Here is a 43,110-nt window from a genome sequence, read left to right on the forward strand (position 1 = left end):
GCGTCGTCGAATTCGATGACGGTGACGACGGGGCCGAAGATTTCCTCGCGGGCGCAACGGGACTGGTTCGTCAGGCCGGTGAGGACGGTCGGCTCGATGTAGTAGCCGTCGGCGAGCGCGGGGTCGACGGGGGCTCGGCCCCCGGTGCGCACATCGGCGCCCTCCTGCCGGGCCAGGTCCAAGTAGCCCTGCACGCGGTCGCGTTGGCGGGCGGCGACCAGCGATCCGACGTCGGGGTCGGCCAGGCCGGGGCCCAGTCGCAGCGAGGCGGCATGGGCGACCAGCTTGTCGAGGAACTCCTCGGCGCCGCGTTGGAGCAGGATCCGGGTGCCGGCCGAGCAGGTCTGTCCGGCGTTGCCGAAGGCGGAGCCCGCCACGGCGCCCAGTGCCAGGTCGAAGTCGGCGTCGGCGAAGACGACGACCGGTGACTTGCCGCCCAACTCCACGACCGCGGGCACCACGTTGGCCGCCGCCGCCTGGGCGACCTTGATGCCGGTCGGCACCGAACCGGTGAAGGTGACCTGGTCGATGCCCGGGTGTCCGGCGAGGGCGGCGCCGGTCTCGCCGTCGCCGGGCAGGACGTTCAACACCCCTGGCGGGAGGCCGCATTCGAGGGCGATGCGGCCGATCTCCAGCGGGGTCAGGGGGGCTTCCGGGGAGGGTTTGAGTACGACGGTGCAGCCTGCGGCCAGGGCCGGGGCCGAGCCCCTCGCGGTGTTCTGGAGCGGGTAGTTGAACGGGATGATCTGGCCGGAGACCCCGATCGGCTCGCGGACGGTGTAGTCGAGGAGGCCGGGGCCGAGCGGGATGGTGGAGCCGCCGGGCTTGTCGGCCACACCCGCGTAGAACTCGAAGTAGCGGGCGGCGGCCTCGACGTCTGCCTTCGCCTGGCTGAGCGGCTTGCCGACGTCCCGGCTCTCCAGCCGGGCCAGCCGCTCACCGTCGGATCGGATCGCTGCGGCGATGCGGTTCAGCAGCCGCCCCCGGTCGGCGGCTCGCATCCGCGCCCACTCGGGGGCGGTGAAGGCCGCCCGGGCCGCCGCCACCGCCTGGTCCACGTCCTCGGCACCGGCGAGCGCCACCTGCGTGATGGTCGTCCCGTCCGAGGGGTCGAGGACGGTGAAGGTGCGGCCGTCGGTGGCCGGGACCTGCTTTCCGTCGACGAGAAGGAGCCGGGTGTCGTCGCTCACGGCCGGATCTCCCCCTGCACCTCGCCGAAGATGACGACCTCGTCGCCGGGGTGGACGGTGCGGATCCGGCGGACCCAGAGCACGATGCCGTCCTGGGGGGCGCGGACCTCCTCCAGCGTGTTGCCGTAGTGGTCGACGATGTGGGCGATCAGGTCGCCTTCCTTGCAGGTCTCCCCCGGCGCGGCATGCCCGAGGAAGAAGCCGCCGGCGGCGGAGCGGGCGAAGGTTCCGGAGACCGTCGTGTAGCTGTCGCGCAGCTTCGCCTCGCCGTCGGTCATGCCGAGCTGCCGCATGATGTTGCGGACGGAGTCGATGTGCAGTTCGACGTTGGCCTCGCGGTAGGTGCCGCCGCCGGCCTCGATGGTGATGGCGGGCTTTCCCGCCGCGAGGGTGGGGTGGCGGACCGTGCCGCCCCACTTGCCGCCCTTCCAGACCAGCTCGTGACCGGCCGCGAGGGCGAGGTCCGTGGCCAGCTCCTCGTAGCCGCCCTGGAGGATGGCGAGCGGGGCGATCTCGCCGAAGGTGCCGCCGGTGTGCAGGTCCACCAGGGCGTCGATGACCGGGACGACCTGCTCGACGAAGGTGGCGGCCAGGCGCAGGGAGTACGAGCCGTCGGCGTCACCCGGGAAGATGCGGTTGAGGTTGAGGTGGTCCAGGCCGCTGGTGCGGGCGGCGGCCTCGAAGGCCGGGGTGTTCATGCAGGGGATGCCGACGAGGGTGCCGCGCAGTGTGGCCGGGTCGGTCTCGGCGAGGACGCGGCGGATGGCTTCCTGGCCGTCGTACTCGTCGCCGTGCACACCCGCGTCGACGCAGAGCACCGGGCCGTCCTCGGTGCCGTTGACGACGATGACCGGTATGCCGAGGTCCACGCCGTAGGTGCTGGTGCCGACCGGGATGAGGCCCTGGGCGCGCTCGCCGGGGGCGACGGTCAGCGGACCGATGGAGTACATGTCGTTCCTTTCGAAAACGGGGTGTGTCACAGGCGGGCGGATGCCTCGTCGAGGGTTTCCGCGAGGATGTCGGCGATACGGTCGAGGAGCGCGCGGTCGCTGATCAGTGGGGGCGCGATCTGGACCAGGGGGGCCGCGCGGTTGTAGACGCGGGCCAGGAGGCCGGCCTCGCGCAGCCGGCGCGGGATGAGGTCGGCGACCAGGTCGGCGCGGGCGCCGGCGCTGAAGCCGCCGTCCTCCAGGTCGCCGACGAGTTCGCAGGCGTAGAAGAAGCCCGCGCCCCGGACGTCGCCGACGATGGGCAGGTCCGCGAGGGATGTCATGCGGGCCGCGAGGTGGTCCTGTTGGCCGCGGACGTTGTCCAGGATCCGGTCCCGCTCCATGATCTCCAGGCTGCGCAGGGCGATCGCGGCGCTCAGCGGGTGGCCGGCGAAGGTGTAGCCGTGGTTGAGGACCGCGCCGGGCCGGTTGAGGACCTCGGTGACGCGGCTGCTGACGAGGGTGGCGCCCATGGGGGCGTATCCGGCGGTGATGCCCTTGGCGACGGTGACGATGTCCGGGCGGGCGTCGTAGCGGTCGCCGCCGAACCACTCCCCCAGCCGTCCGAAGGCGGTGATGACCTCGTCGGCGCAGAGCAGGAAGCCGTACCGGTCGGCCAGCGCCCTCAGGCCCGGCCAGTACCCCTCGGGCGGTGTGATGCAGCCGCCCCGGTTCTGCACCGGCTCGGCGATCAGCATCGCGATCGTCTCCGGGCCCTCGGCCAGGATCGCGGCCTCCAGCTCGGCGAGCAGCATGGCGGTGTGCACGTCGTCGTCGAGAAACTCGGGCGCGAGGCCGAAGCGGTTGGTGTCGGACACGAACCGGGTCTCGATCGCGCCCGGGCCGTAGGGCTCGCGCAGTCCGGGGTCGTCGGTCAGGGACAGGGCGCCGAGGGTCAGTCCGTGGTAGGCGCCGCGGCGGGAGATCGCCTTGGTGCGGCCCGCCTCACCGCGCAGGGCGTGGTACTTGCGGGCGATCTTCCAGGCGGTCTCGACGGCTTCGGCGCCGCCGCCGGAGAAGAAGGTGTGCTCGATGTCGACGGGGGCGATCCGGGCCAGTCGTTCGGAGAGTTCGATGGCCGTGGGGTGGGCGGAGGCGGACCACAGCGGGCTGAAGCACAGTTCGCGCAGCTGCTTGTCCGCCGCCTCTGCGAACTCGGGGGCGTAGGAGTAGCCGAGCTGGCAGCAGTACAGGCCGGAGAGTCCGTCGATGTAGCGTCGCCCGGTCGCATCCCAGATGTACGGGCCCTCGCCGCGCTGTACGACGAAGAGGTTCTCGCCGTCCTGGCCCAGCGAGCCGTTGGGGGTCATGTTGAGCAGGAGGTGCCGGGCCGCGGTGGCGGACAGTTCTCCCGTGGGGGTGCGGGTGCTGGTGGTCATTTTGCGGTCTCACTTCCGGCGGGGAGGCCCACCGCGGTCTCGGTCGGCAGCAGGCCGTCCTGCTCGCCGGAGCCGCTGAGCCGGCGTGCCGCGGCGACCAGGGCGAGGGCCACGACGGCGACGGCGATGAGGATCGCGCTGACGGCGGTCACCGACGGGTCGACGTTGTACTGGAGGACGTTGAACACCTCGACGGGCAGCGTCACGGTGTCCACGGAGGACAGGAACTGCGAGATGAAGAACTCGTCGAAGCTGGTGATGAAGGCGAAGATCCCGGCGGCGACGAGCCCGGGCGCGGCCAGCGGGAAGGTGATGCGCCGGGCGATCGTGAGGCGGCTCGCGCCCATGCTGGCGGCCGCGTCCTCCAGCCTTTCGTCGATGCCCTTCAGCGTGGCCATGAGGATCATCACGGCGATCGGCGAGGCCAGCACGGTGTGGCCCAGCGCGATGGCGATCGGGCTGCCGAGCATCGAGGCCGGCTCGAAGAGCAGGAACAGGCCGAGGGCGACGACTACTTGAGGGATCACCAGCGGGGCGAGGACCAGGCCGTAGACCGCCGAGCGCAGCGGGAGTTCGCTGCGGACCAGGGCCGTGGCGGCGGTCATGCCCAGGATCAGCGAGAGGACCGTGGTCATGGCCGCCACCAGAGCGCTGAGCGACAGCGCGGCGGGCCACTTGCTGCCCTCGGCGAACAGCTGCCGGTACCAGCCGAGCGTCCACGAGTCCGGCGGGAAGGAGCCGAAGGCGTCCTTGCCGAAGGAGGTGACGACGATGACGACGATCGGCAGGGCCAGGACCAGCAGGATCAGGGTGGCGAGGACGGTCAGGGTGATGCGTCCGGCCAGGGTGGAGCGCAGCTCGATCATGTCGCCGCACCTCGCTTCCGAAGGGCCTCGCCCGCCGACTTCAGCAGCCTGAGCAGCAGGAGTCCGGTGAAGGTGAGGAGCAGGAGGATGATCCCGAGCGCGGAGGCGCCGTTCCACTGGTTCTGTTTCATGACCTGCTCGTCGATGAGCGAGGCGACCATGGTCTGCTTCTCGCCGCCCATGAGGGCGGGGGTGAGGTAGTAGCCGAGGCAGAGGATGAAGGACAGCACCCCCGCGTTGACCAGGCCGGGGGCCACCAGGGGCAGGTACACCCTGCGGAAGATGGTGATCCGGCCCGCGCCCATGCTGGCCGCCGCGGCGAGCAGTCGGCGGTCGATGCCCTTCATGACCGCGTACAGCAGCAGCACGGTGTACGGCAGCATCACGGCGGTGGTGCCGATGACGACGCCGATCTCGTTGTAGAGCAACTGGAAGGGCGCGCCCGGGAAGTGAAGGTCCGTCAGGACGTTGTTCACGACGCCGTTGTCGCCGAGCAGGATGATCCAGCCGTAGGTGCGCACCAGGGCGCTGATGAAGTGCGGGACGACGACGACCAGCATCGCCAGGCCCGCCCACAGCGGCTTGAGGCGGGAGATCGCGGCGGCGAGAAGGAAGCCGGTGACCAGGGCGAGCAGGGAGGTCTCGGCGGAGATCCGCAGGGTGGTGAGGAGGATCTCCAGGTTGGCGCCGCGGAACGCGTCGGCGTACCAGTGGAGCGTGAAGCCGCCGTCCTCGCCCTTGATGCTCAGCATCAGGGTGCTGAAGATCGGATAGACGAAGAGGATCAGCAGGTAGACGACGACGGGGGCCGCGTTGAACAGGCCGAAGCGGGTGCGGCGGTCGGACAGCACGCTTTTCCTGCGGGGCGCGGGTGTGGTGGTTTCCGTTACGGGAGCGAGTACGGCCACGCCTCTCACCCTCCGTGTTCCGGGTCGGCGAAAACGCTGACGTTTCCCGGGTCCGCGGTGATGCCGACGCGCTCGCCGGGGGCGGGGGCGCGTCCGGCGGGCAGTTCCAGCCGTACGCATCCGGTGTCCGTGCCGCCGTCGGGTCGTACGGTGACCCGGACGAGGGTGCCCACGTAGGTGACCGTCTCCACGGTCCCGGTACAGAACCCGTCGCCGGCGGGACACAGGGTGAGCCGGCCGGGCTGGACCGCGGCGAGGACCTTCGGGGCCGGCGGGACGGCCTGCGGGCGGGCCTTGAGCAGACCGCCGGTGTCGAGCCGTACGAGGAGGTGGTCCGCGGTCTGCTCCTGCACCTGGCCCGGGAGGAAGTTGGCGGCGCCGAGGAAGTCGGCGACGAACGGGGTGCGGGGGCGCTCGAAGAGCTCCTGCGGGGTGTCGAACTGGTCGATCCGCCCGTCCCGCATGACGGCGATGCGGTCGGAGAGGACGAGCGCCTCCTCCTGATCGTGCGTCACGTAGATGACGGTCAGGCCGAGTTCGCGCTGGATGCGCTTGATCTCGGTCTGGAGCTGGTCGCGGAGCTTCTTGTCGAGGGCGCCCAGCGGCTCGTCCATGAGGATGACCGGCGGCCGGTAGACCAGGGCCCGGCACAGCGCGACCCGCTGCTGCTGGCCGCCGGACAGCTCGCGCGGCCGGCGCCGGGCCATGGCCGAGAGGCCGGCCATCTCCAGGGTCTCGCCGACCCGGCGGCGCAGTTCCGCCTTCGGCACACCGCGCAGTCGCAGCGGGAAGGCGACGTTCTCCCACACCGTCATGTGCGGGAAGAGCAGGTACTGCTGGAAGACGAAGCCCAGGCCGCGCTTCTGCGGCGCGAGGCGGGTCATGTCGTGGCCGCCTACGACGACGCTGCCGGAGTCGGGCTCGCAGAACCCGGCGATCATCATCAGGGTGGTGGTCTTGCCGGAGCCGGAGGACCCCAGGAAGGTGACGAACTCGCCCGCCGCGATCTCCATGGAGACCTCGTCGACGGCCGTGACACCGCCGTACGTCTTGCGAAGTCGTGTCACTGACACGGCTTTTCCGGAGCCGGTCAGGGTCTCGGGCAGGGCGGGTGAAGGCCTCACGTCGGTCTCAGGCATGCGTCCACTCCTGCCACCGCTTGGACACCGCGTCCTGGTTCTTGATCCACCACTCGACGTCCAGGTCGAAGCCGGACTCCAGGTGCGCCGGTGAACTGCCCAGGTTCGCGGCGGTGTCGGCGGAGAGTTTCTTGTAGGCACCCGGCACCGACGGGGCCATCGGGTAGATCTCGGCGTAGGCGGCCTGCACCTCGGGGCGCAGGGCGAAGTCGATCAGCTTGTAGGCGGCGTCGAGGTTGGCGGCGCCCTTGGGGATGCCGAGGGCGTTGCTCTGCCGACGGGCGCCGTTCCACTGGTAGGCCAGCGGGGAGCCGCCCTTGATCAGGGCGTCTAGGCGGCCGTGCCAGACGCTGGAGGCGACGACCTCCTTGCGGCCGAGGAGGACGCCGGGCAGGGCGCCGGTGTCCCAGAACTTCCGTACGGACCCCTTGATCTCACTCAGGACCTTGAAGGCGCGGTCCACGTCGAGCGGGTAGAGCGCGTCCAGGGCCACGCCGTCGGCCAGGAGGGCGAACTCCAGCTCGGGCAGGTCCGCGTCGAGGGCCTGGAGGGCACGGCTGCCGGGGAACGCCTTGGTGTCCCAGAAGTCGGCCCACGAGGCCGGTTTCTTCCCGTCGAAGGCGTCGGTGCGGTACGCCATCACGCTGGCCCAGTAGTTCTTGCCGACGGCGTTCGACGTCACCAGGGCCTTGGCGATGCCGGCGCTCTTGAAGTTCTTCAGCCGGTCGTAGTCGAGGTCCTGGGTGGCGCCCTCCTGCTTGAAGAGCACGAAGTCGGCCATCGAGTCGTCGATCACGTCGAACTGCGGCCGGCCCTGCTTGATCTGGGCGAGCATCTGGGCGTACTCGATGTTCACCACCTTGACCTGGATGCCGGTCTCCTTGGTGAACGGGTCGTAGATCGCCTGCTGGTTGGCGTCGCCGTAGCTGCCGCCGCTGTTGCGGACGACGAGGGTCTTGGAGCTGCTGCCGTCGCCGACGGACCGGCTGGTGCCGGTACCGCAGCCGGTGAGCGAGGTGGCGGCGAGGCCTGCGGCGACTCCGCCTGCTCCGCGCAGGAACACTCTGCGGTCCATCCGGAAATCTGACACCGGTGCCTCCTGGTGGTGCGCTGCGTGATGAGGGATGCGTGCTCGGGGGGGGCTCGTTCTGTTCGTGCGGGTGCTTCGCAGGGGGTCAGTGGGGGCGGTCGTCGGGTGCCGGGACGGCGATGGCGGCGAGTTCGGCGCCGTGGGCGACGGTCAGGCCGCGCATGCCGTAGAAGATCCGTCCGGTGGCCGGGGTGTGGACCTTGTGCTCCTGGCCGTCGGCCGGGTCGACGACGTGGCCGATGACCTGGCCCGCCGTCACGTCGTCGCCGGCGGTGAACTCCGGGTACCAGAGGCCGGTGGCCCCGGCGGTGACGCCTGCGGCCCAGACCCAGTCCCGGACGGTCGTCGTGGCCGGGCGTCCGGCGTCGAGGACACCGAGCCGGTTCAGCACCCCGTACAGGCCGGTGACGAGGCGGCGGGCGGTCTCCGCGTCGCGTTCGCCGAGCTGGCCGGTCTCGACGAGGATCGCCGGGATGCCCTGGCGGGCGGCGGCAGCGTGGCTGTTGCCGCCGTCGGCGTTCAGGCCGAGGATGACATCCTCGATGCCGAGGGCGCCGGCCATGTCGGCCGTCTTCGCGTCCAGTTCGGTGTCTCCGGTGAGGCGGTAGCCGACGAAGTCGTCGAGGACCTCGTCGATGCCGCCCGAGTGGAGGTCGACGTAGGCGTCGGCGCCGTCCAGCAGGTGGGTGAAGAGCCAGGCGGCCAGCCGTTCGGTGGGGGTGCCGTCGGGGTCGCCGGGGAAGACGCGGTTGATGTTGACGCCGTCGAGCGGGGACACGCCGAGCCGGCCCTGGTAGGCGGCCGGGGGGTTGGCGACAGGGCAGACGATCACCTGGCCGTGCACCTCGCCGGGCTCCAGCAGGGCCGCGAGCCGGGTGGCCGCGTCGACGCCCGTGAACTCGCCACCGTGGACGCCCGCGGTGATCAGGACACGGGGGCCGGGGTGGGCGCCGTTGACCAGGGTCAGCGGGATGTCGACGGTGAGGGTGCCGAGGTCGGCGGGGACGGTGCCGCGGGCCTTGGTGCCGGGCTCGGCGTGCAGGGCGCCGAGGGAGAGGGCGCTCTTCGTCGAAGTCATGGTCGTCACGCCTCCGTCCGGTCGAGGGTGGAGAGGAAGTCGACGGGCCGGGGCGAGGTGCCCTCCAGCGCGAGGTCGGCGGCTATGTCGCCGAATGCGGGCGACAGCTTGAAGCCGTGTCCGGAGAACCCGGCGAGGAGTACAACGTTGTCGGCACCGGGCAGCGGGCCGACGAGCGGACGGCTGCTCTCGGTGTAGCCCTCCATGTAGACGGAGAGGCGGACCGGGTCGGGGTTCAGGTCGGGCATATGGCGGCCGATCAGCTCGGTGAAGATCTCCAGTTCCTCCGGCGCCACGGTCCGGTCCAGCTGGTCGGGGTCGCCGGCGGGTCGGTGCAGCGCCCGGGACAGTCCGAGCTTGACGGAGACGCCGTCCGGCGAGGGCAGGCCGTAGCAGTGCGTGGGTGCCGTACGGATGAAGGCGGGGAGCTCCTCGCCGAACCAGGCGTCGGTGGTGGGCACGTACCAGGCGCTGATGAGGCGGCGGACGTCCACCTCCCACGGCAGGTCCGGCAGCAGGTCGTTCACCCAGGGGCCGACGGTGACCACGGCGGTGTCGAAGTGCTCGCTTCCGGCGTCCGTGCGGATCTCGACGCCGTTCGCGACGGGCACGATCTCGCGGACCGGGGTGTAGCGGTGGATGACGGCGCCCAGCTCCTCGGCGCGGCGGGCGGCCGTCTGGATCGTCAGCTCGGGGCGGATGAAACCCGCGTGGCGGTCGAGCACGGCCGCGTCGCCGTCCTCGATCCGGAACTGCGGGAAGCGCTTGGCAAGGGCTTCGACGTCGAGCACCTCGTGGTCGAGGCCGTGTTCCGCGATCGACTCCAGGACGGTCGCCATCTGGTGGTGCTCGGTCGGCCCCATGAGCAGACAGCCGGTCAGGCGGCGCAGCTCGCGGCCGGTCTCCTCCTGGAGCCGCTCCCAGAGGGTGTCGGCGTGCTGCAGGAGCGGGACGTACCGGGAGTCCTCGAAGTGGGCGCTGCGGAAGATCCGGGTCTCGCCGCCGGCGGCGCCGCGGTCGTGGCCCGGGGCGAAGCGGTCGTAGCCGACGACCTCGGCTCCGCGGGCGGCCAGGCGCCAGGCGGCCTGGCTGCCCATCGTTCCGACGCCGACGACGGCGACACGCTTGCTGGCAGGCACAAGGATTCCTTTCGTCTCCCGGGCCGTGGATGCTGGTCGCCCGGTGTGCGGATTCCGTGATTCCGGATATGGGGGGGCGGCCTGGGGCCGCCGACTCGGGCTTACCGGAGGGAGGGCTTCGGACCGCCTCTTCGCGGCCACCCCTTCAACTTCCTCCGTGCCACATTGTGGAACGCTATGCTAGAATCTGGCACGAGAATGGCAGTGGCCCTGGAGGGGAGTCAAGGGGTGTACGCATGGAATTCGCAGAGTTAACGGGGGAAATCAGATGGAAATGAAGAGCGTGACCAGGTCACTGCGGATCCTTGAGGCGGTCGCGCAGCACCAGCCGGTGACCGTGGGGGAACTGACCAAGCTGTTCGGTCTGCCCAAGTCGACAGTGCAGCGCACGCTGGTCACCCTGAACGAGGCCGGGTGGCTGCGGGCGAACCGGAAGGACACGACCCGCTGGGAGATCGGCGCGCGCGTGCTGGCCGTACGCCCGGCGGCGCTCCAGGGGTCGAGTCTGTTCGCGGCCGCGCGGGAGCCCATGATCCGGCTGCGGGACGCGGTGAACGAGACCATTCATCTGTCGGTGCCGGACGCGTTGCAGTGCATGGTGGTCGTCGACCGGGTGGACTGCACGCACGCGGTGCGGACCTTCCACGCCATCGGCGACACGTCCCCGCTGCACGCGACCGCGACGGGGCGTGCGGTTCTCGCGCATGTGCCTCGGGCGGACGTCGACGAGCTGGTCGCGCACGGGCTGGAGTCGTTCGGGGAGGCCACGCCGACCGAAGCGGGCCAGTTGCACGCCGAGTTGGAGCGTGTACGCGCCGATGGTTACTCCGTCAACCGGAAGCAGTACCGGCCTGATGTGTGTGCGGTGGCTGCGGCGATTCTGGATGAGGGTGGGACGCCACTGGCCACCGTCGCCGTTTCCATGCCGGAGTCTCGGTACGACGCGGTGCGGCTTCCTGAGCTGGGGAGGCTTGTTGCCGACACGGCTCAGGAGATCGCGGGCCGGCGGATGGGGGCCTAAGGGGCTGGGGGGAACTGTGATCAGGCGGCTGCGGCATGTCTGTGGCTGATCGCGCAGTTCCCCGCGCCCCTAAGTACCTCACCTCACGGGGATTGCCAGGTACTGGTATTCCAGGAACTCCTCGATGCCCACCCGGCCGCCTTCCCTGCCCAGGCCGGACTGCTTCACGCCGCCGAAAGGCGCCGCCGGATTGGAGACCAGCCCTGTGTTCAGGCCGACCATGCCGACCTCCAGGCGTTCGCTGACGCGAAGCGCGCGGTCGAGGGTCTCGGTGAAGACGTAGCCGACGAGTCCCCAGGGGGTGTCGTTGGCGCGGCGGACGACCTCGTCCTCGTCGTCGAAGGTGAGGATCGCGGCTACCGGGCCGAAGATCTCCGTCTCCATCAGACGGCTCTCAGGGTCGACCCCCGCCAGCACGGTCGGCGGGTAGAAACAGCCCGGGCCTTCGGGCGTACGGCCGCCCACGAGCACCCTGGCGCCGCGCTCCACCGCGTCGGCGACCAGCACCTCGACCTTGGCACGGCCGGTCGCGTCGATCAGCGGGCCCACGTCGACCCCGTCACGGGTACCGGGGCCCACGACGAGGGCACCCATGCGCTCGGCCAGGCGCCGTCCGAACTCCTCCGCCACCGACCGGTGGACGAAGAAGCGGTTGGCGGCCGTGCATGCCTCGCCCATGTTGCGCATCTTGGCGAGCATCGCGCCGTCGACGGCCGTGTCCAGGTCGGCGTCGTCGAAGACGATGAACGGCGCGTTGCCGCCCAGCTCCATCGAGGTCCGTACGACCGTGTCGGCGCTCTGTGCCAGCAGCAGCCGTCCGACCTGCGTGGAGCCGGTGAAGGACAGTTTGCGGATCCGCCCGCCCCGCAGGAGCGGTTCGCAGACCTCCCCGGCACGGGAGGTGGTGACGACGTTCAGCACGCCGTCCGGCAGTCCGGCCTCCTGGAGGATCGCGGCGAGGGCCAGGCTGGAGAGCGGGGTCTGGGGAGCCGGTTTGAGGATCATCGTGCAGCCGGCGGCGATCGCCGGGCCGATCTTGCGGGTGCCCATGGCAAGCGGGAAGTTCCAGGGCGTGATCAGCAGGCAGGGGCCGACCGGGCGGCGGGAGAGCAGCATGCGGTTGCGCCCGTCCGGCAGGATGCCGCCACCGCCGTCGATGCGCACCGCCTCCTCGGAGAACCAGCGGAAGAACTCGGCCGCGTAGGCCACTTCTCCCCTGGCCTCGGCGAGCGGCTTGCCCATCTCGGAGGTCATCAGGAGGGCGAGTTCCTCGGTCCGGTCGAGGATGATCTCGTAGGCGCGGCGCAGGATCTCACTGCGTGCCCGCGGTGCCGTACGCGCCCACCCCTCCTGGGCCTGCACGGCCGCGTCCTCAGCGAGCCGGGCGTCCTTGGGGCCGGCGTCAGCGACATGCGCGATGATCTCGCCGGTCGCGGGGTCGTCCACGGGCAGGGTGGCACCGTCCGCGGCGTCCACCCAGGCTCCGCCGATGAACAACTGCGTGGGCGTGTCGGTCATGGGGTCTCTCCTGGTCGATCGGCGGCGGGGTCGAGCAGTTCCGCGAGGTGCAGGGCGCGCACGCCCCGGTCACCGGCGAGGTGGTCGATCTGGGTGGCGCAGCTGAAGCCGTCGGCCACGACCGCGGTCCGCTCGGCCGGGTCGATGCCGTCGAGGCGTGGCTTCAGCGCCAGGTCGGCGACGGCCATCGAGGTGTCGTAGTGCTGCTCCTCGAAGCCGAAGTTCCCGGCGAGCCCGCAGCAGCCCTCGGCCTCGTCGACCTTGCGTACGCCGAGCCGGCGGAGCAGATCGGCGGGGCGGCGGCCCTTGAAGGTGGCGTACTCGTGGCAGTGGGTCTGCAGTACGACGTCCTCGGGCAGCGGCGGCGGGGTCCAGCCCGGCTCGGCGAGGTCGGTCAGGGCACCGGTGAAGGTGTGGACGCGGTCCGCGACGCGCCGGGCGGCTTCGGTGCCGAGCAGTTCGGGGACGTCGCGTTTGAGGGCGGCGGCGCAGCTGGGCTCGGCCACGATGACCGGCCGGTCATCGCCGTCGTCCAGGCGGGCGACCGTGCGGGCCATGACCCTGCGGGCCACGGACAGTTGGCCGGTGCTGACCCAGGTCAGGCCGCAGCACAGGCCGTCCCGAGGAGTGGTGGGAATGCCGGCGTCGGCGAGGACACGGCCGGCGGCGCCCGCCACCTGGGGGCGGAAGGCGCGCGTGAAGCTGTCGACGAAGAGCAGGGCCTTCGATGATCCGCCGGTCGTCGCCCCACTCGGGACCGAGCGCAGGACCACGCGCAGCTCACGCCGGGAAGCGAACGCCGGGATCGTGCGCTCGGTGGTCACACCCCCGAGCCGCGCGAGCAGGCTGCCGAGCGGCCCGCGCAGCAGTGCGTTGAGCGGCCGGGCGGCGTAGCCGGCCAGGGCGGAGGTGAAGGGCAGCCAGCCCAGCGAGTAGTGGGAACGGGGCCGCAGGCGACTTCTGTAGTGCCGGTGCAGGAACTCCGCCTTGTACGTGGCCATGTCGACGCCGACCGGGCAGTCACTGGAACACGCCTTGCAGGACAGGCACAGGTCGAGGGCGTCGCGGACCTCTGTCGAGCGCCAGCCGTCCTGGACCGTCTCCCCGCGCACCATCTCCTGGAGGAGGCGGGCCCGGCCCCGGGTGGAGTCGTTCTCCTCCCCCGTGGCCCGGTAGCTGGGGCACATCACGCCACCGGTGTCGCTGCGGCACCGGCCGATGCCGACGCAGCGGCGCACCGCGCCCTCGAAGCCGTCCTCGTCGTGCGGGAAGGTGAAGAGCGTGGCGACGGGCAGCAATTCCGGCGTGTGCAGGGCGAGGTCGGCGTCGAGTCGGGCCGGCTCCACGATGACGCCGGGGTTCAACAGCCCCTCGGGGTCGAAGACTTCCTTGAAGGCGGCGAACGCCCGGATCATCCGTTGGCTGTACATGGCCTCCAGCAGCTCACCGCGGGCCCGTCCGTCGCCGTGCTCGCCCGAGAGGGTTCCGCCGTGCTCGACGACCAGGGCGGCGGCCTCGCCCAGGAAGCGGCGGGCGGCGACCCGGCCGGCGTCGGTGGCGAGGTCGAAGTCGATGCGGACGTGGACGCAGCCCGCGCCGAAGTGGCCGTAGAGCACGCCGGTCAGCCCGTGGGAGGCCAGCAGCTCGCGGAAGTCCCGCAGATAGGCGGCCAGTTGGTCGGGCGCGACCGCCGCGTCCTCCCAGCCGGGCCAGGACTCCCCGCCGTCCACGAGCCGGGCGGCGAGACCGGCGCCGTCCTCGCGAACCCGCCACAGCGAGCGCCGCTCGGCCGCGCTGTCCACGACCCGGCCGCCGGTGATACGGCCCCGGGCCTTGAGTACGTCCAGCAGTTCGGCCGCCCGGGCGGCGACCGACTCCTCGTCGTCGCCGTCGAGTTCGACGTAGAGCCAGGCGCGTCCGTCGGGCAGCCCGGTGACGGAGTCCTCGCCCCGGCGGGCGCGCATGGTGGCGACGATCGCCTCGTCCATGCCCTCCACGGCGGTGGGGTGCCGACGGAGGATCTCCGGGACGTCCTCGGCGGCGTCCACGACGTCGTCGTAGCCGAGGGTCAGCAGCGCCGAAGCCGGTGCGGTCGCCACCAGGCGGACCGTCGCGGCGGTGACGACCGCGCAGGAACCCTCGGTGCCGACCAGGGCGCGGGCCAGGTCGAAGCCGTTCTCGGGCAGGAGGTGATGCAGCTGGTAGCCGGAGACCTGGCGCGGGATACGGCCCAACTCGGTACGGATCGGGGCCAGTTCGGCGTCGATCAGTCGTCGTACGTCCGCTTCCAGGCGGGTGACGCGCTCCGTGTCCGCGGGGTCCAGCGGGTGCAGTCCCTCGTGGTCAGCGAGGGCCCGTACGCCGTCGACCGTCACGATCTCCAGGGCCTCGATGTGGGAGCTGGTCCGCCCGTGCCGCACGGACCGGTTCCCGCAGGCGTCGTTGCCGATCATCCCGCCGATGGTGCAGCGGCTGTGGGAGGAGGGGTCGGGGCCGAAGGTGAGCCCGTACGGGGCGGTCTCGGCGCACAGCGCGTCGAGGACCACACCGGCCTCGACCCGCGCGGTCCCGGCGCCCGGGTCGATGTCCAGGATCTGGTTCATGTGCCGGGAGAGGTCGAGGACGACACCCGGCCCGACCGCGTTGCCGGCCATGCTGGTGCCGCCGCCGCGCGCGGTGACCGGGACGCCCGTCTCCCGGCAGGCCCGCAGCACCGCGACCACGTCGTCGGCAGTGCGGGGGAAGGCCACCGCCCGTGGCGGGACACGGTAGTTGGAGGCGTCGTAGGCATAGGCGCCGGTGCCGGGGCCCGTCTCCACGCGCAGGCCGGGAGCCGTCTCGGCAAGCCGGGCGGTCAGCCGCGCCAGGGGATCGCTCATCGTGCCGAGGCTCCCGAGGTACCGCCCTCCACCGCGCTCGCCCACGCCTGCAGGCCCTCGTCCACCGCCGCCTCGTCGATCACAAGCGCCGGGATCATTCGCACGACCTGGTTCCAGGCCCCGCACAGCAGCAGGAGCAGCCCTTCGTCGACGGCGGCCCGCTGCACGCGGGCAGCGGTCTCGGGGTCGGGACTGCCGTCCTCGGTGACGAACTCGGTGGCGAGCATCAGCCCGAGCCCGCGTACGTCCCCGATGCCCGGTGTCCGCGCGGCCACCGCCTCCAGGCCCGCACGCAGCCTGTCGCCCATCGTCCCGGTGTTCTCCACGAGCTTCTCGTCGCGTACGACGTCGAGCGTGGCGCAGGCCGCCGCGCAGGCCACGGCGTTGGCGCCGTACGTGCCGCCCTGCGATCCGGGCCAGGCCTTCGCCATCAACTCCTCGGGCGCGGCGATCCCGGAGAGCGGGTAGCCGCTGGCCAGCCCCTTGGCGGTGATGAGGATGTCCGGGGTGACGCCGAAGTGCTCGTGGCCCCAGAACCGGCCGGTACGGCCGACGCCGGTCTGCACCTCGTCGAGGATCAGCAGAAAGCCGTGCCGGTCAGCGCGTTCGCGCAGGCCTTCGAGGAAGGCCCGGGTCGCGGGCACGTAACCGCCCTCGCCGAGCACCGGTTCGACGATGACGGCGGCGGTGTCGGCGGGCGAGGAGATGGTCTGGAGGGTGTAGTCCAGCTCCTGGAGGGCGAAGCGGGTGGCGGTGTCCTCGTCCCAGCCGTAGCGGTAGGCCGTCGGGAACGGCGTGACGACCACGCCGCTCATCAGCGGGGAGAAGCCGGAGCGGAAGCGGGTGCCGGACGTGGTCATGGCGGCGGCGGCCACGGTTCGGCCGTGGAAGCCGCCGTGGCAGACCAGGATGTTGGGCCGGCCGGTGGCCTGGCGGGCCAGCCGCAGTGCGGCCTCGACGGCCTCGCTTCCGGAGTTGGTGAAGAACAGGCTGTCCAGGCCGGCCGGCAGCACCTCACCGAGTTTGTCGACGAGCCGCCGCAACGGTTGGTGCATGACCGTCGTGTACTGACCGTGGACGAGGGTGCCGGCCTGTTCCCGCGCCGCCTCCACCACCCTCGGGTGGCAGTGCCCCGTGCTGGTGACGCCGATACCTGCGGTGAAGTCGAGGTAGCGGCGGCCGTCCTCGCCGTACAGGTGGACGCCCTCGCCCCGGACCGCCACCACGGGCGTGGCCTGGCGAAGGTGCGGCGACAGTGCGGTCATGTTCGTCTCCCGGCCGTAGCTCGTGATCTGGGCGTTCTGCTCCCGCGTCCTTCCCGAGCATCCAGGCCGCCGCGGAGGGCGACAACGCGTGATCTGTCCAGCGGGGACGCGGTGTTCGGACGTTGTGTCAACCGCAGGGGCCGTGATGCGCCCCTTTGCACGACGGCAGCCACGCTGAACTCCCTCTTGCGCAGGTCAGCGGCGCTTGTCACAGTGACCAGGCACTCCCCCCTCTCCCGTCTCCGGGCTTCGCACGAGCGGGGGCGCCCCCATGGAGACACCGTGAACGAGAACCACCCTGCCGCTCGTCCACCGGACACGGACGACGGGGACACCGGCGCCGGCCGCGCACTCACCGTCGCCGACGTCCTGGCGCTCCCTGTCCTGGCCGCCGGAGATCCCCAGGTCGTCACCGGTGTGCCCCACCTCGACCGGCCGGTGCGCTGGGTCCACATCACGGAGCTGACGGACCCCGCCTCCTTCCTCAAGGGCGGCGAACTCGTCCTGACCACGGGCATGCCCCTGCCCGAGGACGCCGCGGATGTCCGCCGGTACGTCGACGAGCTCGCCGACGTCGAAGCGGCGGCCCTGGTCATCGAGCTCGTACGGCGCTACCACCGCCCGCCCGAAGCACTCGTCCACTCCTGCCACGCCCGCGGACTCCCGCTGATCACCCTCGCCAAGGACGTCAATTTCCTGGAGGTCACCCAGGTCGTCCACACCCTCATCCTCGGCAACCAGGCCGACGCGATGCGCCGGACCCAGCGGATCCACGAGGCGTTCACGGCCCTGACGCTGCGCGGCGCGGGAGCGGAGGACGTGGTGCGGGCGGCCTCGGAGATGAGCGGCCGTACGGTCGTGCTGGAGAACCTGGCGCACCAGGCGCTGATCTGCGAACCGTCCGGCAGCACGGTGGAAGAGGCCCTCACCGACTGGGAGCGGCGCTCCAGAGCGACCCCGCCCCGCGACCACACGGACGTGCACGGTGCGGAACGCTGGCTCGTCGCACCCGTGGAGTACCAGGGCGAACGCTGGGGCCGTGTCGCCATGCTCCCGGCCCGGGCCGACCGGCCGCCCTTCGGCGCGGAGCACCACACCGTGCTCCAGCGCACGGCGATGGCCCTGACTGTCGCCCGCCTCATCCACACCACGCCCTGGGAGCGCACCGCGCACCGAAACGCCCTGCGCGACCTGGCCGAACAGCGCCACCACTCCGCCAAGGACGCCCGCGCCCGCTGCGCCTCGCTGGGCCTGCCCACCGACGACAGCCGGTTCCTCGCGGTCCTCGTCGATCAGGGCTGCGCCGAAATGGAGAACCTCCTGTCCCGGGAACTGAGGACCGCGGGTATCCCCGCACTCGTCGGGGAGCTGTCCCCCGGCCGCCTCGGCATCCTGCTGGCTCTGCGCACGTCCCAGCCCTGGCGCCCCGTCGCCGAACGTCTGGGCCGCGCCGCCCTGGACCTGGACCCGCAGGCCGTCGTGAGCGTCGGGTCGGAGGTCACGGACCTCGCCGACACCGCCCGCTCCTTCCGCGAGGCGGCCCGCGTCGCCGAGGCCACCCCACCCGACCGGCCCCTCCCCCCGGACCGCTCCTTCCACGAACTGTCCGACATCGGCCTGCACCGACTGCTCTACGCGCTCCGCGAGGACACCCGGATCCAGGAGTACACCGAACGGCAGCTGGGCCGACTGATCGACCACGACACCCGACACGGCAGCGACCTGCTCACAACCCTGCGCCACTACCTCGACGCAGCCGGCAACAAGACCATTGCCGCCCGCCGCTGCGGTGTGTCCCGCGAGACCGTCTACCAACGCCTGCGCACCATCGAGCGCCTTCTGAACCGCGACCTCGAATCCGGCGCACAACGCACGGAACTGCATGTCGCGCTCACGGCACTCGACGTCCTGCGTGCCGGCTGACGGGATCCGGCGGCGGGTGCGGACCGGGGTGCGGTGAGGCGATCCACCGGAACCGCGGCCGGCGCCGGCGTCCGGATGGAAGAAGTGCAGCCCGACTAGGTTGCCCGGCCGATCCGTGTGACGGACGGACGAGCAGACCCGGCAGCGGTGGATGCCGGCCCGCAGCAGCATCAGCAAACCCGACGAGACCGCCTACCACCTGGCCTGCGCTCCACTGGAGGCCACCGCCACCGACCTGGTCCGCGTCGCCGGATGCCGCTGGAACATGGAGGATGCGCAAGCGTGGTCGAGCTTGTGGCCGCGTACGCGCGCACCACTCGGTTTGCGGACAGACCGGCTGGGTGGAAGGCATGGGGCTGCGACGTGGACGTTGCCGGAACCGATGCTCGTCGCCCTTGTGTCCGACCTGGCTCTGTTGCGGGGGAGGCGGGAGAACGAAGTGCAACGGGCTCGGGGCGCTGGTCTCCGTCGACGCGGGGCGGGTGGTGCTGCACCCGGCCCGACTTCCCCGGCGATGTCGCGCTCTTCGGCGGCCTTGGGCAGCCTGCCGCGTCCGGTAGCCGCAAGGGCGTCGTGTGTACACGCACGTGGACAACCGTCTGGGGCGCTGGACGGGCGCCCCAGACGAACGATGGTCAGACGGTGGGGACGACGCCGCTCTCGTCGATGACGATCTTCTTTGCGGTGGCGCCGGAGCGGCTGCCGAGCGCCTCGATCGTCTTGACGATGTCCGCGCCCTCGACGACCTCGCCGAAGACGACGTGCTTGCCGTCGAGCCACGAGGTCACCACGGTGGTGATGAAGAACTGCGACCCGTTGGAGTTCGGACCCGCGTTGGCCATGCTCAGCAGGAACGGCCGGTCGTGCTTGAGCTGGAAGTTCTCATCGGCGAACTTCTCACCGTAGATGCTCTTGCCTCCCGTGCCGTTGCCGTTGGTGAAGTCACCGCCCTGCAACATGAACTCGGTGATGACCCGGTGGAAGGGCGCACCCTTGTATCCGAACCCGTTCTGGCCGGTGGCCAGCTCACGGAAGTTGCGGGCGGTCTTCGGCACGACGTCGTCGAACAGCCGGAAGACGATACGGCCGAGGTCCTCACCGTTCGCGGAAACCTGGAAATAGACGTTCTCACTCATGGCAGCGATTCTCCACCATGGCTTCGGAACCGCGGGACTCGGCCCCGTCTCCGTCACCCCCGGTACCACCATCGCCTCCCACACCGGCCGGCGGGGCAGCACCGGGGACACGCTGACCGTCACGCCGGTACGGCCCGAGCCGGTGGTGAAGGTCGGTGTGAACGTCGCCCTGGACAGGGCCGGCCGGTGGCGTCATCCCACACGCCGGCATCGTGCCCGCACGGACGTCGGCGTCAAGGAGTGTCCGGCCCGGAAAGCGATCCTCGTCAGTGTTGCCTGGTGTCGAGGGCAGCGAGGCCGCCACGGACAGCAGCAGCCGTCCTGTCGAGCTGGTCTCGCTCCTGCACGCGCCAGTCAGCATCAATACGAAATGGATCACCTGTGAAGCGGGGGAAGACATGCAGGTGAACGTGGAAAACCTCCTGGAAGGCTGCTTCGCCGTCCGCAAGGAACAAGTTGACGCCCTCACATCGCAAGCCTGATCGGCGCAGTGCGCGTCCGAGCTGATGCGCAACCTTCCAGACCTGGACGCCGACGTCCTCCTGAAGATCGTCCAGTCCCACCGCGTGCACCTTGGGAATGACCAGCAAGTGGCCCGGGGTGACGGGCTGGAGATCCATGAAAGCGATCACCGATTCGTCTTCGTGGACGATGCTGGCGTCCGCCTGACCTCTCGCTATTGCGCAAAAGATGCATCCGTCGTCCGTCACAGCCTGTCCCCCTCAAGACCCGAGTACCTCGTGCCGCTCACACCATCAGAAGCGGCAGCCAGGCGCGAGCGACTTTCACCCGGCACCATTCCGTCGGGCCTTGGTCCGAGCCAGGCGGTACGACTCGGTGCCGGTCTCGATCAGGGGTGTCGTCCTTTCCGACCGGGAGAGTGGCCGTATCGGTCCTGCCCACGGGAGACACGTCACGTGGGTGTCCGGGATGTCATCCCACTCGCGGAAAGCGGACTCGTCGCCGATCCAGCGACTTTCGGTGAGTGGACCGCACCACCGCCATCGACCACGGCGCCCGCCTCGGCATCGACGTCCACCCCGTCCAACGCCCGTGCCCCGGGACCGGTGCCCGCTGGCTCGATGTGCCCGAGCAGTACGGCCCGTGGGACCTGCCGGGTCCACCAGCGTGCCGCGGGAGCGGCGAAAAGGGGATCTTCAAGAAGAGCCGTGGGTTCACCGGGACGTCATCTGCCTGGGCGGGAGTTGGGGGCGAAGCGGGCCAGGGCAATGGCCTCGACGGCCGCGATGATGTTGTAGGCGAGCGCCGAGGCGAGAGTGAGTACCGCGACCGAGGCCCACAGGTGGTCGTAGTCGAAGGTCGAGGAGTCCTGGAGCATGGCGTAGCCGAGACCCTGGCCGGTGGAGAGCCATTCGGCGAGCATCGCCCCGATCAGCGCGCCCGGCACGCCGACCCGGGCGCTGGCGAAGAACGCGGGCACGGCGCTCGGCAGCATCACCTTGCGGGCCACGACCCAGTCGCCGCCGCCGTGCGCCCGGCACAGGTCGGCTGCCTGCCGGGAGGCGGAGCGCAGACCGAAGGACAGGGTGACCAGGGCGGGGAAGAAGACCACCAGGCCGCTGATGACGGTGGTGCCGAGCAGGCCGCGGCCGAAGACCAGCGTGATCAGCGGGGTCATCGCCACCAGGGGCACGGACCGTACGACGACCGCGATGGGCAGGACCGCCTGCTCGACGCTGCGCGACAGGACGAAGATCAGGGAGACCGCCACCGCGCCCGCCAGCCCCGCAGCGAAGCCGAGCCCGGCGTCGCCCAGGGTGCGGCCGAGACCGGAGGCGAGGTGGGAGCGGTGGGCGCCGGCCTGGCCGCCCTCGAAGAGGTAACGCCACACGTCGGCGGGAGACTTGGCGACCAGGGCGTCGAGCTGGAAGATCTGGAGGAAGATCATCCAAAGCATGACGACGGCCGCCATCGTCACGACCACGTTCGCCAAGGGCCGCAGCATGGCCGCCATCCTCCGCGGCAGGTCCCCGGAGGTGCCCTGCGCGGTCGCGTTCAGGCCTGTGTCCACAGGTGCGGTGCTCATGCTCCTCCGCCTTCCACTGTCGTCGTGCGCGACCACGGCAGGGTGAAGCGGGCGACGAGCCCGACCGCTCCGTACACGACGCCCGCCACCGCGCCGGACACCAGGGCGATGCCCCAGGTGCGGGGCACGTCGAGCTGCTGTTGGGCGATGGTCATGGCGATGCCGAGGCCGCTGTCCACCCGGCCGAGGTACTCGCCGATGATCGCGCCGAGGACCGCGGCCGGTCCGGCGATCCTGAGTGCGGCCAGGGTGCTGGGCAGCGCGGCCATGACACGTACCCGGCGCATCTGTTGCCAGCGTCCGCCGCCGTACGCGCGCACCAGGTCGAGCGAGGCGTGGTCGGCGGACCGCAGCCCCAGCAGGGCGCCGACCAGGGTGGTGAAGAAGACCGAGAGGCCGGCCATGGCCGCCATCGGCTTGTCCCCGTCCAGGACGAGGGACAGGATCGGGCCGATCGCGACGATGGGCAGGCAGTACGAGGCCACGGCTATCTGGGTGACCACCCGTTCCAGTACGGGCACGGCAATCACCAGTACCGCGAGGCCCAGGGCCAGTGCGTTGCCGATCAGGTAGCCGGTGAGGGCCTCGCCGGTGGTCTGGATGATGTGCGGGCCGTAGAAGGTCCAGCCGTCCTTGAAGAGCTGACTCACTATTGCCCACGGCGTCGGCACGCCGTCGCCGACACCGAGCACGGTGGTGGCGAGCAGGGCCCAGGCCCCGAGTACGACGGCGATGCCGACCGTGCCCCCGGCCCATGTGGAGCGCGGCTTCACGAGGCGTCCCCTGCCGGGTCTTCCGCGCCCGAGCGTCCGAAGAGCAGTTCGGAGAGCTGGTCGGCGTAGGCGTGGAATTCGGGCGAGCGCATCATCTCCGGGGAGCGGGGGCGGGGCAGGTCGATGGTGACGGTCTCCACGATGCGGCCGGGCCGGGGGGACATGACGGCGACGGTGTCGCTGAGCAGGACGGCCTCGTTGATGGAGTGGGTGACCAGCAGGGTGGTGACCGCGCGGGCCTGCCAGATGCGTTGGAGTTCGAGGTTGAGCCGCTGGCGGGTCATGTCGTCCAGGGCGCCGAAGGGCTCGTCGAGCAGCAGTACCTTCGGGTCCACGACCAGCGAGCGGGCGATGGCGACGCGCTGCCGCATGCCGCCGGAGAGCTGGGCGGGGCGGGCCTTCTCGAAGCCTTCGAGGCCGACCAGCTTGATGAGGTCGGTGATCGCCGCCGGGTCGGGCCTGATGCCGCTGATCTCCAGTGGCAGGCGGATGTTGGCGGCCACCGACCGCCAGGGCAACAGCGCCGCGTCCTGGAAGGCGATGCCCAGGTGGTGGCGCTTGCGGGCGGCCTCCGGACCCTCGCCGTGTACGAGTGCCGTGCCCGAGGTCGGCGTATCGAGACCGGCGAGGATCCGCAGGACGGTGGACTTGCCGCAGCCGGAAGGGCCGAGCAGCGTCAGGAACTGCCCTTCCCCGGTGTCGAGGTCGACGGCGTCGAGCGCGGGCACTCTGCGCCGCCCGAGCCGGAATTCCTTGCTCAGCCCGCGCAGGGACAGACCGGTACCGGCCTCCGCCGGAGCGGGGCCGTCGGGGGTTTCGGGAGGTGCCTCGTAGGGTGCGGGCGGTTCCTTGGCTGTGGTGCTCATCAGTTGTTGACCTCCTCTGCTGGTGTGGGGGCGACGGGTGTCAGATGAGAGTGGGGTTTTCCTTGTAGACCTCTTCGAGGAGGGAGAGGTCGAACAGCTCGTCGGCCGTGATGTCCAGGCCACCGACCTTCAGGGTCGCGATGTTCTCCTCGATCAGCTTGTCCGTGATCGTGAACAGGCCGTTGGCCTTGGTGTCGGCGGTGGATATCAGGCTGTTCTGATCCTTCGACTCCAGGGTCTGCTCGGCGACGGTGAGGCCGAGCCCCTTGCCGTAGGTGTTGGCGGCGAGCTTCGCGCCGAGCGCCGGGTCGTCGACGCCGGCCTTCCAGCCCTTGATCTCCGCGCGCAGGAACGCCTTGACCAGGTCGCGTTTGGTGTCGATGGTGTCCTGCCGCACGATGTACGCCTCCGACACCAGTGGGTAGCCGTGGTCGGCGAGCAGCATGGTCTCGACCTCGAAGCCCTTGAGGCGCAGCGTGTTCGGCTCGTTGGTGACGAACGAGAACCAGCCGTCGACGGTGCCCTGGGTCAGCGGCAGCGGGTCGAACTGCACCGGCACCTTGGTGATCTTCGATTCGTCGATCTTGGCGGACTTGACGAACGCGGCCCAGATCGCCTCGTTGCTGGCCTGGACGCCGATCTTCTTGCCGTACATGTCCTCCGGCTCGGTGATCGGGGCCTTCGCCATCGACATCACGCAGAACGGGTTCTTCTGGTACTGCGCACCGATGATCTTCAGTGCTGCGCCCTTCGCGATCGCCGCACCGGTGATGTCCGGCGCGCTGATGGCGAACAGAGCCTTCTTGGTGACGACGTCGGTCTCCATCGGCGTGGCCGACGGGCCGCCGCCGATCAGGGTGACCTTGGAGAAGCCCTCTTCGGTGTAGTAGCCCCTGCTGTCGGCGATGTAGCTGCCCGCGAACTCGACGTTCTTGATCCAGGACAGCCGCAGCGTCAGCTCACCGAAGCCCTTGGAATCCGAGCCGGACGAAGCCGAGGAGTCGGAGCCGCAGGCCGCGAGCAGCGGGCCGCCGAGGATCACCGCTCCGCCCAACTGCATACCGCGCAGCAGGAAACGCCTGCGGTCGGTCCGGTACTCCGAGAACGTGCGCCCGGCACGGTGGTGTCTGCCTTCGCTGGTCATGGGACAAGCTCCTTTCTTCGGTGCCGGAGGAACCCGGCAGCTGTGAGGACACGCGTGAGTCGGTGTGGTGGCTGGTTCGGCCTTGTCGAAGTGCCGTGGCGCTACGGGGTGGCGTAACGGTCCAGCTCGGCGAGGTAGCCGTCCCTGACGGCGTCGGAGAGCCAGGCGATCTCGAAGGCGTTGCGCTGGAGCTGTACGAGTTCTGCCGGGGACAGCGGGGTGGTGGCCTGCACCGCGAGCAGGTTCTCGGTGACGTAGCCGTTCATGTAGGCGGGATCGTCGGAGCTGACGGTCACCCGCAGGCCGCGGTCGAGCATCTGGCGGACGACGGCCGGCCCGTCGGGGCCGCGCACATAGCTGTTGGAGATCGGGCAGACGGTCAGGCCCAGGCCGCGCGCCTTGATCTCCCTCTGAAGGTCTTCGCTCTCCAGGCAGTTCGCGCCGTGGTCGATGCGGTCGACGCCGATCACGTCCAGGCACTGGCGGATGTGGTCGACGGAGTTCACCTGGTCCACGTCGCAGTGCATGGTGAGCTGATATCCCTCGGCCCGCGCGCGGGCGAAGACCGCGGCGAACTTCTCCGGCGGGTTGTCGCGCTCGTCGGAGTCCAGCCCCACCCCGATGATCCACTCCCGGTACGGCAGCGACTCCAGCAGCGTCGCCATCGCGTACTCGGCCTGGAAGTCCCGCACGAAGCACATGATCAGCTGCGCCCGCACATCCAGCAGCCGACGCGCGTCGATCAGCGCCCGCCGAAGGCCCCGGATCACCGTCCCGAACGACACACCCCGCGAGGTGTGCGCCTGCGGGTCGAAGAAGATCTCCGCGTACCGCACGTTCTGTTCCTGTGCCTTGCTCAGGTACGCCCACATCAGGTCGTAGAAGTCCGCCTCGGTGAGCAGGACCTGCATGCCCTCGTAGTAGCAGGCCAGGAACGACGGCAGGTCGTGGAAGTCGTAGCCTGCCCGCATCTCGTCGGCATCGGCGTAGGGCAGCGCGATGTTGTTCCGGGCGGCGAGCGCGAACTTCAGCTCCGGCTCCAGCGTGCCCTCGATGTGCACATGCAGCTCGCACTTGGGCAGATGGGAGATGAACTCGGTCAGGTCTGTCATGGATCCTCCGGGGTGTGAGGGAAGAGCGTCGAGTGGCTCATATCTCGAATTCGGCGGGAGCCCGGGCTGCCGGTCTTCAGCTCAGGCTCCTCAGGCCCTTGCGCACTCCGGTCGCCAGAGCCTCCAGTTCCTCGTCGGTGATGCACAGTGCGGGTGATATCTGCAGGGCGCCGCAGGCGAACGCACGGGTGAGGACGCCGGCTTCGCGCACGGCCCGCACGGCACGGGGTACGAGCGAGGGATCCTCCCTCACCAGCCGCGGGTCGATCTGGACGCCGGCGAGGGCGGCGGGGCCCGTGCGTACGCTCTGCACCACTGCCTCGTCCGTCAGATCGCCGAGAACGCGCGGCAGTCGGTCCTCGATGCGCTTGGCCGCCGCCAGGAGGCCGTGGTCGGTGAGGTAGTCGAGGTTGGCGAGTGCGGCCGCGGCCGCTGCCGCGTGACCGCTGTAGGTGTAGCCGTGCCGGAAGACTTCGCCGCCGTCCCAGAACGGTGCCGTTCTGCGGTGATGGACGAGGACCGCCCCCAGGGCCATATAGCCGCTCGTCAGGCCCTTGGCGCAGAGCAGGAGGTCGGGTTCCACACCGAAGCCTTCACTGGCGAACCACGTGCCGGTACGGCCGAGCCCCGTGGTCACCTCGTCGACGATGAACAGGACGTCATGCCGTCGGCAGATCTCGGCGACCGCCGTGAGGTAGCCGGGGGGCGGGAAGTGGGCACCGCCGGCCCCGATGATCGGCTCGCAGACGAAGGCGGCGATCCGCTCGGCGCCATGCTCCTTGATGGCGTCTTCCAGGGCTTGGGCGTCGTCGCGGGCGATCAGGTGGTGATCCGGCAGCAGGGTGCCGTAGCCGATCCGGTTGGCGGGAATGCCGCTGATGTCGGTGGCTGCCGCGTGCATGCCGTGGTACGAGTCCCGTCGGCTGAGGATCACCGTGCGTTCGCTGTAACCGCGCAGGTTCCAGTAGCGGCGGGCGTATTTGACGGCGGTCTCGACGGAGTCGGACCCACCACTGGTGTAGAGGACCTTCCACGGGCCGCCGGGCGCCAGGTCGGACAGGCGTTGTGCCAGGTTCTCGGCAGGCTCGTTGGAGTAGTCGCCGAAGGTGGAGTAGGCGTGCATGCGCAGCAGTTGGGCGTGCACCGCGTCCGCGATCTCGCGGCGGCCGTAGCCGGCGTGGCAGAACCACAGACCGGCGGTGGCGTCGAGGTAACGGCTGCCGTCCCGCGCTGTCATCCAGACGCCCACGCCATCGGTGAGGACGAGAGGGTCCAGCGGGGCGGACATGTTCTGGAAGGGATGCCAGTGTGCGGACAGACCGTTGAGGGTGGTGCTGGGCATGGCGGTTCTCCTTGCGGGCCGGTCACGATGGCCTTGAGTCGGATCTCACCACTGGGTGGCGATGTATTTGGTCTCGAGGAACTCGTGGATGCCGTGGCGCCCGCCCTCGCGGCCGATGCCGCTCTGCTTGACGCCGCCGAAGGGGGCGGCGGGGTCGGAGAGCACGCCGGTGTTGAGGCCGACCATGCCTGCCTCCAGTTGCTCCGCCACGCGCAGACCGCGCCGTACGTCCTGGGTGTAGAGGTAGGAGCCCAGGCCCATCTCGGTGCTGTTGGCCATGCTGATCACGTCGTCCTCGGAGTCGAAGGAGACGACGGGGGCGACCGGTCCGAACAGTTCGTGGTCGAGGACGGGGGCGTCGGCGGGGACGGCGTCGATCAGCGTCGGCGGGAAGTAGTACCCGGGCCCGGCCTGCCGGTCACCGCCCAGGGCGACGCGGCCACCGGAGTCGACGGCGGACTGTACCGCCTTCGCCAGGGATTCCCGGGCGGAGGCGGACGCCATCGGGCCCACCTGGACGGACGGGTCCGTGCCGGGCCCCACCTTCAGCGCGGACAGACGCTCGGCCAGCCGGGCGACGAACGCGTCGTGCAGAGAGGCGTGCACGTAGAACCGGTTGGCCGCGGTGCAGGCCTCGGCGTTGTGTCTCATCTTGGCCACCAGTGCGCCGGAGACGGCCGCTTCCAGGTCGGCGTCGGGGAACACGATGAAGGGGGCGTTGCCGCCGAGTTCCATGGAGGTCTTCAGCACCCGGTGCGCGGCCTGGCCGAGCAGGACGCTGCCCACGCGCGTGGAGCCGGTGAAGGACAGTGCGCGGACCGGTCCCGCGTCGATGAGGTCGGCGACGACGGTGATGTCCCGAGCCGTCGGTATCACGTTGACCACGCCGTCGGGCACGCCCGCCTCGGTGAGCAGCCGGGCCAGGAACAACGCGGTGAGCGGGGTCTGGTGGGACGGCTTGACGATGACGGTGCAGCCCGCTGCGAGAGCGGGTGCGACCTTGCGGGTGATCATGGCGGCGGGGAGGTTCCACGGGGTGAGCAGCAGCGCCACTCCGACCGGCTGGGAGATCTCGATGATGCGTTTGTCGCCGCTCGGCGCCTGGCTGAGGTGACCGGCGACGCGTACCGCTTCTTCGCCGTACCAGCGGAAGAACTCCGCCGCGTAGCCGACTTCAGACCGGGCGTCGGCGGAGGTCTTGCCGTTCTCGGCCGTGATGAGGGCGGCGATCTCACCCTGTGCCGCGATCATCAGTTCGTAGGCCTTGCGCAGGATCTCGGCGCGCTCCCTGGGTGCCCGCTCGCGCCACGCGGGCAGCGCGGCGGCTGCCGCGGCGGCCGCGGCCCGGCCGTCGTGGACGGTGGCGTCGGCGACCGCCGCGATGACCTGCCCCGTGGCGGGGTCCTCGACGGTGAGGGTGCCGGAGTCGGCCGCGGGTCGCCAGGCCCCGTCGATGTACAGGTCGGTGGGCGTGGCGGGGATCACTGGGACACCTCCGAGGGGTGCGGGAGGCGGAACTCGTCGTTGTTCTCACCGAGTCGGGGGACGGGGCCGGGGCGGGCGCTCCGACCGTCGAACAGCAGGGGGAGGCGGGGGAGGCTGAGGGGGGTGCCGTCGTCGTGCCGGGCCCGTTCGTCGTCGATGACGGCGAAGAGGCCCCGGTGGGCGAGCTGCGGGCAGGCACGGACGTCGGCGATGGTCTGCACGGCGCCCGCGGGCTGTCCGGCGGTGCGCAGGACGGCCACGGCCTCGTGGCGGTCCTTGTCCTCGGCCCACTTCTCCAGGAGCGGCACGATGGTGTCGCTCATGCGCTCGGCGCGCTTGAGCGTGGTGTCGAGTTCAGGATCGTTCACCAGTTCAGGGGCACCGAGCGCGACGCAGCAGCGGCGCCACATCTCGTCGGTGGGAATGACGATGGACACCCACTGGCCGTCTCCGGCGCGGAACGCTCCGACGGGGCTGAAGTGGTCGATACCGCGGGTGGGGGTCTCACCGGTGCATTCATGCAGGGTGAGCGGCCGTTCCAGGAACGCCGCGCCGATGTCGTACATCGCGGCGTCGACATGGGCGCCCGATCCGGTGGAGGAGCGGGCGACCAGCGCGGTGAGCACGCCGATGGTGGCGTAGACGCCCGCGAGGAGGTCCATGCTGCCCATCGGAGCGAGTCCGGGCGGCCCGTCCGCCTCGCCGACGAGGCTGGAAAGACCGCTCATGCCCTGGATGACCGAGTCGAAGGCGGGCCAGTCGGCGTAGGGGCCGCCGGAGGTGCCGAAGCCGGAGATCTCGCAGATCACCAGCCGCGGGTGCCGCTCGCGCAGCAGGGCGGGGGCCAGGCCCTGGCGGTCCAGGGAGCCCGGACGCAGGTTGCTGACGAGGACGTCCGCGGATTCGAGCAGCTCGTGGAGGATCCGGCGGTCGCCCTCGGTGGAGAGGTCGAGTTCCACGGACTTCTTGCCGCGGTTGTAGGAGGCGAAGCCGCCGCTGATGAAGTCGTCGTCCGGGCCGATCCTGGGGTCGTACCAGCGGCGGGGGTCTCCGGTGCCCGGCCGTTCGATCTTGATGATCTCGGCGCCCGCGTCGGCGAGCATCTGGGTGCAGTACGGTGCGGCGATGAACTGCTCCAGCGACACGACGCGGACGCCGTCGAGCAGTTTCAGTCCGTCAGCCACGGTTGTCTCCGATCGTTCCGGCGACCAGGGCCACGGGGCGGAAGTCGATGACGTCGACCGGCTCGCGGGCCGGCCGCAGAGCCCGCCCCAGCACGCGCAGGGCGATCAGTGCACCGCCGTCCACCGCGAGCACCTCGTCGCAGGTGATGTGGAAGGTCAGCAGGTCGTCCTCGAAGGACGGGGCGAGGTGGGTGCAGGATCGCCACCCGACCACTGCCGCCAGTCCCGGCACCAGGCGGCTCAGGGAGGCCTGGGCGAGGGCGACGACGTGGCCCCCGTAGACCAGGCGCCGCCCGTTCTGGCCGCGGGCGGGGTCACGGTGTGCTGCGGCCTGGTTCTGGGTGAGTCGGACGAGGTCCAGGGCGCCGCTGATCGAGTCGCGCAGCGGGTCGTCGGCGCTCCACCCCGCGGACGGCAGCGGCTCGTTCGACAGACGCGACAGGTCCCAGTCCTTCGGTACTGCGGGAAGGAGGGATGCGAGTGGCCGGTCGGAGGCCGCGCTGCCGATGTCTCCCACTTCCGCCAACCGGTTCTGGTCGCGGACGGGTAGCAGGGCGAGACGTTCCAGGGACGCGACCAGCGCGTCGTGTTCGTCGCGGGTCTCGACCGACAGCAGCACCTTCGCGCGCCGTCCCTGGCCGTTGTCGCGGGTGAAGGTGCGGGCGACGGGTGTGACGGTCGAGGTGAGCGTCGTCCCCAGGGGGACCTGCCGGTGCAGCGTCACGTCGCGGTAGAAGAGGTTGGCGATGACGATCCGGGTGGCGACGGTGGACTGGCCGATGGCGATCTGCAGCGCGAGAGCCGAGTTGACCACGCGGGAGGCCATGCCGGTGGTGACGTACGACAGGGGGGCACTCAGCGCCAGGCGGGCGGGGTCACCGCTGATGGCCTGGTACTGGGCGGCCAGACCCTCGTCGACGGTGATGGCCGGGGCGGCCGGGAGGGGCACGCCCATGACGAAGTCGTCGCCGTAGGGCCCGTCCAGGGGTGGGGTGGTGTTCATTGGCTCGCCTCCGCGAGTATCCGGCGGGCCCGGGCGATGACCGGCTGGTCGACCATGTCGCCGTCGACGGCGATCGCGCCGGTGGCCTGCCCGTCTCCGACGGCGCCGAGGATGCGGCGGGCGCGCGCCACCATCGCGGCGTCCGGGCCGAACGCAGCCTGCACGATGGCGAGTTGGGCGGGATGGATGCAGAGCTTGCCGGTGAAGCCGAGGCCGGCCTGGCGGGCGCAGTTCGATGCGAGGAGCTGCTCGTCGTCGACGGAGACGGTGGGTCCGGCGATCGACGGGATGGTGGCACCGGCCGCGGCGTTCACGATCCGGGCCTGCGCCCAGGAGGTGTTGTCGGCGTGCAGGCCTCCGCTGAGGGCGAGTTGCGCGCGGTAGTCCAGTTCTCCGAACATGAGGGCCCGGACGGCCGGGTGCTGCGCGATGTGCCAGGCGTTCTCGACTCCGTCGGCCGTCTCGATCAGCGCCACAAGCGGCAGGTCGGTCCTGCTCGACACTTCGGCGACGGCATCCGTGGTGGCCTTGGGCAGTACGAGAGCGTCGACGCTGTCCGCCACGTCGTGCAGCACCGCCAGATCGGCGGCCAGGTGGGGCGATTCGGTGGCGTTGACCCGCAGCCACAGCCGGCGCTTCGGGGTGCCGAGTCGCTTGGCCCATCGCCCCACCAAGAGCCGGCCCTGGTGCTTGTCGTGCTCGGCGACCCCGTCTTCGAGGTCGGCCATCAGTGCGGACGCCGTCGACTTCTGCGCCTTGGCGAGGAACCGCTCGGAGGAAGCCGGTACCGCCAGAACGGTGCGGAGGGATATCTGCGTCATGTCGGCGTGCACCTCGAAGGGGTCGGGCGAGTCGTGGGACCGCCGAAACAGCGGCGGACGGACATCGCGGTTCATGCTTCGCTCGGCTCTGTGGCCACCGAGTGGCCGGCGAACGTGGCATAGCGGTCCGGGCGGTGCGCCCGCAGCCACCCGGCGTAGCCGCAGCCGAGCAGGCCGATCAGCAGGTAGACGCCCGGTACGAGCACGCCGGCGAGTCCGGTGTCCGTGCCGACCAGGAGATCGAAGTTGGCACCGATCAGGTAGAGGGTGACTCCCAGGCCCGCGAAGCCGAGGACCGGCGCCACCAGGCTGTGCCAGAGCCGGGTCTCCAGGCGGGTGCGGCGGAAGTAGCCGACGACCGCGAGCGAGCACACGGCCTGAAGGAGGATCATCCCCACCGCCGACGCGGCGGCGCCCCAGGAGAAGACCTCCAGGAACGGGTCCGCACCGAGGGCCGCGCAGGCGCCGAGGAAGACGATCTGCACGGCTCCCACGAGCAGGCTCGCCACGTGCGGCGACGAGGAGCGGGCGTGGGTGCGGCTGACGGACCGGTGGATGAGCCCTTCCCGGCCGAGGGAGAAGAAGTAGCGGGCTGTCGCGTTGTGGAAGGCGAGCACCGCGGCGAAGGAACTGGTGACGATGAGGGCGGCGAGCAGTTCGTTCCACGCGTCGCCGAGGTAGGTCCCGGTGGCGATGTAGACGAAGTCGGCCGGGGCTCTTGTCGCCGCGCCGACGACGTCGTCGGCTCCGTAGGCCTGCACGAGCGTCCATGAGACGAAGACGTAGAAGAGCGTGATCGCGCCGAGCGCGAGGTAGGTGGCGCGCGGGATGGAGCGCACCGGGTCGCGGGCCTCCTCCGCGTAGATCGCCGTCTGCTCGAAGCCGATGAAGGACGCGTAGGCGAAGGCGAGTCCGATGCCGAGTCCGCCGTTGAGGACGGCATCGGGGCTCAGCGAGTCCGCCGAGATTCCGGAGGCCCCGCCCTGCACGAGTATCGCGACGCCGAGGACCAGCAGGACCGAGACCTCGACCAGCATCAGCGCGCCGAGCACCTTCGCGCCGAGCGAGATCTCGCTGACGCTCATGACCGTGGTCAGCAGCAGGATCAACAGGCCGCACACGTACCAGTGCACGTTCCAGCCGAACCAGGTGGCGAGGGAACCGCTGAGGACGAATCCGGCGAAGGCCGCCAGCGCCGCCATGCCGACGAGGTAGGCGAGCAGGGACACGAACGCGGCCCCGGCACCGGCGGGCTTGCCGAGGCCGTGGGCGATGTAGGCGTAGAAGGCGCCCGGGCTCGGGATGTGCCTGCTCATCGCGACGTACCCGACGGCGAAGATCGTCAGGATGATCCCCGTGATCAGGTAGGTCAACGGCACTCCGGTACCGACGCCGAAGGCGAACGACAGCGGGGTGATGCCGATGACGCACGTCAGGGGAGCCGCTGCCGCCACGACGAAGAAGGCGATGCCGGTCGCGCCCACAGAGTCTCCGCGCAGCTGGGCGGTGGGGGCGGTTTCGTCCGCCCCCGTCACCTGAGGTGCGCTGGGGACGGCGGCGGAGGGGCCGTGTGGGTTCATCTGGGCGCTCCTCAAATTTCGAGTACCGTATTCGGTATGTGAAGCTAGCTGGCCGGACTTCAGCCGTCAACGGTTCCGAGCCGGGCATGTACGGCGCCGATCAGCCAGTCGAAGAGCGGCGCACCCGTCTCGAGCTTCTCCGGGTGCCACTGCACCCCCACCGCGAGGGGCGGGTGCTCCCCGGCCGACTGCACGCCTTCGACGATCCCGTCGTCCGAGCGCGCCGTGACCGCGAGCGCCGGGGCGACGTCGAGGAGGCACTGGTGGTGGATGCTGTTGACCTCGAACCGTCGGCCGTAGAGTTTGTCGAGTACCGAGCCCGCGATCGCGGACACGGGGTGCCGGAAACCGAGAACCTGCTCCGGGGTCCCGCCCTCGGCCCTGTGCCGCAGGGATGTCTGGTCGGCGACGTCCTCACTGAGCGTGCCGCCCAGGGCCACATTGAGGACCTGCATGCCGCGGCAGATCGCGAGCACGGGGATGCCCGTCGCGAGCGCCTCCCGGCAGACGGCCAGGTCGAACGCGTCGGCCGAGGCGGAGACGTCTTCGCTGCGACCGTCGGGGTCACGGCCGTACGACGTGGGCGAGAGATCCCGCCCTCCGATGAGCACAAGGCCGTGCACGCCATGAAGGGCGGCCTCCGCGTGCGAGGGCTCGGCCTCCGGCAGCACGACGGCGACCCCGCCGGCCCGCTGGACGTGGCCCACATAGTCGGCCCCGGCCGTCACCAGCGGGTGGCGGCCGACGGGGGGAGTCTCGACACCGCGCAGCCAGGAGGTGAGCGCTATCCGGGGAATTGGGTTGTTGTGATAGTCAGACACACCGGGTACGGTATACGAAATTCGGTATGCGTCAATGCCCGTCTTCACTGGCTTTGTGCGCCTCTTCCCGGCGCACGGACGCCGGTGTCACCGACAACAGCGGCCGGACCCGCTCAGGACGTCACCTGGGCCGGATCCCGCCGGAGACACTGAAGGGCGATCGATCGATGACGTCATTCGCGGACCTGCCTCCCGGCACACACACGGTCGAGGTCGTGATCACGGACAACCACGGTGTCCTGCGCGGCAAGAGGATCCCGGCCTCCCGCTGGGACACGGTCAAGGACGAGGGAATCGCGCTCTCGGTGGCCGCCCTCGTCTGGGGCGCGCGCTGCGAGCTGCGCGACGAGACCCCCATCGGCGGCATGGAGACCGGCTACCCGGACGTCACCGTCCTGCCGGTCCCCGGGACCGAGCGTGCTCTCCCCTGGCGCCCCGGCACCGTCCAGGTGCTCGGCCAGGTCCTCGACACGGCCAGCACGCCGTCGTCGCTGGACCCACGGGGCGCACTGCGCTCGGTCCTCGCCGAGTTCGCCGAACTCGGCTACACGGCCAAGCTCGCCCTGGAGATGGAGTTCTATCTCCTCGACCCGGGGACCCGACGGCCGCACGAAACCGACGTGAACTGCTACGCCGTCGACGACGGCGGGTTCGAGGAGAAGATCCTGGCGCCGCTGCGGAACCAGTTGCTGGAGTTCGGCGTGCCGGTCGAGGCGTCGAACATCGAGTACGCCCCCGGCCAGTTCGAGGTCAACCTGCGCTACGAGGACGCCCTCGACGCCGTGGACAACGGCGTGCGCTTCCGCAGCGCGGTCAAGGAGATCGCCCGTCAGCACGGCTACCTCGCCACCTTCATGGGCAAGCCGTTCGACGAGCTGTCCGGCAGCGGGATGCACGTGCACCAGTCGCTGTGGAAGGACGGCGTCAACGCCTTCCGTGACGACGCCGCGGAGTACCGCCTCAGCGAGACCGCCCTGCGGTACGTGGCCGGCCTGCACGCGAACATCCGCGACCTCAGCCTCCTCGGCTCCCCCACCGCGAACGACTTCAAGCGCCGGCAGGACAACACCTTCTGTCCGACGACGGTCTCCTGGGGCACGGACAACCGGACCGTCGCCATCCGTGCGATCACCGCGGGCGGCGCGACCCGCGTCGAACAGCGCGACGCGGCCGCGGACTGCAACCCCTACCTGGCCGTGGCCGGGCAGCTGGCCGCGGGGCTCTCGGGTATCCGCGAGGGCCTGACCCCGCCCCCACCGTGCACCGGCGACGCCTACACCGAGCCGACCGCGGTACGGCTGCCGACCACCGTGGAGGAGGGCTCGACGCTGCTGGAGCAGAGCGCGCTGGCCCGGCGCACGTTCACCAAGGATCTGCTCGACGTCTACGTCGACACCTGCCGCTACGAATACCGGATGGTGACGGCGCCGGTCACCGACGTCGAGCGCAACCGCTACCTGGGAGTGTTCTAGTGAAGACCGCCCCGCTCGAGATCGGTCCCCTCGACGACCGGACCTTCGAGAACGGCATACCGTACGCGACCTTCGACACTCTGCGCCGCGAGGACCCGGTGCACTGGCACGAACCCGACGGCGTACAGGCCGGCTACTGGTCGGTGACCCGGCATGCGGACGTCGTCGCCGTCACCCGCGACCCGGAGACCTTCTCGTCGCAGGTCGGCGGGACCACGATGGAGGACATCGCGGACCCGGAGAACGTCGAGGCCCGGCGCACGCTGATCGACACCGACGGCGACCTGCACACCCAGATGCGGCGGATCATCAGCCCGCGGTTCACCCCGGCCGCCGTCCACAAGGACTGGACGACGTTCGTGGAGGAGCTGGTCGCGAGCACGCTGGACTCCGCGCTCGCGGACGGCGAACTCGATGCCGTCGAGCAGCTCTGCTCGGTCATCCCGATCACCGTGCTCGGCGAACTGCTGGGCCTGCCGCACGAGGACCGCACCACCCTGATGAAGCTCGGCGACGAGATGATCGCCGGCAGCGACCCGGACCACGCCCCGCGCACCGCGTCGATCGGCGGCCCGGACGCACGGTTCGCCGGTTACCCGTTCTCCAGCCCCGCCGGCAAGGACCTGTGGGAGTACGCGGACGGACTGCGCGAGCGCCGCCGGGGCAACCTCGGCCACGACACCTTCTCCTTGCTCATGACCGGGCACATCTACGGCCGGGACCTGACCCCGCGCGAGCTGGACAACTACTTCTCCATGCTGGTCGTGGCCGGCAACGAGACCACCCGGATGGCGCTCTCCCACGCGATCCAGGCGCTCGCGGAGAATCCCGGCGAGTTCCAGCGCCTGCGCGAGGACCCCTCGCTGCTGCCCCTGGCCACCGAGGAGGTGCTGCGCTGGGCCACCCCGCTGCACCACTTCCGGCGCACCGCCACCCGCGATGTCGAGCTGGGCGGCCAACAGATCCGCACCGGCGACAAGGTCATCATGTGGTACATCTCGGCCAACCGGGATCCGGAGGTGTTCGAGGACCCGTACCGCTTCGATGTGGGCCGCAGTCCGAACCAGCACGTGGCCTTCGGCGGGGGCGGCAAGCACTTCTGCCTGGGCAACGGCCTGGCCCGGCTCGAGATCGCCACCACGCTGCGGATGCTGGCCGAGCGGCTGACCTCCATCGAGTTGACCGGCCCGGTCGTGCGCACGCGCTCCAACCTGACCAACGGCATCAAGTCCCTTCCCGTGCGGGTGCGCCATGTCTGAGTCCCGCGCCCCGCTGCCCGCCGGTATCACCCCCGGCACCACCTCGTTCCTCAGCCGCGACCGCGGCTTCGTCCTCGGTGACCGTACGGACGTCACCGCCCTCTCGGGCGCCACACTTCCCTGCGTCGACCCCAGCACCGGCGCCACCCTGCTCGAGTTCGCGGCCGGTGACGACGCCGATGCCCGGCGCGCCGTGGGCGTCGCCGCCGAGGCGTTCGCCGACGGCCGCTGGACCGGCCTGGACCCGGCGAAACGCGCCCACCTCCTCTACCGGCTCGCCGAACTGGTCGAGGCCGACGCGACGACGCTCGCCGAACTCGAGAGCCTCGACATGGGCAAACCGATCACCGAGTCGGTGGACTCGGTCGGGGGCGTCGTGGCCGCCCTGCGGTACTACGCGGGCTGGCCCACCAAGATCGAGGGCAGTGTCAACCCGGTGCGCGCCCCCTACTGGGCCTACACCGATCTGGAGCCGATCGGCGTGTGCGCGGCCATCGTGCCGTGGAACTTCCCGCTGGTCATGGCCGCGCACAAGGTCGGCCCCGCGCTGGCCGCGGGCAACACGCTCGTGCTCAAACCGGCCGAGCAGAGCCCGCTGACCGCACTGCGGCTGGGCGAGCTGGCGCTCGAGGCGGGGATCCCGCCGGGTGTGCTCACCGTCCTGACCGGCCGGGGTGAGACGGCGGGCGCCGCCCTGGTCCGCGACCCGTGTGTCGTCAAGATCGCGTTCACCGGCTCCGACCCGGTCGGCCGGTCGATCGCCGTCGAGGCCGCGCGCTCGCTCAAGCGGGTCAGCCTGGAGCTCGGGGGCAAGACGCCCAACATCGTCTTCGCCGACGCCGACCTCGCGACGGCCGCCGCCAATGCCGCCGAGGGCATCTGGGAGAACGCGGGCCAGGTCTGCATGGCCCCGAGCCGGCTGCTCGTCGAACGCTCCGTGCATGACCAGGTGCTCCAGCGAGTCGTCGAGATCGGCGCGAGCCTGCGCATCGGACCGGCGCTCGACACCGGCACGCAGCTCGGCCCGCTGGTCTCGGCCGAGCAGCAGGCCCGGGTCCAGGAGTACATCGACCTGGGTGTCGGCGCCGGCGCGGAGCTGGTCCTCGGTGGCAAGCCGGTGCCCGACAAGGGGTTCTACGTCCCCCCGACCGTGTTCGCCGACGTCGACAACCGGATGCGGATCGCTCAGGAGGAGATCTTCGGCCCGGTCCTGGCGGTCATCCCGTTCGACGACGAGGCCGATGCGCTGCGCCTGGCGAACGACTCCGCCTACGACCTGGCGGCCGCGGTCTGGACCCGCGACGTCGGCAGGGCCCGCCGGGTCAGCCGGGCCCTGCGGGCCGGGACGGTGTGGGTCAACACCGTCGGCCGGCTGGACCCGGCGATCGGGTTCGGCGGATACCGCCGCTCGGGCAGCGGCCGCGAACTGGGTCGCGCGAGCCTGGACGGCTATCTTCAGCCGAAGGGGGTCATGTTCGGACCATGAACCGCTCCCGGACGTCAGTGCAGGTGGCGGCCCTCGCGTACATGCGCGATGGCGGCCCGCCGCGCTCCGTCCGGATCCCCGGACATGATCGCATCGAGGAGATCGGCGTGGGCTGCGGCGAAGTCCTCGCTCCCCGACATCCCGTTCTTGATCAGGTCGGCCCAGATCTGCGTCGCCAGTCCGCGGCTCCACACCAGGTCGAACATCTCGGTGAGGTGCCGGTTGCCCGTGGCCTCCAGGACACTGCGGTGGATCCCCCGGTTGGCCGCGTACACCTCCCGCGGGGTGGTCATGGGCAGCCGGGTGGTGGCGGTGAACGCGACGGCGAACTTGTCGCGGACCTCCTCGGGCGCGGCGGCGACGGTCTCCGCCGCATAGCCCTCGACGGCCTCGCGGGCCTTGTACATGTGGTCGAGTTCGTCGTCGTCGATCGGCCGGACCTCGTAGCCCTTGCCGCCGGTGGAGCGGATGACCCGCTCGCGCTCGAGGCGGCGCAGGGCGTCACGCACCGGGGTCCGGCTGATCCCGAGCTCTTCGGCCAGCCGGTCCATCACCAGACGGTCCCCGGGGCCGAGGGCTCCGTCCAGCAGCGCCTCACAGAGCCGGTCGTAGGCCAGCTCCGCAAGGGACTCGGCTCGCGGACCGACAGGCTGGATCGCCACTGGATCACTCCCAATTCAAGGCAAACGTAGGGCAGTCAAGAGCGCCCTCCATCATCGCATACCGTACTGAGAGCACGGTATACGAAATACGAAAGGATAGCCTCGTGAGAATCTCCGTCGACCACGACAAGTGCATCGGCATCGGCATATGCGAGGGCCTGGCACCCACGGTGTTCGAAGTGCGCGAGGACGGCACACTCGCCCTCCGCGAGGACCACCCGACGGCTGGCCTCGACAGCGTTCACGAGGCCGCTCAGGGATGCCCGACCGGTGCGATCACCCTTCATGACGACCATGAGTGAGCGGCCCGGTCCGGTCGTGGTCGTCGGGGCCTCCCTCGCCGGCCTGCGCGCCGTCGAAGGCGTCCGGCGGGCCGGCTTCAAGGGCGAGCTCGTCCTGGTGGGGGCGGAGGAGCACCTCCCCTACAACCGGCCGCCGCTGTCCAAGGATCTCCTCACCGGCATGGTCGAGCACAACGCTCTGGGGCTGTGCACCGAGGAGCACCTGGCGGACCTCGGCGTGACCCTGCGGCTGGGCACCCCGGCCATGGGCCTGGACCTCGATGCCCGCGAAGTCGTGCTCAACGGCGCGCGGTTGCCCTTCGGTTCGCTGCTGGTCACCACCGGCTCACGCCCGGCCGCGCTCCCGCACGGCGGCGCCCCGCAGCAGGGCGTGCACCTGCTGCGGACCGTCGACGACGCGCTGGCTCTGCGGGACGACCTGCTGCGCGCCCGGGACGTCGTCGTGGTCGGCGCCGGCTTCGTCGGCGCCGAGGTCGCCTCGAGCGCGGCCGAGCTCGGTGCCCGGGTGACGGTGGTCGAGGCGGCGCCCGCCCCGCTCGCCCGCGCGCTCGGGCCGACGATCGGCGAGGTGTGCGGTCGGCTGCACGGACTCCACGGTGTCACGCTGCGCTGTGGCGCCGGCGTCGCAGCACTGGAGGGCACCCCGGCGGTGACATCCGTACGGCTGACCGACGGCACCCGGCTGCCCGCCGACGTCGTCGTCGTAGGCGTCGGGGTACGCCCGGACACCGACTGGCTGGAGGGCTCCGGGCTGGACCTGAGCGACGGCGTGGTCTGCGACGAAACCCTCAACGCCGGCCACCCCGGAATCTGGGCGGCGGGCGATGTCGCCACCTGGACCAACCCGCTCTACGGCAGACGGATGCGCCTGCAGGCCTGGACCGCCGCCTCTGAGCAGGCCCTGGCGGCGGCACGCAACGCTGTCGCCGACACCCCGAAACCCTGCTCGGTCGTCCCGTACTTCTGGTCCGACCAGTACGGCAAGCGGCTGGCCGCGCTCGGCGTGCCGGGCGAGGCGGACGAACCGCACGTGGTCGGGGACCTCGAAGGCCTGCGCTTCGTCTCCCTGCATCCCGACGGCGACCGGATCGGCATGGTCTTCGCCTTGGACCGACCGGATCTGATCATGAAATTCCGCAGGCTCGTGATGACGCGCGCCCCGTTCGGCGAGGCCGTCGAGCTCGCCGAGCGGCTCGTCGCCGAACCCGCGCACGAAGAACAAGGAGTGAGATCGTGACCACCGGCACCGTCTTCCTCACCGGAGGCGCATCGGGCATCGGCCGTGCGGTACTGGACCTGCTCGCCGACGAGCAGGTCCACGTCCTGGACCGCAACGACCCCGGCACCATCGCCCCGGGGCACACATTCGTGCACTGCGACCTGAGTGACCCCGCGTCGATCGACGCCGCGGTCGCGGCCGTGCCGGGGCAGGTGCGCGGGGTGATCAACGTCGCCGGGGTGCCCAGCACCGTCGACCCCGGCACGGTCGTCCGGGTCAACACGCTCGCCCCGATCCGGCTCACCGAGGCGCTGCTGCCGCGCATGGTGCGCGGGTCGTTCGTGGTGAACGTGGCCTCGACGGTCGGCGTCGGCTGGCGCGAGCACCAGGAGCTGCTCGGCGAGCTTCTGGCGCTCACCGATTTCACCGATGGCGACGTCTGGATCCGCCGCGAGGTGGCGCGCGGCATGGACTCCTACCGACTGTCCAAGCAAGCTCTCACCCTTTACACCCGGGAGCTTGCCGCACGCGTCGTCGGCGAGGGGATCCGTGTCAACTCGGTCAGCCCGGGCGCGGTGTCGACACCGCTCCTGGCGCACTTCTACGCGTCGCTGAGTGCCACGCTGCTCGACGACGTGCGGACCCGGATCGGCAGGCACGGCGAGCCGGCGGACATCGCCGAGGTCATCGCCTTCCTCTGCTCCGACGCGGCTCGCTGGGTGAACGGCACCGACATCGTGGCCGACGGAGGGGCCGAAGCCCTGCTGGACCACCCCGACGTCCACCGAACATGATCAGACCTCGGGCCGCACCAGAACGTGTCCTCGATGTGGCGCTGCCGGAAAGCGTCCACCTCGAACGCATCCAGCGGCAGGAGCAGGGGCACCTCCGACTCCGCTCCACCCAGTACCGCCGTCTGGATCCGCCGCGTGTCCGCCTGCAAACGAAACCCCCGACACCACTGCCCGACAAGGCTGTTCATTCATCGTTCCACTGTCCCGACGACCATGAAACGCCCGCTCATCACATCGGCCGATTCACCTACGGGGCGAAGCCACTGCGCACCCGATCGCCGGCCCCATGGCCGCTCCTCACCTCAGGAGAGGGGAAGTCGGCACAGAGCTGGAGTCAGGAGTCGGTGTCATGATGCCGACCGTACCCATCGACACTGACAACGCCCCTTGACCGCATCGAGCGCCGGGGCGTCCCGCCCGCCTTCGAGCGGGGTGCTATCCCTTGGGTCGCCGAGGCTTTCGTGCTGATCTTCCCCAGGGGCCGGCCGGTTGCTCTTGCCGAGCCCGTGCCACGAACTCCGCCCGAGTAAGCACGGCCCGCGGCCGCGGGCGGAGAACTTCTTGCGCAGCATCCCAAAGACCGGCCGAGCGCCATCCAAGGTTCAGCAGAGTGTCGTTGCAGCGCGGAGCGAAGTCCGCACTGTCCAGGTCCGGCATCTGATGACGGAACCCTCGGACCCGTGCAGTGAAAGCTGCCGGCAGGGGCACGTGGTACGTCTCCAGGTAGTGCGCGAAGTCGGCCCGCCACATCCACTCGCCGTCGGTGACCAGCGAGGAGCAACCGGACGTGTGGCGATGAACCGAACCTGCGAGGACGTCGACGCCTGCCTCCATGACCGCCGTGATCCTGTGGCCGGCATCCAGGTACTCCACGATGCGCGCCTCATCCGGTTCGCCGACCGGCTGAACCTGCATCCGCAGCGACCCATTCGCCAATACGCCCGCGTACCCGAGCTCTTCGAAGAAGCCCAGCCCCTTCAGCACGCCTTCCCCCTTACCGCTCTCACCATCAGCGAGCCGAGGTGAGCATAGGCGGGACACGGCCAACCACTCGAAGCCACATGCACCCCTGAGGCGCGGGACAGGGCGCCGTCGGCGTCCTGGGCCAACGGCTCGGGACCGAGTGACAATCGATCTCCAGCCGCTTCTGCCATGCCTGGTCAGCCCGGTTCGTGAACACCCTAGGCCGTGTCCGATGGGTCGTGTGACGCTCCGGTTGGAAACTCGTTCCGTGGGACATGGGGCGGGGGGATCTCTCGAATGACGAGTGGGCTCGGCTGGAGCCGCACTTGCCGGCGAATCGCGGCCGGGGTGGACGCTGGCAATGCCGCCGTCCAGTGATCAACGGGATGCGCGTGGGCGAAACCGGCGAAGTGCACGCGTACTTCAACATTCGCACACCGGGCAGCCTCCAGCCGATCTGGTCGGAGAAGCTGAGCTGGGCACCAGGAGTAGCCGACGCCAACCTGAACCTTCTCCGGTTCGCCGACGTCGACAACGACGACACAGCCGACTACGTCGTCATCTACGACGGTGGGGCGATCCGCGCCTGGCTCAACCGCGGCGGCAACACCCCACCGCCTCCCGGACCGGTTACCGAACCGGCAGACCCCCCGCAGGGACCCAGCCCCAGCCCGTAGAAGCGGACGGTGGGCGCGGCTCAGCCGTGCAGGCAGGCGCCCCCTCTGCTCGTCGACTCGAGCCCTGCCCGCTCGGCCGCCGCTCACCCTGCCCGACGACAACACCAGTGCCCTGCTCAGCTGGATCACGAGCGCGGCGCCCTCCCAGGCCCAACGTCTCGACGTCCTGCTTGCCCCTTTCTCTGTGCTCCTGCCGGCTTCCCCCAAAGCGCTCCTGGGTAATACGGGGAGGCCGAGACGGTGCTGGAACGGCGGGTGATCGCCCGGACAGAGCGTCCGGACCGGCGTGGGACGTCGCCGGGGATCATGCCGGATGAACGGCCCACCGACACCCCCTGTGCGGCAGCGCGCGCCGCGGGGGCCTGCCGACGCGCGGCCCGGTCGGCACGCCCCGATCCTGGGGCGTTCGCGCCGCGCATTGCGCCCTGACCTCACCCTCCTCCTCCAGCCAGGGACACGAGGAGAAGCGGCCGCAGCAGGGAGGACAGCCGAACGAGAACTCAGTCGTCGTTTCTGGTGTTCTCGCTCGGCAGGAACGTCTGGCGTGCCCAGAGGCTCAGCAGTGCCGTTCCGCCGAC

At 70.5% G+C, this 43,110-nt stretch carries 37 protein-coding genes and 2 pseudogenes (1 of these 39 cut by a window edge); 11 read left to right on the forward strand and 28 right to left on the reverse strand.

Annotated features, from left to right (window positions below):
• The 9 genes from ACWDR4_RS28685 to solA form a co-directional block, all read right to left on the reverse strand.
• Positions 1 to 1,190, reverse strand: partial view of an aldehyde dehydrogenase family protein gene (locus ACWDR4_RS28685; protein WP_450412982.1) — the 5' portion only. 265 nt of this gene lie to the left of the window's left edge; the window shows 1,190 of its 1,455 coding nt (coding positions 1–1,190); its start codon is at positions 1,188 to 1,190; the stop codon falls past the left edge of the window.
• Positions 1,187 to 2,140, reverse strand: a complete 954-nt coding sequence (locus ACWDR4_RS28690) for a succinylglutamate desuccinylase/aspartoacylase family protein (protein ID WP_450412983.1) — start codon at positions 2,138 to 2,140, stop codon at positions 1,187 to 1,189. Before ACWDR4_RS28690 ends, ACWDR4_RS28685 begins: the two co-directional genes overlap by 4 nt.
• A gap of 26 nt (positions 2,141 to 2,166) precedes the next feature.
• Positions 2,167 to 3,558 (reverse strand): aminotransferase class III-fold pyridoxal phosphate-dependent enzyme, encoded by a 1,392-nt coding sequence (locus ACWDR4_RS28695; RefSeq protein ID WP_450412984.1) that lies wholly within the window; start codon positions 3,556 to 3,558, stop codon positions 2,167 to 2,169.
• Complete coding sequence (locus ACWDR4_RS28700) at positions 3,555 to 4,424, reverse strand: ABC transporter permease (protein WP_450412985.1); 870 nt, start codon at positions 4,422 to 4,424, stop codon at positions 3,555 to 3,557. Before ACWDR4_RS28700 ends, ACWDR4_RS28695 begins: the two co-directional genes overlap by 4 nt.
• Positions 4,421 to 5,275: an ABC transporter permease gene (locus tag ACWDR4_RS28705; protein ID WP_450412986.1), complete on the reverse strand. Its 855-nt coding sequence runs from the start codon at positions 5,273 to 5,275 to the stop codon at positions 4,421 to 4,423. Before ACWDR4_RS28705 ends, ACWDR4_RS28700 begins: the two co-directional genes overlap by 4 nt.
• A gap of 62 nt (positions 5,276 to 5,337) precedes the next feature.
• Positions 5,338 to 6,471 carry an ABC transporter ATP-binding protein gene (locus tag ACWDR4_RS28710; RefSeq protein ID WP_450412987.1) on the reverse strand — a complete coding sequence of 378 codons (1,134 nt, stop codon included), beginning with the start codon at positions 6,469 to 6,471 and terminating at the stop codon, positions 5,338 to 5,340.
• On the reverse strand, positions 6,464 to 7,561 hold the full coding sequence (locus tag ACWDR4_RS28715) for an ABC transporter substrate-binding protein (protein WP_450412988.1): 1,098 nt from the start codon (positions 7,559 to 7,561) through the stop codon (positions 6,464 to 6,466). The genes ACWDR4_RS28710 and ACWDR4_RS28715 overlap by 8 nt, the downstream gene beginning before the upstream one ends.
• An 85-nt stretch (positions 7,562 to 7,646) precedes the next feature.
• Positions 7,647 to 8,639: a succinylglutamate desuccinylase/aspartoacylase family protein gene (locus ACWDR4_RS28720; RefSeq protein WP_450413017.1), complete on the reverse strand. Its 993-nt coding sequence runs from the start codon at positions 8,637 to 8,639 to the stop codon at positions 7,647 to 7,649.
• Positions 8,640 to 8,644: 5 nt separating this feature from the next.
• Positions 8,645 to 9,778 (reverse strand): N-methyl-L-tryptophan oxidase, encoded by a 1,134-nt coding sequence (solA, locus tag ACWDR4_RS28725; protein ID WP_450412989.1) that lies wholly within the window; start codon positions 9,776 to 9,778, stop codon positions 8,645 to 8,647.
• A 274-nt stretch (positions 9,779 to 10,052) separates the two neighbouring features.
• On the opposite strand from solA, the gene ACWDR4_RS28730 reads away from it, so the two are divergent.
• Positions 10,053 to 10,799, forward strand: a complete 747-nt coding sequence (locus ACWDR4_RS28730; protein ID WP_450413018.1) for an IclR family transcriptional regulator — start codon at positions 10,053 to 10,055, stop codon at positions 10,797 to 10,799.
• Between the two features lie 78 nt (positions 10,800 to 10,877).
• On the opposite strand, the gene ACWDR4_RS28735 is transcribed toward ACWDR4_RS28730, so the two are convergent.
• From ACWDR4_RS28735 to ACWDR4_RS28745, 3 genes are read right to left on the reverse strand one after another with little or no spacing between them, the layout of a single operon-like run.
• On the reverse strand, positions 10,878 to 12,317 hold the full coding sequence (locus ACWDR4_RS28735) for an NAD-dependent succinate-semialdehyde dehydrogenase (protein WP_450412990.1): 1,440 nt from the start codon (positions 12,315 to 12,317) through the stop codon (positions 10,878 to 10,880).
• The gene (locus ACWDR4_RS28740) at positions 12,314 to 15,196 is read right to left on the reverse strand and encodes an FAD-binding and (Fe-S)-binding domain-containing protein (RefSeq protein WP_450412991.1); all 2,883 of its coding nucleotides are present in this window, start codon (positions 15,194 to 15,196) and stop codon (positions 12,314 to 12,316) included. Before ACWDR4_RS28740 ends, ACWDR4_RS28735 begins: the two co-directional genes overlap by 4 nt.
• Positions 15,193 to 16,461 carry an aspartate aminotransferase family protein gene (locus ACWDR4_RS28745; protein ID WP_450412992.1) on the reverse strand — a complete coding sequence of 423 codons (1,269 nt, stop codon included), beginning with the start codon at positions 16,459 to 16,461 and terminating at the stop codon, positions 15,193 to 15,195. Before ACWDR4_RS28745 ends, ACWDR4_RS28740 begins: the two co-directional genes overlap by 4 nt.
• A gap of 282 nt (positions 16,462 to 16,743) precedes the next feature.
• On the opposite strand from ACWDR4_RS28745, the gene ACWDR4_RS28750 reads away from it, so the two are divergent.
• Both ACWDR4_RS28750 and ACWDR4_RS28755 read left to right on the forward strand, forming a co-directional pair.
• Complete coding sequence (locus ACWDR4_RS28750) at positions 16,744 to 18,384, forward strand: PucR family transcriptional regulator (RefSeq protein ID WP_450412993.1); 1,641 nt, start codon at positions 16,744 to 16,746, stop codon at positions 18,382 to 18,384.
• A gap of 127 nt (positions 18,385 to 18,511) precedes the next feature.
• Positions 18,512 to 18,658: pseudogene (locus ACWDR4_RS28755) on the forward strand (IS701 family transposase); the annotation flags it as partial.
• Positions 18,659 to 19,019: 361 nt separating this feature from the next.
• Here the strand turns inward: ACWDR4_RS28755 and ACWDR4_RS28760 are convergent.
• From ACWDR4_RS28760 to ACWDR4_RS28825, 14 genes are all read right to left on the reverse strand, one after another.
• Positions 19,020 to 19,520, reverse strand: coding sequence for a peptidylprolyl isomerase (locus ACWDR4_RS28760; RefSeq protein WP_450412994.1), 501 nt, complete (start codon positions 19,518 to 19,520; stop codon positions 19,020 to 19,022).
• A gap of 266 nt (positions 19,521 to 19,786) precedes the next feature.
• Positions 19,787 to 20,230 carry an HIT family protein gene (locus tag ACWDR4_RS28765; protein WP_450412995.1) on the reverse strand — a complete coding sequence of 148 codons (444 nt, stop codon included), beginning with the start codon at positions 20,228 to 20,230 and terminating at the stop codon, positions 19,787 to 19,789.
• Positions 20,231 to 20,706: 476 nt separating this feature from the next.
• Positions 20,707 to 21,567, reverse strand: coding sequence for an ABC transporter permease (locus tag ACWDR4_RS28770; protein ID WP_450412996.1), 861 nt, complete (start codon positions 21,565 to 21,567; stop codon positions 20,707 to 20,709).
• Positions 21,564 to 22,340: an ABC transporter permease gene (locus ACWDR4_RS28775; protein WP_450412997.1), complete on the reverse strand. Its 777-nt coding sequence runs from the start codon at positions 22,338 to 22,340 to the stop codon at positions 21,564 to 21,566. Before ACWDR4_RS28775 ends, ACWDR4_RS28770 begins: the two co-directional genes overlap by 4 nt.
• The gene (locus ACWDR4_RS28780; RefSeq protein WP_450412998.1) at positions 22,337 to 23,206 is read right to left on the reverse strand and encodes an ABC transporter ATP-binding protein; all 870 of its coding nucleotides are present in this window, start codon (positions 23,204 to 23,206) and stop codon (positions 22,337 to 22,339) included. Before ACWDR4_RS28780 ends, ACWDR4_RS28775 begins: the two co-directional genes overlap by 4 nt.
• Before the next feature lie 40 nt (positions 23,207 to 23,246).
• Positions 23,247 to 24,350 carry an ABC transporter substrate-binding protein gene (locus ACWDR4_RS28785; RefSeq protein ID WP_450412999.1) on the reverse strand — a complete coding sequence of 368 codons (1,104 nt, stop codon included), beginning with the start codon at positions 24,348 to 24,350 and terminating at the stop codon, positions 23,247 to 23,249.
• Between the two features lie 101 nt (positions 24,351 to 24,451).
• Positions 24,452 to 25,462: an adenosine deaminase gene (gene add, locus ACWDR4_RS28790; protein WP_450413000.1), complete on the reverse strand. Its 1,011-nt coding sequence runs from the start codon at positions 25,460 to 25,462 to the stop codon at positions 24,452 to 24,454.
• Between the two features lie 76 nt (positions 25,463 to 25,538).
• Positions 25,539 to 26,804 (reverse strand): aminotransferase family protein, encoded by a 1,266-nt coding sequence (locus tag ACWDR4_RS28795; RefSeq protein ID WP_450413001.1) that lies wholly within the window; start codon positions 26,802 to 26,804, stop codon positions 25,539 to 25,541.
• Positions 26,805 to 26,849: 45 nt separating this feature from the next.
• Positions 26,850 to 28,289 carry an NAD-dependent succinate-semialdehyde dehydrogenase gene (locus tag ACWDR4_RS28800; RefSeq protein WP_450413002.1) on the reverse strand — a complete coding sequence of 480 codons (1,440 nt, stop codon included), beginning with the start codon at positions 28,287 to 28,289 and terminating at the stop codon, positions 26,850 to 26,852.
• Positions 28,286 to 29,473, reverse strand: coding sequence for a CaiB/BaiF CoA transferase family protein (locus ACWDR4_RS28805; protein ID WP_450413003.1), 1,188 nt, complete (start codon positions 29,471 to 29,473; stop codon positions 28,286 to 28,288). The genes ACWDR4_RS28800 and ACWDR4_RS28805 overlap by 4 nt, the downstream gene beginning before the upstream one ends.
• Positions 29,466 to 30,476 (reverse strand): hypothetical protein, encoded by a 1,011-nt coding sequence (locus tag ACWDR4_RS28810; RefSeq protein ID WP_450413004.1) that lies wholly within the window; start codon positions 30,474 to 30,476, stop codon positions 29,466 to 29,468. The genes ACWDR4_RS28805 and ACWDR4_RS28810 overlap by 8 nt, the downstream gene beginning before the upstream one ends.
• A complete protein-coding gene (locus tag ACWDR4_RS28815) occupies positions 30,473 to 31,297 on the reverse strand; it encodes an HpcH/HpaI aldolase/citrate lyase family protein (protein ID WP_450413005.1) in 825 nt (274 codons plus the stop codon). The genes ACWDR4_RS28810 and ACWDR4_RS28815 overlap by 4 nt, the downstream gene beginning before the upstream one ends.
• Positions 31,298 to 31,368: 71 nt before the next feature.
• Positions 31,369 to 32,877, reverse strand: a complete 1,509-nt coding sequence (locus ACWDR4_RS28820) for an APC family permease (RefSeq protein WP_450413006.1) — start codon at positions 32,875 to 32,877, stop codon at positions 31,369 to 31,371.
• Between the two features lie 59 nt (positions 32,878 to 32,936).
• The gene (locus ACWDR4_RS28825; protein ID WP_450413007.1) at positions 32,937 to 33,698 is read right to left on the reverse strand and encodes a gamma-glutamyl-gamma-aminobutyrate hydrolase family protein; all 762 of its coding nucleotides are present in this window, start codon (positions 33,696 to 33,698) and stop codon (positions 32,937 to 32,939) included.
• 167 nt (positions 33,699 to 33,865) lie between these two features.
• Here ACWDR4_RS28825 and ACWDR4_RS28830 point away from each other — a divergent pair, with 167 nt between their 5' ends.
• From ACWDR4_RS28830 to ACWDR4_RS28840, 3 genes are read left to right on the forward strand one after another with little or no spacing between them, the layout of a single operon-like run.
• On the forward strand, positions 33,866 to 35,170 hold the full coding sequence (locus ACWDR4_RS28830) for a glutamine synthetase family protein (RefSeq protein ID WP_450413008.1): 1,305 nt from the start codon (positions 33,866 to 33,868) through the stop codon (positions 35,168 to 35,170).
• A complete protein-coding gene (locus ACWDR4_RS28835) occupies positions 35,170 to 36,429 on the forward strand; it encodes a cytochrome P450 (protein WP_450413009.1) in 1,260 nt (419 codons plus the stop codon). Before ACWDR4_RS28830 ends, ACWDR4_RS28835 begins: the two co-directional genes overlap by 1 nt.
• Positions 36,422 to 37,915, forward strand: coding sequence for an aldehyde dehydrogenase family protein (locus tag ACWDR4_RS28840; protein WP_450413010.1), 1,494 nt, complete (start codon positions 36,422 to 36,424; stop codon positions 37,913 to 37,915). The genes ACWDR4_RS28835 and ACWDR4_RS28840 overlap by 8 nt, the downstream gene beginning before the upstream one ends.
• A gap of 14 nt (positions 37,916 to 37,929) precedes the next feature.
• Here ACWDR4_RS28840 and ACWDR4_RS28845 read toward each other — a convergent pair whose 3' ends face one another.
• Complete coding sequence (locus ACWDR4_RS28845) at positions 37,930 to 38,577, reverse strand: GntR family transcriptional regulator (protein WP_450413011.1); 648 nt, start codon at positions 38,575 to 38,577, stop codon at positions 37,930 to 37,932.
• Between the two features lie 104 nt (positions 38,578 to 38,681).
• Here ACWDR4_RS28845 and ACWDR4_RS28850 point away from each other — a divergent pair, with 104 nt between their 5' ends.
• Genes ACWDR4_RS28850 through ACWDR4_RS28860 form a run of 3 tightly spaced genes read left to right on the forward strand, consistent with a single transcriptional unit; the run spans position 38,682 to position 40,892 of the window.
• The gene (locus tag ACWDR4_RS28850) at positions 38,682 to 38,879 is read left to right on the forward strand and encodes a ferredoxin (RefSeq protein ID WP_450413012.1); all 198 of its coding nucleotides are present in this window, start codon (positions 38,682 to 38,684) and stop codon (positions 38,877 to 38,879) included.
• Entirely contained in the window at positions 38,863 to 40,116 is a 1,254-nt protein-coding gene (locus tag ACWDR4_RS28855) for an NAD(P)/FAD-dependent oxidoreductase (protein ID WP_450413013.1), read from the forward strand. The genes ACWDR4_RS28850 and ACWDR4_RS28855 overlap by 17 nt, the downstream gene beginning before the upstream one ends.
• Positions 40,113 to 40,892: an SDR family oxidoreductase gene (locus ACWDR4_RS28860; protein WP_450413014.1), complete on the forward strand. Its 780-nt coding sequence runs from the start codon at positions 40,113 to 40,115 to the stop codon at positions 40,890 to 40,892. Before ACWDR4_RS28855 ends, ACWDR4_RS28860 begins: the two co-directional genes overlap by 4 nt.
• Before the next feature lie 435 nt (positions 40,893 to 41,327).
• On the opposite strand, the gene ACWDR4_RS28865 is transcribed toward ACWDR4_RS28860, so the two are convergent.
• On the reverse strand, positions 41,328 to 41,876 hold the full coding sequence (locus tag ACWDR4_RS28865; RefSeq protein WP_450413015.1) for a hypothetical protein: 549 nt from the start codon (positions 41,874 to 41,876) through the stop codon (positions 41,328 to 41,330).
• 254 nt (positions 41,877 to 42,130) lie between these two features.
• Here ACWDR4_RS28865 and ACWDR4_RS28870 point away from each other — a divergent pair.
• Together ACWDR4_RS28870 and ACWDR4_RS28875 are read left to right on the forward strand one after the other, a co-directional pair.
• Positions 42,131 to 42,244: pseudogene (locus ACWDR4_RS28870) on the forward strand (transposase); the annotation flags it as partial.
• A 3-nt stretch (positions 42,245 to 42,247) separates the two neighbouring features.
• Positions 42,248 to 42,532 carry a hypothetical protein gene (locus ACWDR4_RS28875; protein ID WP_450413019.1) on the forward strand — a complete coding sequence of 95 codons (285 nt, stop codon included), beginning with the start codon at positions 42,248 to 42,250 and terminating at the stop codon, positions 42,530 to 42,532.
• Positions 42,533 to 43,110: the final 578 nt, after the last annotated feature.

It is taken from the genome of Streptomyces sp. NPDC000878 (assembly GCF_053599695.1).

Bases quoted from the DNA above. Each gene is read 5' to 3' on its own strand.
- ACWDR4_RS28815 (WP_450413005.1), bottom strand. From the start codon at position 31,297: ATGACGCAGATATCCCTCCGCACCGTTCTGGCGGTACCGGCTTCCTCC.
- ACWDR4_RS28690 (WP_450412983.1), bottom strand. From the start codon at position 2,140: ATGTACTCCATCGGTCCGCTGACCGTCGCCCCCGGCGAGCGCGCCCAG.
- ACWDR4_RS28830 (WP_450413008.1), top strand. From the start codon at position 33,866: ATGACGTCATTCGCGGACCTGCCTCCCGGCACACACACGGTCGAGGTC.
- ACWDR4_RS28795 (WP_450413001.1), bottom strand. From the start codon at position 26,804: ATGCCCAGCACCACCCTCAACGGTCTGTCCGCACACTGGCATCCCTTC.
- ACWDR4_RS28820 (WP_450413006.1), bottom strand. From the start codon at position 32,877: ATGAACCCACACGGCCCCTCCGCCGCCGTCCCCAGCGCACCTCAGGTG.
- ACWDR4_RS28720 (WP_450413017.1), bottom strand. From the start codon at position 8,639: ATGACTTCGACGAAGAGCGCCCTCTCCCTCGGCGCCCTGCACGCCGAG.
- ACWDR4_RS28855 (WP_450413013.1), top strand. From the start codon at position 38,863: ATGACGACCATGAGTGAGCGGCCCGGTCCGGTCGTGGTCGTCGGGGCC.
- ACWDR4_RS28760 (WP_450412994.1), bottom strand. From the start codon at position 19,520: ATGAGTGAGAACGTCTATTTCCAGGTTTCCGCGAACGGTGAGGACCTC.
- ACWDR4_RS28700 (WP_450412985.1), bottom strand. From the start codon at position 4,424: ATGATCGAGCTGCGCTCCACCCTGGCCGGACGCATCACCCTGACCGTC.
- add (WP_450413000.1), bottom strand. From the start codon at position 25,462: ATGACAGACCTGACCGAGTTCATCTCCCATCTGCCCAAGTGCGAGCTG.
- ACWDR4_RS28735 (WP_450412990.1), bottom strand. From the start codon at position 12,317: ATGACCGACACGCCCACGCAGTTGTTCATCGGCGGAGCCTGGGTGGAC.
- ACWDR4_RS28780 (WP_450412998.1), bottom strand. From the start codon at position 23,206: ATGAGCACCACAGCCAAGGAACCGCCCGCACCCTACGAGGCACCTCCC.
- ACWDR4_RS28810 (WP_450413004.1), bottom strand. From the start codon at position 30,476: ATGAACACCACCCCACCCCTGGACGGGCCCTACGGCGACGACTTCGTC.
- ACWDR4_RS28695 (WP_450412984.1), bottom strand. From the start codon at position 3,558: ATGACCACCAGCACCCGCACCCCCACGGGAGAACTGTCCGCCACCGCG.
- ACWDR4_RS28745 (WP_450412992.1), bottom strand. From the start codon at position 16,461: ATGACCGCACTGTCGCCGCACCTTCGCCAGGCCACGCCCGTGGTGGCG.
- ACWDR4_RS28730 (WP_450413018.1), top strand. From the start codon at position 10,053: ATGAAGAGCGTGACCAGGTCACTGCGGATCCTTGAGGCGGTCGCGCAG.
- ACWDR4_RS28710 (WP_450412987.1), bottom strand. From the start codon at position 6,471: ATGCCTGAGACCGACGTGAGGCCTTCACCCGCCCTGCCCGAGACCCTG.
- ACWDR4_RS28785 (WP_450412999.1), bottom strand. From the start codon at position 24,350: ATGACCAGCGAAGGCAGACACCACCGTGCCGGGCGCACGTTCTCGGAG.
- ACWDR4_RS28840 (WP_450413010.1), top strand. From the start codon at position 36,422: ATGTCTGAGTCCCGCGCCCCGCTGCCCGCCGGTATCACCCCCGGCACC.
- ACWDR4_RS28770 (WP_450412996.1), bottom strand. From the start codon at position 21,567: ATGAGCACCGCACCTGTGGACACAGGCCTGAACGCGACCGCGCAGGGC.
- ACWDR4_RS28740 (WP_450412991.1), bottom strand. From the start codon at position 15,196: ATGAGCGATCCCCTGGCGCGGCTGACCGCCCGGCTTGCCGAGACGGCT.